This is a genomic window from Pseudomonas sp. SM4 (genome assembly GCF_051913165.1).
Lineage (GTDB): Bacteria > Pseudomonadota > Gammaproteobacteria > Pseudomonadales > Pseudomonadaceae > Aquipseudomonas.
In genome coordinates this window covers 1-55,979 of sequence record NZ_JBODOE010000018.1, presented here as the reverse complement: position 1 = coordinate 55,979, position 55,979 = coordinate 1, and the positions used below count along the sequence as shown (strand labels likewise).

Sequence of the window (55,979 nt, the reverse complement as noted above, 5' to 3'; positions counted from 1 at the left end):
CAGCCAACCGGTTACGCTATCGAGCCATGGGCCCATACCAAAAAACTCCAAACCATTGATGTTCCCCCTGTAGGAGCTGCCGAAGGCTGCGATCTTTGCTTTTCAAAAGATCAAAAGATCGCAGCCTTCGGCAGCTCCTACATGAGTGTGTGTTTACAGCAGGAAATAGTCGCGGCCTTCGACCTGGCCGCGTCGCAGCGGGTTCCGCGTGCACCATTGCGCGTAAGTCGCGTCGACGAAGCGGTACATCAGGTGTTCGTCCCGGCCATGGGGGATGCCCAGGCGGGTGGTCTGAATGATGTGCGAGGGTGCAGGCCCGGTGTCTTCTACCAGAAGAACTTCATGATCGAAACGTTTGGCGTCCCACACCGGCACTTTCAGCCCCAGCGCCTTGCACAGTAACGTTTGCCCGGCGCAGAGCTTTTGCGACGGTCGCGCACGGCCCTGCGCATCGGGATTGTTCAGCAGCATCTGCGCCAGACTGGCCGGGCCGCTGATTTCATCGACCCATGGATAGGCGGATTTGATCAATACCGCGTTGCCCGGTCCTTGCGCGCTGAAGTTCAGCGAATCGCCGCCACGGGCGTAATACATATAGATGTGCCCGCCATCCAGAAACAAAGCCTTACGCTTTTCCGTGTAGCCGAGGGACGCGTGGCTGCCTTTTTCCGCGCAGTAATAGGCTTCGGTTTCGATGATCCGCGCGCTGAGCCACAGATCGCCGACGCGATGGCGGATGACTTTGCCGAGCAAATCCTTGGCCAGCACTTGGGCGTCCCGGTCAAAAAAAGTGTCCGGGAGCCCCAGCGGCAGGCGTTCGGCGTGGGAGCGAGCGGTCAGGTTGGGCATGGCAGGCGAGGTTTATCCAGGCTGAAGAGGTCGTGATGATAACAATGCGCGGCTTAATTACGCCTGAACGTCGGCGATTCGCGGCTCATTTTGACCATCCGCCCGTCACCGCTGTTAGTCCCGGGACGCGACAGCTATAATCTGCCGCTTTCCTCTTTGCCAAGACCCCAGCAGACCATGACTGAGTCCGTTCTTGACTACATGACCCGATTGGGTCGCGCCGCCCGCGAAGCCTCCCGGGTCATCGGCCGTGCCAGCACCGCGCAGAAAAACCGCGCCTTGCAGGCTGCTGCCAATGCCCTCGACGCTGCGCGCGCCGAGCTTGCTGCAGCCAATGAACAGGATCTGGCCGCCGGTCGCGCCAACGGTCTGGAGCCGGCATTGCTGGAACGTCTGGAACTGACCCCGGCGCGTATCGACGGCATGATCGTCGGTCTGCGCCAAGTGGCTGCACTGCCGGACCCGGTCGGTGCGATCCGTGACATGAGCTTCCGTCCGTCGGGCATTCAGGTCGGTAAGATGCGCGTGCCGCTGGGTGTGATCGGGATCATCTACGAATCCCGTCCCAACGTGACCATCGATGCCGCCAGCCTGTGCCTGAAGTCCGGCAACGCCACAATCCTGCGCGGCGGCTCCGAGGCGATTCACTCCAACCGCGCGATTGCCGCGTGCATCCAGCGCGGTCTGGCCGAGGCTGAATTGCCCGCCGCCGTGGTGCAAGTGGTTGAAACCACCGACCGTGCCGCCGTTGGCGCGATGATCACCATGCCCGAGTACGTCGACGTGATCGTGCCGCGCGGTGGCCGTGGCCTGATCGAGCGCATCAGCCGCGATGCCCGCGTGCCGGTGATCAAGCATCTGGACGGCATCTGCCACGTTTACGTCAGTGCCCACGCCGATCTGCCGAAAGCCCAGCGCATCGCCTTCAATGCCAAGACTTACCGTTACGGTATTTGCGGTGCGATGGAGACGCTGCTGGTCGATCAAACAGTCGCCAAGGATTTCCTGCCGTCGATGGCGGCCGAGTTCCGCGAAAAAGGCGTCGAACTGCGTGGCTGCGAGCGCACTCGGGCGATCATCGAAGCGGTCGCGGCCAGCGAAGACGACTGGCACACCGAGTACCTGGCGCCGATCCTGTCGATCCGAGTGGTTGATGGTCTGGACCAGGCGATCGAGCACATCAACCATTACGGCTCCCATCACACCGACTCGATCGTCAGCGAAAACCTTGCCGACACCCGTCGTTTTGTCGCGGAAGTCGACTCGGCGTCGGTGATGATCAACACCCCGACGTGCTTCGCCGATGGATTTGAATACGGATTGGGTGCCGAGATCGGCATTTCTACTGATAAGCTGCACGCCCGCGGCCCGGTGGGCCTCGAAGGACTGACCTGCGAGAAGTACATCGTGGTCGGTGATGGCCAGTTGCGCGGCCAGGCGACGGTCTGACTTGACCGACCTCGACCTGACAGCGCCGCAGCCCGGCAGCGAGTCCCGCCCACGGCGCATTGGCGTGCTGGGCGGTACGTTCGACCCGGTCCACATCGGCCATTTGCGCGGTGGCCTGGAAGTCGCCGAAGCGCTGGCGCTCGATGAGTTGCGGCTGACGCCGAGTGCACGGCCGCCGCATCGCAATACGCCGCAAGTGTCGGCGCAGGATCGGCTGGCGATGGTCGAGTGCGCGGTGGCCGGAGTGCCGCCACTGGTGGTAGACGCCCGCGAATTGCAGCGGGACAAGCCGTCTTACACCATTGATACCCTGGAGTTGATGCGTGCTGAAATGCCCGCCGAGACCCAGGTTTTTCTGCTTTTGGGCTGGGACGCATTTTGCGGCCTGCCCACTTGGCATCGCTGGGAAGAGTTGCTCCAGCATTGCCACATCCTGGTGCTACAGCGCCCGGACGCCGACAGCGAACCGCCGGATGCCTTGCGCAACCTGCTGGCAGCGCGTTCGGTGAGCGACCCGCTGGCCCTGAAAGGGCCGAGCGGACAGATTGCATTCGTCTGGCAGACGCCGCTCGCGGTTTCCGCCACCCAGATCCGTCAACTGCTGGCCAGCGGTAAGTCGGTACGTTTCCTGGTGCCCGACGCGGTCCTGGCCTACATCGATGCGCACGGTCTTTACCGTGCGTCGAACTGAGCAAGGCGTGCTTCACTGATACGAATCCACGTATCGCCAAGCCGCCGAATATATGAGCAAAACGAGTTTTATATGACTGACAAAGACCAAACCAAAGTAAAGCGCAAAGGCACATTCAAGAGCGCCCCGCTGCCAGAGCCGGTCAACACCAATGAGCCGCTCAAAGGCGACGAACTGGTCAAGATTGCCGTTGCAGCCCTGGAAGACGTCAAGGCGCAAGACATTCAGATCATCGATGTTCGCGACAAGCAGAGCATCACCGACTACATGATCATCGCCACCGGTACGTCCAACCGCCAGATCAACGCGATGCTCGACAAGGTTCGCGAAGAAGTCAAAAAGCAGGGCGCCAAGCCGCTGGGCGAAGAAGGCAAGGGCGACAGCGACTGGGTGCTGTTGGACCTGGACCTGGTGATCGTGCACATGATGACTGCCTCGGCGCGTCAGTTCTACGACCTGGAACGCCTGTGGGCCGGTGCCGAGCAAAGCCGCGCGGCCGACGCCAAGCACCACAGCCCGGAAAACACCCACGAGCATTTCACCAAGCTCAACAAAGACCAGCTGTAAGGGATTGCTGTGCGACTGCGCCTGATCGCCGTCGGTTCACGCATGCCCAAATGGGTGGAAGAAGGCTGGCATGAATATGCCAAGCGTCTTCCGTCCGAGCTGGCGCTCGAACTGGTGGAAATACCGCTCAATACCCGTGGCAAGAATGCCGACGTGGCCCGTTTCATCCGCCAGGAAGGCGAAGCCATGCTGGCCAAGGTCGGGCCGAACGAGCGGATCGTCACGCTGGAAGTCCACGGCAAACCCTGGAGCACCGAACAGCTGGCGGTCGAACTCGATCGCTGGCGGCTGGATTCGCGCACGGTCAATTTCATGGTCGGTGGCCCGGAAGGGCTGGCGCCTGAAGTCTGTGCCCGCGCCGATCAGCGCTGGTCGTTGTCGCCGCTGACGTTGCCGCACCCGTTGGTGCGGATCCTGATCGGCGAACAGTTGTATCGTGCCTGGACCGTGCTGTCCGGTCACCCTTACCACAAGTAAGCCTGCCCTCATGTCTCAGCCGATCCGCATCAAGGACCACGAAAAGGACGCACGCCTGGTGCGTAGCCGCGTCGTGTTCGGGGCCATTGCGATCATGTTGCTGATCGGCGTGCTGATTGCGCGGCTGTATTACTTGCAGGTGATCCAGTACGAATACCACTCGACACTGTCGGAAAACAACCGCGTCCACGTGCAGCCGATTCCGCCGACGCGCGGGCTGATTTTTGACCGTAACGGTGTGGTGGTGGCGGACAACCGTCCAAGCTTCAGCCTGAGCATGACCCGCGAGCGCTCCGGCGACTGGCCGCAAGTGCTCGACGTCATCGTCGAAGTGCTGGAGCTGACGCCCGAGGATCGGGTGATCTTCGAGAAGCGCATGCGTCAGGGGCGCCGGCCGTTCGAGCCGGTGCCGATCCTGTTCGAGCTGACCGAAGAACAGATCGCCCGTATCGCGGTGAATCAGTTCCGCCTGCCAGGCGTGGAAGTGGTCGCGCAACTGGTTCGTCACTACCCGCAAGGCGCGCATTTTGCGCACTCGGTGGGCTACATGGGGCGGATCAACGAGAAAGAGCTGAAGAGCCTCGATCCGGTCAACTACAGCGGCACCCATCACATCGGTAAAACCGGCATCGAGCGTTTCTACGAGCCGGAATTGCACGGTCAGGTCGGTTACGAAGAAGTTGAGACCAACGCTCGCGGCCGCGTGTTGCGGGTGCTCAAGCGCACCGACCCGATTCCCGGCAAGGACATCGTCCTCAGTCTGGACATCAAATTGCAGGAAGCGGCCGAGGCGGCATTGGGCGGGCGCCGTGGCGCGGTGGTTGCGCTCGATCCGAAGACCGGCGAAGTGCTGGCGATGGTCAGTCAGCCGAGCTTCGACCCGAACCTGTTCGTCACCGGCATCAGCTTCAAGGCGTATGCCGAGTTGCGTGATTCGATCGACCGGCCGTTGTTCAACCGTGTATTGCGCGGTCTGTATCCGCCGGGTTCGACGATCAAACCGGCGGTGGCGATTGCCGGTCTCGATTCTGGCGTAGTCACGGCTTCGAGCCGGGTGTTCGACCCGGGCTACTACATGCTGCCCAACTACGATCACAAATACCGTAACTGGAACCGCACGGGCGACGGTTTCGTCGACCTCGACACGGCGATCATGCGGTCCAACGACACCTACTTCTATGACCTGGCGCACAAGCTCGGCATTGATCGGCTGTCGGCTTACATGAACAAGTTCGGCATCGGCCAGAAGGTCTCGCTGGACATGTTCGAAGAGTCCCCCGGCCTGATGCCGTCCCGCGAATGGAAGCGAGCGACACGCAAACAGGCGTGGTTCCCTGGCGAAACCTTGATCCTCGGGATCGGCCAGGGCTACATGCAATCGACTCCGCTGCAACTGGCCCAGGCCACGGCGCTGGTCGCCAACAAAGGCATCTGGAACCGTCCGCACCTGGCGAAATCCCTCGAAGGGGTGAAGCCGGTGGATGAAAACCCGATGCCGGACATTATCCTGCGTGATCCGTCGGACTGGACCAAGGTCAACCACGGCATGCAGCAAGTGATGCATGGCGCTCGCGGTACCGCGCGCAAAGCGGCCATCGGCGCGCAATACCGTATCGCCGGCAAATCGGGTACGGCTCAGGTCGTCGCGATCAAGCAGGGCGAGAAATACGACCGCTCCAAGGTTCAGGAGCGTCATCGCGACCACGCCTTGTTCGTCGGCTTTGCCCCGGCCGATGACCCACGCATCGTCGTGTCGGTGATGGTCGAGAACGGTGAATCCGGCTCCGGGGTCGCCGCGCCCGTGGTGCGTCAGGTCATGGACGCCTGGCTGCTCGATCAGGACGGACGTTTGAAGGCCGAATACGCCAGCCCAATCAGTGCGGAGGCTACGGCCCGTGATGAATAACTTTGATCGCATGCTCTCCAGTGAGGATGTGATGCGTCGCCGCGCGACGCTGCTGCAAAGACTGCATATCGATGGTCCGTTGCTGATCCTGCTGCTGATTCTCGCCGCCGGCAGCCTGTTCGTGCTGTATTCGGCCAGCGGCAAGAGCTGGGACCTGCTGGCCAAACAGGCTACCTCGTTCGGCATCGGCCTGGTGTCGATGATCGTCATCGCCCAGTTCGAGCCGCGTTTCATGGCGCGCTGGGTGCCGCTCGGTTACGTGATCGGCGTGGTGTTGCTGTTGGTGGTGGACATCATGGGCCACAACGCCATGGGCGCCACGCGCTGGATCAACATTCCCGGAGTGATCCGCTTCCAGCCCTCGGAATTCATGAAGATCCTGATGCCGGCGACCATCGCCTGGTACCTGTCCAAGCGCACGTTGCCGCCGCAGCTCAAGCACGTCGGCATCAGCCTGATGCTGATCGGTGTGCCGTTCATCCTGATCGTCCGCCAGCCTGACCTCGGCACTTCGCTGCTGATTCTGGCGGGCGGTGCGTTTGTGCTGTTCATGGGCGGGCTGCGCTGGCGCTGGATTCTCAGCGTGCTGGCGGCGGCGATCCCGGTGTCGGTGGCGATGTGGTTTTTTATCATGCACGACTACCAGAAGCAGCGAATCCTGACCTTCCTCGACCCGGAAAGCGATCCGCTCGGCACCGGCTGGAACATCATTCAGTCGAAAGCCGCTATCGGTTCCGGCGGCGTGTTCGGCAAAGGCTGGCTGCTCGGCACCCAGTCGCACCTGGATTTCCTGCCAGAAAGCCACACCGACTTCATCATCGCGGTACTCGGCGAAGAGTTCGGCCTGGTGGGTATTTGTGCGCTGCTGCTGATTTACCTGTTGCTGATTGGCCGAGGGCTGGTGATCACCGCTCAGGCGCAAACGCTGTTCGGCAAATTGCTCGCCGGTGCGTTGACCATGACGTTTTTTGTTTACGTTTTCGTCAACATCGGTATGGTCAGTGGCCTGTTGCCGGTCGTAGGGGTACCGTTGCCGTTCATTAGCTACGGAGGAACTTCGCTGGTGACGCTGCTGTCAGCGTTTGGGGTTTTGATGTCGATCCATACCCATCGCAAGTGGATCGCACAGGTTTGAATAAGGTGAAGAGTTCAATGCAAGTAATGCGTGGCTGGGCGACTCGATGCGCGCCAGTGGTAGGCCTGATGGGCCTCCTGGGCAGCATGCAGGAAGCGCTGGCCGGCGAGTACGAAGGCTCACCTCAGGTGGCCGAGTTCGTCGGTGAAATGACCCGCGACTACGGTTTCGCCGGTGAGCAACTGATGGCGGTGTTCCGCGAGGCTCAGCGCAAACAGGCGATTCTCGATGCGATCTCCCGACCTGCCGAACGGGTCAAGCAGTGGAAAGAATACCGCCCGATGTTCATCACCGACGCGCGCATTGCCCGCGGTGTCGACTTCTGGCGTCAGCACGAGGCAACGCTGGCCCGTGCCGAGCAGGAATACGGCGTGCCGGCACAAGTCATCGTGTCGATCATCGGCGTTGAAACGTTTTTCGGACGTAATACCGGCAATTACCGGGTGATCGATGCCTTGTCGACGCTCGGTTTCGACTATCCTCCCCGTGCCGAATTTTTCCGCAAGGAACTGCGTGAGTTCCTCCTGCTGGCGCGCGAAGAGCAGGTCGATCCATTGACCCTCAAAGGTTCGTACGCCGGGGCCATGGGCCTGCCGCAGTTCATGCCGAGCAGCTTTCGCGCCTATGCGGTGGATTTCGACGGTGACGGCCACATCAATATCTGGAACAACCCGGACGATGCGATTGGTAGCGTTGCCAGCTATTTCAAGCGTCACGGCTGGGTCGCCGGTGAGCCGGTGGTCAGCCGCGCCGATGTCCGTGGCGAGCAGGTCGATGAAGGCCTGACCACCGGCATCGAGCCGACGAAGACGGTTGGAGAGTTGCGGGCGCTGGGCTGGTCAAGTCATGATGCGCTGCGCGATGATATGCCGGTGACTGCATTTCGCCTCGAAGGCGACAACGGCCCTGAATACTGGATGGGCCTGAAGAATTTCTACGCGATCACGCGTTATAACCGCAGCGTGATGTACGCCATGGCCGTACATCAACTGTCTGAACAGCTGGTACAAGCACGGGGCGTCAAGTAATGCGGGCATTGCCTAACAATAAACCCCTGAAGCTGGTGGCATTTGCTGCGTTGGCGGTACTGGTCGCCAGCTGCACGACCAGTCGTTCCCCGACGCCGAAAACCTCCAATACCGCTGTGCGAGCGCAGCCGGGCCTGGACATCAATCGCGCGCACAAAGATGGCGCGCCGTGGTGGGACGTCGATGTTTCGCGCATCCCTGATGCCACGCCGACCCTGCACACCGGCCCTTACAAGGCCAACCCTTACACCGTACTGGGCAAAACCTACTTCCCGTTGCAGGAATCCAAGACCTACGTCGCCTCCGGCACGGCGTCCTGGTACGGCACCAAGTTTCACGGTCAGAACACCGCCAATGGCGAGGTTTACGACCTGTACGGCATGAGTGCCGCCCACAAGACATTGCCACTGCCAAGTTACGTTCGGGTGACCAACCTGGACAACAACCGCACGGTGATCCTGCGGGTCAACGACCGTGGGCCGTTCTATTCCGATCGCATCATCGACTTGTCGTACGCGGCCGCGAAAAAACTCGGTTACGCCGAAACCGGCACTGCGCGGGTCAAGGTTGAAGGCATCGATCCGCAGCAATACTGGGCTGCCAAGGGCCGTCCGGCACCGTTGATGCTCAACGAGCCGCAGGTCGCGCAGAACAGCGCGCCGGTGATTACGGCCTCGGCCGGCACCGTCGAGCAGTGGACGCCGCCACCGCAACAACATGCCTCAGACACCGTACCGGTGCCGATGAGTGCAAAAAAAAACGCTTCTGCAACAGCAACTGGCCAGTATCTGCAGGTGGGCGCGTTCGCCAACCCGGACGCTGCAGAACTCCTGAGGTCGAAGCTCAGCGGGATGGTGAGCGCTCCGGTGTTCATCAGTTCGATCGTGCGCAATCAGCAGACCCTGCATCGGGTACGTCTGGGGCCGATCGGCTCGCCGGGTGAAATTGCCCAGGTGCAGAACAGCGTGCGCCTGGCCAACCTTGGTTCGCCAAGCGTGGTCACCGAGTAAGCAAAACGCAGATCTTGATTGACGGTTCACCAGCGATTGGGGGGTGAATCAGGTTGTTGGCTCGTCAAAGAACAAAAGCCCGGCAAGGGTGACTGGAGTGAGCAACTGAACACGCGATGGCTCGTTAGAAAGCCATCTGATTAAATTTTGTCCGCAAGGACAGTTTCCATTAGCGATTTCGAGAGACGGATGAACATCACCACCTTTGCCAAACGCCTGTGTCTGCTAGTCCCGCTGCTCCTCTCGCCAGCCGCCTTCGCGGCCGAGATGATGCCGTCGCCACCACAACTGGCCGCTAAAGCCTACGTTCTGATGGATGCCAGCAGCGGCAACGTGCTGGTCGAGAACAATGGCGACCAGCGTCTGCCGCCGGCCAGCCTGACCAAGCTGATGACCGCGTACATCGCGACCCTGGAAATCCGTCGTGGCCAGATCGGTGAAAACGATCCGGTGACCGTCAGCGAAAACGCCTGGCGCACCGGCGGTTCGCGGATGTTCATCAAAGTCGGCTCGCAGGTGACTGTCAGCGACCTGCTGCACGGCATCATCATCCAGTCCGGCAACGACGCCAGCGTCGCCCTGTCCGAGCACATCGCCGGTAGCGAAGATGCGTTCGCCGACCTGATGAACAAGACGGTGACTGATCTGGGCATGAGCAACACCCACTTCATGAACCCGACCGGCCTGCCAAACCCTGAGCACTACTCGTCGGCTCACGACATGGCAATCCTGGCCCGTGCAATCATCCACGAAGACCCGGCTCACTACGCGATCTACTCGCAGAAAGAGTTCTTCTGGAACGGCATCAAGCAACCTAACCGTAACCTGCTGCTGTGGCGCGACAAGACCGTTGACGGTCTGAAAACCGGTCACACCGACGAAGCCGGCTACTGCATGGTGTCCTCGGCGGTACGTGACGGCCAGCGCCTGATCGCGGTGGTGTTCGGTACCAACAGCGAAGTGGCTCGCGCCGCTGAAACCCAGAAGCTGCTGACTTACGGTTTCCGCTTCTTCGAAACCCAGACCTTCTACCAGAAGGGCACCGAACTGGCTCAGGCCCCGGTGTGGAAAGGCACCACCAATCAAGTCAAGGCCGGCCTGGCTGAAGACCTGACCATGACCTTGCCAAAAGGCCAGCTGAAGAAGCTCGCTGCCAGCATGACCATGAACCCGCAACTGACCGCGCCAATCGCCAAGGGCGACGTGATCGGTAAAGTCGAAGTCAAACTGGAAGACAAGGTCGTGCACAGCGCTGACCTGATCGCTCTGGATGGCGTCGAGGAGGGTGGTATCTTCCGCCGCATGTGGGATAGCATCCGTCTATTCTTCTACGGCTTGTTCAACTGATTTGTGTTGACCTGCATGGCCCCGCCCCGATCCGGTGCGGGGCCATGCGCGTTATCACGGCTTGCGCTCAAGAGGCCGTTACGCCATGACCGATACCGAAGTAAAGGCGCCAAAGATCGAATTTCCCCAGGTTGATTATCCGGTTAAGGTGATCAGCGACACGGGGGTTGGCCACAAAGACAAGATCATCGAAATCGTGAAGAAATTCGCGAAGATCAACGATGAGCGTGTCGACGAGCGTTCGAGCAGCAACGGCAAATACACCACCATCCAGTTGCACATCGTCGCGACCGATCAGGATCAGCTGTACAACATCAACAGCGAACTGCGGGCAACCGGTTTCGTGCACATGGTGTTGTGATGCCGGGCACGCTGGGCTTTCGTGAGCTCGGCCAGATGGCTTACGAGCCGGTCTGGCATGCCATGCAACGCTTTACCAACGAACGCGGCAGCGATGCCGCCGACGAAATCTGGCTCGTCGAACACCCGCCGGTGTTCACTCAGGGCCAGGCCGGCAAGGCCGAACACTTGCTGCTGCCGGGAGATATCCCGGTGGTGCAGGTCGATCGTGGCGGCCAGGTGACTTATCATGGCCCCGGCCAATTGGTGGCTTACCTGTTACTGGATGTGCGCAAGCTGGGTTTCGGCGTGCGCGATCTGGTCAGCCGCATGGAGCTTTGCCTGATTGAACTGCTGGCCAGCTACGGCGTTACCGCTGCAGCCAAGCCGGATGCTCCCGGCGTCTATGTCGATGGAGCAAAAATCGCTTCTCTGGGTTTGCGGATTCGCCACGGTTGTTCCTTTCATGGCCTGGCCCTGAACGTGGATATGAACCTGGAACCGTTTCGACGGATTAATCCCTGCGGCTATGCCGGGCTGGCGATGACCCAGCTGAGCGATCACGCAGGATCGATTGAATTTGCCGAGGTAAGTGCCCGGCTGCGTGCGCAGCTCGTCAAACACCTCGACTATGCTGAGCAGACGACCCTGACGGGCGGAATCGACTGATATGACTACTGATGCAGTGCAAACCATGATCCCGACGCTCGACGTGACCGAGCGCCCGGCCCCGCGTCCCAAGGTAGAAGCCGGCGTCAAGCTGCGCGGCGCCGAGAAGGTTGCACGCATCCCGGTAAAGATCATTCCGACCACCGAACTGCCGAAGAAGCCTGACTGGATTCGTGTGCGCATCCCGGTTTCGCCGGAAGTCGACCGTATCAAGAGTCTGCTGCGTAAACACAAGCTGCACAGCGTCTGCGAAGAAGCGTCCTGCCCGAATCTGGGTGAGTGCTTCTCCGGCGGCACCGCGACCTTCATGATCATGGGCGACATCTGCACCCGTCGCTGCCCGTTCTGCGACGTTGGCCACGGGCGTCCGAAGCCACTGGACGTCAACGAGCCGGAAAGCCTGGCCATCGCCATCGCCGACCTCAAGCTCAAGTACGTGGTGATTACTTCGGTTGACCGCGACGACCTGCGCGACGGTGGTGCCCAGCACTTTGCCGACTGCATCCGCGAAATCCGCAAGCTGTCGCCGAACGTGCAGCTCGAGACCCTGGTCCCGGACTACCGTGGCCGCATGGACGTCGCGCTGGAAATCACCGCCGCCGAGCCGCCGGATGTGTTCAACCACAACCTGGAAACCGTGCCGCGCCTGTACAAGGCTGCGCGTCCGGGTTCGGATTACCAGTGGTCGCTGACTCTGCTGCAACGCTTCAAGCAGATGATGCCGCACATTCCGACCAAATCCGGCCTGATGCTGGGTCTGGGCGAGACCGACGAGGAAGTCATCGAAGTCATGAAGCGCATGCGCGAACACGACATCGACATGCTGACCCTCGGTCAGTACCTGCAACCGTCGCGCAGCCACTTGCCGGTGCAGCGTTTCGTGCACCCGGACACCTTCGCCTGGTTCGCCGAGGAAGGTTACAAGATGGGCTTCAAAAACGTTGCCTCGGGCCCGCTGGTGCGTTCTTCGTACCACGCTGACGAGCAAGCGAAGCTGGTCAAGGCTGAGTTGATGGGGGCCTGATTCAGCGCTGAATAAAATGCCCGCCGTGGCTTTAAGTCCGGCGGGCTTTTTTTTGCCTGCTTTCCTGACTACTGTGTGCGCATGACTTCACACTGGGAGCCCCATGGATGACCGTTCGACCGACCCACAGCCTTTTCCCGCATAAACCCGTGCCGGCGCTGCCGTCAGAGGGCGTGATTGGCGTGATCGCGCCGGCCGGCCCCGGCGCGCTGGATACCGACAAGGCTGTGCAATGGATGCGCGCTCGCGGCTATGCGCTGAAGGTGTTCCCCGGTGTCTACGAGAAAGATGGCTATCTGGCCGGCAGCGATGACGTGCGTCTCAACGACCTGCACGCTGCGTTTGCCGACCCTGACGTCGACGCGATCATCTGCCTGCGCGGCGGCTACGGCACGCCGCGCCTGCTGGATCGCATCGACTACGACCTGCTCAGCCGCCACGCCAAGCCTTTCGTCGGTTACAGCGATATCACCGCGCTGCACCTGGCGATAAGCCGTTACGCCGGGTTTGTGACCTTCCACGGGCCACTGCTCAACGCCGACCTGTTGGGTGACAAGGAACCGCCGACCGTGACGTCGTTCTTCGCCATGCTGCGTGGTCAGGTGAAAGCGGGGAGTGTGCTGAGCCATCCGGTGGCGTATCCGTTGACCACCGTTGAGCCCGGCGTTGCACACGGGCGTTTGCTTGGCGGCAATCTGGCAATGATCGCTTCAACACTAGGCACGCCTTACGAAATCGATGTCGAAGGGGTAATTCTACTGATCGAAGACATCAACGAACCGCTGTATCGGATCGACCGGTTACTGACCCAGATGCGTCTGGCCGGCAAGTTGGCCAAGTTGCGCGGGGTGTTGGTCGGGGACATTGCCGGGGTAGATGTCGAGGCGCTGAATCGTTTGCTCAAGCAGACGTTCGAGCCTTTGCGGATACCGGTGTTGTCGGGGTGGCGTAGCGGGCATTGCGACCCGAACCTGACGCTGCCGATGGGCGCGCTGGTACGGCTGGATGCCGGGAAGAAGGAATTGATGCTGGAGCAGGATGTAGTGACCCGATAAAGCAAAAGATCGCAGCCTGCGGCAGCTCCTACATTGGAAATGCAGCTGCCGCAGGCTGCGATCTTTTGATCTTGCTTATTGGCCCCGCAGGCTCTCAAGCAATTTGTGCGTGGGATAGCCATCCGCCGGCCAGCCAAACGACTGCTGTGCACTGCGAATCGCCTTGCGCGTATTGGCACCGATAATCCCGTCCGCCGTGCCCGCATCGTAATTGCGCGCGCTCAGCAGGGTCTGCAACTCGATGCGCTCGGTGCGGCTCAACGGCAAGTCGTCTTTCGGCCAGTTGCCATTGATCAAGCCTGCGCCACTGAAACGCTCGGACAACAGGCTCACCGCCAAGGCATACGACGAGGAATTGTTGTACTTGAGGATCGCCCGGAAGTTATCGAGGATCAGGAACGCCGGGCCACGATAACCGGCCGGCAACAGCAGGGCCGCGGACAGTTGCTCGGAGCCCGCAGGTACCTGAGCGCCATTAGGCAAGTTCACACCCAGCTGACGCCATTCGGCGACGCTCTTGCGAATCGCCCCATCCGCCAGCGTGTAGTTGAAACTGCTCGGCAGTTGCACCTCGAAACCCCACGGCTGCCCACGCTGCCAGCCGGAGCTTTGCAGGTAGTGCGCGGTCGAAGCCAGGGCATCGGCCGGGCTGCCCCAGATGTCGCGGCGGCCATCACCGTCGAAATCCACGGCGTGGGTGTTGTAGGTGGTCGGAATGAACTGGGTCTGGCCCATCGCCCCGGCCCAGGAACCGAGCATCTTCTCTGGCGTGATATCGCCCTGTTGCAGGATCTGCAGGGCAGCAATCAATTGCGCATGGGCAAAGCCCGGGCGGCGGCCTTCGTAGGCGAGGGTGGCCAGTGAGTTGATCACCGATTTGCTGCCCTGGAACTGACCGAAATTACTCTCCATACCCCACACCGAAACGAGCGCCTGACGGTCGACCCCATAACGCTGTTCGATGCTTTGCAGAATGTCGGCGTACTGGTTGAGCAGCGCCTGACCCTTGCGCACGCGCAGCGGCGACAGCGCGCCGTCGAGGTATTCCCACACCGGGCGGGAGAATTCCGGCTGGCTGCGGTCGGCACGAATCACGCTGGCGTCGAAACTGACATCGGCAAAGGCGCGATCAAACAACTCAGGGCTGATCCCGGCGGCGAGCGCGTCCTTGCGGAAGCCTGCCTGCCATTCGGCAAAGGTCTGGGGCGGCTGAAGATCGAGAGGGTCGGCGGACGGCACTACCGGCGGGATAATCGCTGGGGCCGTGGCGACAGGGGCGGCTTGAAGAGGTTGCGCGTCGGCGGCGGTGGGTTTTTCCGCACAGGCGACAAGCAGAACGAAGCTTGCTGCAGCGATCGAATGGCGAACAGGCCAGCGACGGGAAAGACTTAGGGGCATGCACAGTTCCAGGGGAAACGAATCAGGTGCAGACCTTAACACGACAGCCGTGCCAAGCGACTTGCTAGGGGGCAGATTTTGCTCGGGATTTAATGTTTATCCGGCCAGTAAAACTCCGAATTCTGCATTGATCAACTGTCAGGTTTGACAGTTACGCGCTTTGCCAAAGCGGCGCTAAATGAGTGCTCAAATGGTACAGAGAAGAGGGGAGAGGTCATCAGACGAAGCGAGTTCCAGCGTCATTCATGCCGCCAGAAAGCAAGAAGCCTCCCAGCTTTTAGACTGGAAGGCTTCGCGGCGGTAGCTGCCTTTGCCCTTGGTTGGTCGCTCTTGACGACTGCGAAACAAGGGTTGGGCGACGATGGATTTGGCCTTGTTGGGGCGCTTTTTGCTCATGGTGGGTCTCCTTTTAGACCGGGCGAGTATACAGCGTTGTTTCAGTAACGTAGCCGGTAATCCTGCTCTGCTGATCACTCAGGTCAGGCATTTGAACGCAAGTACGCATATCGACCGTTTATGCATTACTGCAGATTTCATCACCACGATGCACAAGGGATATCGATCGTGAAAAAAATAATCTTGTTGGTCTGGGCCTTTTTGTTGATCGCCTGCTCCGCTACTCAGGAACAACCGGCCCCCGCCCCACCGGTACCGAGTGAAGAACAGATTTCAACTCAGAGCGTGCCAGGTGACCAGCAATTCGGTGCTTTCTCACAACCTCGCAACAATGGTCCGGCGGTGGTTGCTGATCTCAATGCGAAATGGAATCAAACGTCGCGCAATTGTTTCAATAGTGAAACTGCACCGAGTTTTTTGTGCTCAGGCGTTGTGATCAGGGGGACGACCAACGGACCGGGCTTCAATATCTGGGATCCAAGCCCGGCCAACGTGAAAAAAGGCTTCGTTGCGTTTTCTTACATGCGCCAGGATTCTCGGTTTCCAGCCCTCTATAGCCATGCCAACAACGGCTATATAGTCACGCCGGTCTCTGAGCTTGCCGGTCAGTTGAAGTTTCAGTATCTATGCTTCTTTCCCATAGATGGCGCGACAGAGTGGCGGTCGGACTACGGTTGTGGGCCACACAGTCTGCATGGCAATCGCAGTGCTTCCTGCGCTTCGCAGGCGATCACCACGTCGACTAAATTTTTGACGCACTACTTGGCCGGTGCAACAGTGCGCGAGCAGAAACAATGCAGTTTCGATGTTCGAGACACATCGCCTGATCAGACGGCAGTGTTGTTTCGAGAAGCGTTGCTGGCGATGCCAAAAATTCCGAAGAATGGCGTCAATGACGAAAACGAACTGGTTGTTCGTGTCTGGGCCAAACAAGCGGCTGCCAATATGCCCATCAAGGCGTTTTTCTACACCAGCGGCTCAACGCCAGGCTGGACTCAGGCAAGGCAGAATCAGAGTGCTTATTACAGTCAAAGTGGTGGCAAGGTTGTGCCTGTCGTAATGTTGACGATCAACAAGTCAACCTGGGCGGCTTCCTTTACCTACTCGGGTAGTGATCAGATTTACCCGTGAGGGCTGTTCAATCAAGGATGCAGAGCGGGCTTGGGCATTGGCGCCGCTTCGGTTGGCCTTACTCGGCAGGTAGCGTCAACCGCTGGCCTGCCATCAACAATGCCAGTCGGCTCAGACTCATCCACGGCGAACCCGCAGCCTGACCCTTGATCTGCGCATCGATGCGCTGGGCTTCCAGCAACAACTGCGCCCAGCGTTGCGCCGAGTAGCGTTGCAGGGCTTTGCTCATCAGGGGTTTGCGCTTGTCCCAGACCGGCGGTTTCGCCTGACTGAAACACTTGTCCAGTGGCGTGCCCTGGCTGTACTGCAGCGAGATATTGGCCAGCAGGCGCAACTCCCGCGCCAGCGCCCAGAGAATCACCGGTGGCTCGACCCCTTCACCGCGCAAGCCTTCCAGCATGCGCAATGCGTGCGCCGGTTCGCCGTTGAGCAACGCATCGGTCAAGCCAAACACGTCAAAGCGCGCACTGTCCGCCACTGCGGCCTGCACGGTTTCAACGGTGATCTGGCCACCTTCGGCCATCAGCTTGAGCTTCTCGATTTCCTGCGCGGCGGCGAGCAGGTTGCCCTCGACACGTGCAGCAATCAATTCGACCGCGTCCTGGCTGGCCGACAAACCGGCCTGCGACAGACGCTGGCGAATCCAGCTCGGCAGTTGATTGGCATCCACCGGCCAGATCTGGATGAACTGGGTCTGCTGGCCTTCGACCAGCGCCTTGCCCCACTTGGTCTTCTGCGCACTGCCATCGAGCTTGGGCAAGCTGATCAGCAGCACCGTGTCTTCAGCGGGGCGCGAGCAGTATTCGATGAACGCTGCGGCGCCCTTGTCACCGGGCTTGCCTGAAGGCAGGCGCAGTTCCAACAGGCGTTTTTCAGCGAACAACGACATGCTCGCGCCGGCCTGCAGCAACGTGCCCCAATCGAAATTGGCGTCGGCAGCAAAGACCTGGCGTTCGTCGAACCCTTGTTCACGGGCAGCATGGCGGATGGCGTCGGCGGCCTCCTGGCATAGCAGCGGGTCATCGCCGCTGATGATGTAGACCGGCGCGAGGGCACCTTGCAGGTGTTTACCGAGTTGGGCGGGAGCGAGCTTCATAAGAAATACCGAACGGGGCGCCTGAGCGCCCCGAACGTCTTACTGCTGCGGTACTTCGAGCGGCGACTGACGCGGGGTTTCCGCTTCAGCCTTTTGCGCCGCTTGCAGCGCGTCGGCTTCAGCCTTGGCGCGGTCATTGGCCGCTTGTTGCAGCTGCTGCAGTTGACCTGGGGTCAGCTGTTGCAGGCGCAACATCATCCGTTGAACCAGCTCACGGCGGGTCTCGCGACGGGCGTCGTTGGCTTCCTGATCGGAGCCGACCAAGTTGTTGCCGTCGTGGATGAACACCTTCTGCACTTCAAGCTTGCTGCTCAGCAGGTTCAGGTTGTGTTCGCCAATGATGTCGTAGTTCAGGACGGTATTGACCTGGTATTCGCCAGTACGGCCGGCACCGGCGTAGCTGAGAATGCGCTGGTTTTCCTGCTCGTCAGCCAGATACAGCTTGTACGGCGCGCCGCTGTAGACCTTGACGCCACTGGACTCGAGCACCTGACGCAGTTCGGTTACCGTCTCGCCGTAGGCGTTGCGGGCGCTCAGGTCGAGTTCCTTGATCGTCAGTTCGGTAGTGCCAGTGCCACGCAGCTGGAAACCGCAGGCGCTCAGCAGCACAGCGAGGCCCATCACCAGCAGATTGCGTTTGATCATTGTGTTGCTCCCCTTGAAACCATGTGGGCCGACCCTGCGGCCCGAAAGGTTTTACAGTGCGTCAGGCGGACCTGACGCCCAATCCAATTTAGCTGGCGACGATGTTGACCAGTTTTCCTGGTACCACGATCACTTTGCGAATAGTCAGACCGTCGACGAAACGCAGCACGTTTTCGTTGATGCGCGCGGCGGCTTCCACTTCTTCACGGGTTGCGCTGGCCGGCATTTCGATCTGACCACGCAGTTTGCCGTTGACCTGGATAACCAGCGTCAGGCTGTCCTGCACCAATGCGCTTTCGTCCACAGCCGGCCAGCCGGCGTCGATGACTGCGCCAGTGTGGCCCAGCTGGTTCCACAGTTCGTGGCTGATGTGCGGCGTGATGGGTGCCAGCAGCAAGGTCACGGCTTCGAGGCCTTCGTGAACCAGCGCGCGATCCTGTTCGGTGCCTTGTGCGGCTTTTTCCAGCACGTTCATCAGCGTCATCACTTGAGCGATGGCGGTGTTGAATTTGTGGTTCTGGCCGACGTCATGGCTGGCCTGCTTGATGGCCAGGTGGATCGAGCGGCGCACGGCTTTCTGCTCGTCGTTCAGGCTGGCGATGTCGAGTTTGCCCGGCAAGCCTTGGCTAACGTGGGCTTGCGCCAGGCGCCAGACGCGCTTTAGGAAACGGTGCGAACCTTCAACGCCGGAGTCCGACCATTCGGCGCTCATGTCAGGCGGCGAAGCGAACATCATGAACAGGCGGCAAGTGTCGGCGCCGAACTGATCGATCATCGACTGTGGGTCGACGCCGTTGTTCTTCGACTTGGCCATCTTCTCGGTGCCGCCGATTTCCACCGGCAGGCCGTCGGATTTCAGCTTGGCGCTGATGACCTTGGCTTTGCTGTCACGCTCGAGTTCCACGTCCGCCGGGTTGAACCAGGTGTAAGCACCGTTGGCTTCGCGACGGTAGTAAGTCTCGGCGATCACCATGCCTTGGGTCAGCAGGTTCTTGAACGGCTCGTTGGAGCTGACCAGACCTTCGTCACGCATCAGTTTGTGGAAGAAGCGCGCGTAGAGCAGGTGCAGAATCGCGTGTTCGATACCGCCGATGTACTGATCGACTGGCAGCCAGTGATCGGCGGCGGATTTCTCTACCAAGCCACCTTCAAAGTGCGGCGAGGCGTAACGGGCGTAGTACCACGACGACTCGACGAAGGTGTCCATGGTGTCGGTTTCACGCTTGGCAGGCTGGCCGCATTTCGGGCAGCTGCATTCGTAAAACTCAGGCATGCGTGCCAGCGGCGAACCGGCGCCGTCCGGCACCACGTCTTCCGGCAGGACCACAGGCAATTGATCTTCCGGCACCGGCACGTCACCACAAGCATCGCAGTGAATGATCGGGATCGGGCAGCCCCAGTAGCGCTGACGGCTGATGCCCCAGTCGCGCAGGCGGAACTGAGTGCGCGAGGCGCCCAGTTCTTCCTTGATCAGGGCCACTTCCATGGCGTCGAACGCGCCAGCGAAGTCGAGACCGTCGAACTCGCCGGAGTTGATCAGCGTGCCGTGCTCGCCGTAGGCGTCTTGCCACGGGGCAGGGTTGGTGTCGCCAGAGCTGGTACGGACTACCGATTTGACCGGCAGGTTGTACTTGTGGGCGAATTCGAAATCGCGCTCGTCGTGCGCCGGTACCGCCATGACAGCGCCGTCACCGTAGTGCATCAGCACATAGTTGGCGACCCACACCGGCAGTTTTTCGCCAGTCAGCGGGTGCTCGACGAACAGGCCGGTCGGCAGGCCTTTCTTCTCTTGCGTGGCGACGTCTGCTTCGGCAACGCTGCCGCCCTTGCATTCAGCGATGAACGCTTGCAGCTCAGGGTTGTTTTTCGCGGCCAGGGTGGCCAGCGGGTGCTCGGCAGCCACGGCGACATAGGTCGCGCCCATCAGGGTATCCGGACGGGTAGTGAAAACCTTGAGGGTGCCGGCTTCGCCGATCGAATCGACGTTGTACGGGAACTGCACTTCCATGCCACGGGATTTGCCGATCCAGTTGCGCTGCATGGTCTTGACCTGTTCAGGCCAGCCAGTCAGTTCGTCGAGGCTCTCCAGCAGCTCATCCGCGTAGGCGGTGATCTTGAAGTAGTACATCGGGATTTCGCGCTTTTCGATCAGCGCGCCGGAACGCCAGCCGCGACCGTCGATGACCTGCTCGTTAGCCAGAACGGTCTGGTCGACCGGGTCCCAGTTCACGGTGCCGTTTTTACGGTAGATCACACCTTTTTCGAACAGGCGAGTGAACAGCCATTGCTCCCAACGGTAGTAATCCGGCTTGCAGGTGGTCACTTCACGCGACCAGTCGACCGCCAGCCCGAGGCTGCGCAGCTGCGACTTCATGTAGGCGATGTTTTCGTAGGTCCATTTTGCCGGCGCTACGTTGTTCTTCATCGCGGCGTTTTCTGCCGGCATGCCGAAGGCGTCCCAACCCATCGGTTGCAGAACGTTCTTGCCTTGCATGCGCTGGTAGCGGGAGATCACGTCGCCGATGGTGTAGTTGCGCACGTGCCCCATGTGTAGCTTGCCGCTGGGGTAAGGGAACATCGACAGGCAGTAGAAAGTCTCCTTGCCTGGCTGTTCACTGACTTCAAAGGACTTTTGCTCATCCCAGAATGACTGGGCGGCGGCTTCAATTTCACGGGGCTGATATTGTTCGTGCATGGCTACTTTTGTACTGGATAGGGGTGGCCTAATCCTCTTCAACGCAGGTTCCGGGGTTGGCCCGGACGAGCTGGAAGTGGAATTACAGGAAGCGCCGTAGCATACATGACCGCGCTTGGCCTAGGGAAACCCTGATTACAGCTACATGTCCCGCAATACTTGCGTCGGGGCCGTTGGTCGCGGCGTACAGCCGGTTTGTGCAGCGAAGCTAAGCTCTAACTGGGGAGTGAGTCTTATCTTCAATGAGGTGAGGGATGGTGGAGCAACGGCAAAAAAACGTGACTAAACCCGAGTTGTACGAGAGGTTGATCGATCGTCTGGGTATGGCCCTGGACGCTGTAAAAACCGCTGACCGGCTGCGCGACGAGCGCCCCCTGGAACTGGAATTGCGTGGCTTGAGTCCCGCTGAGTTCAAACTGGTCAAGGCCTATCTGGATCGCAGTGAACGTGAAACGCATGGATGCCTGTCACAAGCAGTGAAGCAGCTCGATGCAGCACATTCGGCCAAGGTCATCTGGCTCAAGGACAAGGCGCCCGGCAGAGACACCGTCAAAGTACGTGCTCTGCAGGCCAAGTAAGCGCATGGCAGGTCAAGAACCGGATCTTTTTCAACAGGATCCCACCTATCGGTTGTAACGCTTCATCAACACTTTTAGGCTTCGGGCATCTTTGGAGATGCCCGATGCCTTTTCGCTATTTGATCAAACAACTCTTGTTGCCGCCCGGCATTCTGCTGCTGTTGTTGCTGGTTGCGTGGTGGCTGCGCCGTTCGCGGCCGCGCCTGGCCGGAGTGTGTTTTGCCCTGGGGCTTGGCGGGTTGTGGTTGATGAGCCTGCCGGTGGTCGTGCAATGGGGCGCCAAGGCGCTGGAGCGTGAGCCACCGCTGGCCCGTGCCGAATGGGCGACGCTGGCGCAACGGGCCGATGCGATTGTGGTGCTGGGTTCCGGGCGCGAGCGTGGTGATCTGGCGTGGGGTGAGGATCAACCAACCGGCGTGGGGCTTGAGCGTCAGCGATATGCGGCGCGACTGGCCAAGGCGTCGGGTTTGCCGATTCTGACCAGCGGCGGTCTGCATTACGGTACGCCGCCGACCGAGGCAAAGCTGATGGCAGATTCATTGCTCGATGACTTTGGCGTGACGGTGCGTTGGCAGGAAGGCGACAGCCGCACCACGTGGGAAAACGCCAAATTCACCGCCGACCTGTTGCTGCCGCAGGGCATCAAACGCGTAGTCGTGGTGACGCAGGCCTGGCACATGCCACGTGCGGTATGGTGCTTCGAGCAGGCCGGGTTTGAAGTGGTTGCGGCGCCGGTGGGCTTTTTAGGCACTGATAACGCCCGACCCTTCGGTGGCTGGTTGCCGGAATTCAAATCGATCTGGCAGAGCGGGCAGTTGCTGAATGAAGCGGTGGGGCAGGTGGGGTATTCGCTGTTTTACCGCTGAGAAAGCGACTTCTTGGTTGGATAGAGCTTCTGTGGCGAGGGGATTTATCCCCGATGGGTGGCGAAGCCGCCCCAAAACCTGCAATCGCGGTATATCAGATATACCGTGTGTTATGGATTTGCGGCGGCTTCGCCACCGATCGGGGATAAATCCCCTCGCCACAATGGATCCCTCACAGAAGTAGGTTTGAAACTAATGCTTTTAGAGGGTTTTCGACATCCGGCTGGCCATCAGTGCCCAGCCAAACAGCAGCAAGCAGACAATGATCAACGGCCACGAGCGATATTGCAGATAAGGCGTCAGGTTGTGCATCGGCACCACTTCGCCATACAGCACACCCTGTTCGAACTGCGGAATCTGCTCGGTGATCTGCCCGAACGGGTTGATCAGACCGGTCACGCCGTTGTTGGTCGCGCGGATCATCCAGCGCCCGGCTTCCAGCGCCCGCATCTGCGCCATCTGCAAATGTTGCAGCGGGCCGATCGAGGTGCCGAACCAGGTGTCGTTACTGATCGTCAGCAACAAATCACTGCGCGCCGACAGACCGGCAGCAAAGTCCGGGTACACCACTTCGTAGCAGATGAACGGGGCAATCTGATAACCCTTGGCTTGCAGCAACGCCTGATCGGCCGGGCCACGGGCGAAGTCGGACATCGGCAAATCAAAGAACGCGATCAAGCCACGCAGGACGTCCTGCAACGGTACGTACTCGCCGAACGGCACCAGTTTCTGCTTCAGGTAAGTGCCATCGCCTTCGCCGACCACGGTGATGCCGTTGAAGAAGCGTTTTTCGTGACGAACCATTTCGCGGATCGGCACGCCTGTGATCAGCGCGGATTTACGCTCGGCGGCGAAGTTACCCATCATGCTCAGGTAGCCCTCGGCGGACTCCTTGAGCACCGGCACGGCGGTTTCCGGCCAGATCAGCAGATCCACCGGTTTCGAACGGAAACTCAGATCGCGGTACAGGGCCAGTTGCGCGTTGAGCTCGGCCGGGTCCCATTTCATGCTTTGTGCGACGTTGCCCTGAATCGCGGCAACGCTCAGCGGCGCGCCGGATGGACTGGTCCAGGCGTGGCCCTTGAGCGCGATACCGGCAGCCCACGGCGCGATCAGCAACACCAGACCGGCAACGACAAAACCTTTGCGTCCGGTTTGCAGCAAGCGCGGTGCGTTGTAGATCAACGCAGCGGTCAGTGCCAGCACGAACCCCACCAGCCACATGCCACCGACCGGCGCAAGCCCGGCCAACGGACCATCGAGCTGGCTGTAACCCGAGTACAACCACGGGAAACCGGTGAGGAACCAGCCACGAAACATTTCCTGAGCGACCCACAGAGCGGCGAACGCCAACGCATCAGCGAGCGGCGCTTCGTTACGGCGCAGCCAGCGCGCCCAAATCCAGGCGGGCAGGGCGAAGAACCAGGCAATCGCCGCCGTGAACAGCAGCATCAGGAACCCGGCCAACAGCACCGAAGCGCCGCCGAAATGGTGAATGCTGTAATAGATCCAGCTGGTGCCGGCGCCGAACAGGCCGAAACCGAAACACCAGCCACGGCCCAGCGCCTGCCGCGGACTCAGCTCGCGCATGCCGGCATAGAACAAACCGACTGCCAGCAAAGCCAGCGGCCAGATGTTGAACGGTGCCAGAGCGAAGGTGGTGATTGCACCGGCCGCCACGGCCAGCAGGTTACCGGGCCAGCCGGGGCGGGTTGTCCAGCGCATTTCAATCCTTAGATGTATTACCGGGCGATTGGCGTGAGTCGCAGCAAATGAATCCGACGGCTGTCGGCGTTCAGGATGCGGAAACGATAGGCGCCGATTTCAGTGATTTCGTTGCGTTTTGGCAAGTGCCCGAACGCGCTCATCACCAGCCCACCGACGGTGTCGAACTCGTCATCGGAGAATTCGCTGTCGAAGAACTCGTTGAAGTTCTCGATCGGCGTCAGGGCCTTGATCAGGAAGTCGCCGCTTGGCAGCGGCTTGATGTAGCTGTCTTCTTCGACGTCGTGCTCGTCTTCGATGTCGCCGACGATCTGTTCCAGCACGTCTTCGATGGTCACCAGACCGGCCACGCCGCCGTATTCGTCGATGACGATGGCCATGTGGTTGTGGTTGGCGCGGAATTCACGCAGCAACACGTTCAGACGCTTGGACTCCGGCACGAACGTGGCCGGGCGCAGCAGATCCTTGATGTTGAAGCTGTCGCCGTTTTCCTTGAGGATCAGCGGCAGCAGATCCTTGGCCAGCAGCACGCCCATCACATCGTCATGGCTTTCGCCGATGACCGGATAACGCGAGTGGGCCGAGTCGACCACGGCCGGGAGGAATTCACGGGGTGTCTGGGTCGCTTTGATGCTGATCATCTGCGAGCGCGGCACCATGATGTCGCGTACTTGCAGGTCAGCCACCTGAATGGCGCCTTCGACGATGGCCAGCGCTTCGCTGTCCAGCAGTTTGTTCTGATGTGCATCACGCAGCAGCTCGAGAAGCTCCTGACGGTTCTTCGGCTCGTGGGCAAAAGCCTGGGTCAGTTTACCCAGCCATGACTTCTGCCCGTTGCTCGATCGATCTTCGCTCATAGCGATTACTCTGAATCCTTTGTTGTAACGATAGGGGATGTTTCGGTTTCGTCGTCCGCGTACGGATCGGGATAGCCCAATTCGGCAAGCAACTCGCGTTCCAGTGCTTCCATTTCTTCGGCTTCCTCGTCATCTATATGGTCGTAACCAAGCAGATGCAAGCAGCCGTGAATGACCAGATGCGCCCAGTGGGCCTTTAGTTCCTTGCCTTGTTCGGCGGCTTCGCGCTCAACCACCGCCACGCAGATCACCAGATCGCCGAGCAATGGGATGTCGAGAAACTCGTCGGGCACTTCGGCAGGGAATGACAGGACGTTGGTCGCGTAATCCTTGTGGCGCCAGGTGTGATTGAGCTCGCGGCCTTCTTCCTCGTCGACCAGACGAATGGTCATTTCCGAGTCAGCGGTGCGCTGGCGCAGGGCCAGTTCGCACCACAGGCGGAAGTCGGCTTCACTCGGCGCGTTCGCTTCAGTCGCGATTTGCAGGTCTAGCTCAAGCATTTCGCGAGGTGTCCTTGGGTGCTTCGTCACGGTTTTCGAAGCGCTCGTAGGCTTCGACAATCCGCTGGACCAAAGGATGGCGCACGACGTCTTTCGGCTGGAAGTGCGTGAAGCTGATGCCCGGCACGTCTTTGAGCACTTCGATCACATGATGCAGGCCCGACTTGGTGCCTTTCGGCAAGTCGACCTGGGTGATGTCACCGGTGATGACCGCTGTAGAGCCGAAGCCGATCCGCGTGAGGAACATTTTCATCTGTTCGACGGTGGTGTTCTGACTCTCGTCGAGAATGATGAAGCTGTTGTTCAGCGTGCGACCGCGCATGTAGGCCAGCGGCGCAACTTCGATCACCTGACGTTCGATCAGCTTGGCCACGTATTCAAAGCCGAGCATCTCGTAGAGCGCGTCGTAGAGCGGGCGCAGGTACGGGTCGATCTTCTGCGACAGGTCGCCGGGCAGGAAGCCGAGTTTCTCACCCGCTTCAACCGCCGGACGCACCAGCAGGATGCGACGGATCTGCTCGCGTTCCAGTGCATCGACAGCGCAGGCCACGGCCAGATAGGTCTTGCCGGTACCGGCCGGACCGATGCCGAAGTTGATGTCGTTGCCGAGGACTTCCTTGACGTAGCGCAACTGATTCAAGCCGCGCGGGCGAATCATGCCTTTCTTGGTGCGCAGGGCAACGGAAGCTTCGGCGGGGGCGTGGTTGTCCAGCTCGACCACGGCCGATTCCTGCAGGAACAGGTGCACCGTATCTGGCGACAGCTCTGAACCTTTGGTTTCCCGGTACAGGCGACGAATCAGATTTTCCGCAGACGTGGTGTGCTTGGGGTCGCCGATCAGCTCGAACTGGTTGCCGCGGTTGCGGATCTCGATGGTCAGGCGCTGTTCGATCAAGCGCAAATGCTCGTCGAATTGCCCGCACAGATTGGCGAAGCGGCGAGCCTCAAAGGGCTCGAGGATAAAACGATGTGGTTCTATGGGTGCGTTCAAGGTCGTATTTAGCCGCCCTGGGGCAATTAGGATGAAATCAAGGATAACGCCAGAGGCCTGGGTGCGAAAGCTCTTAAATGGATGAGTACATTCTGAAGAACAATGCTGTCCACTGTGGGAGCTGGCTTGCCAGCGATAGCGGTGCAGCAGGCGACATATTTGTCGGGGCTGATGGCCTCATCGCTGGCAAGCCAGCTCCCACAGGTTTTTCTGTGCTGCTGATATCTGTTATTGGATCAGCGAGCCGCGCAGCGAGTGCGGTTGGGCCGCGTCGATGTGCACGTCGGCGAACTGGCCGATCAGGGTCGGATTGTCGCAGCGGAAGTTGACGATACGATTATTCTCGGTGCGCCCTTGCAGCTCGCCCGGGTCTTTCTTCGAGTAATCGGTCACCAGAATCCGTTGGGTCGAACCAACCATCTGTCGGCTGATCTCGAAACCCTGCTGATTCAAGCGATGTTGCAGCGCGTTCAGGCGTTCCTTCTTCAACTCTTCCGGGGTCTCGTCGGCCAGGTCGGCAGCCGGGGTACCCGGGCGCTGGCTATAGACGAACGAGTAGGAAAAGTCGAAACCGACGTCGGCAATCAGCTTCATGGTCTGTTCGAAATCTTTCTCGGTCTCGCCGGGGAAACCAACGATAAAGTCCGAGCTGATGCAGATGCCCGGCACCGCCGCGCGCAGTTTGCGCAGCTTGGATTTGTACTCAAGCGCCGTGTGGTTGCGCTTCATCGCCGCCAGAATCCGGTCGGAGCCCGATTGCACCGGCAAGTGCAGGTGCTTGACCAGCTCCGGTACATCGGCGTGGGCCTGGATCAGGCTGTCGGAGAATTCCAGCGGGTGCGAAGTGGTGTAGCGAATGCGGTCGATGCCATCAATCGCCGCGACTACACGAATCAGCTCGGCAAGATCGGCCAGACGACCGTCATGCGTGGTGCCGCGATAGCCATTGACGTTCTGCCCCAGCAGCGTCACTTCACGCACGCCGTTTTCGGCGAGGTGGATGACTTCGGCGATGACGTCGTCGAACGGTCGGCTGACTTCTTCACCACGGGTGTAAGGCACCACGCAGAACGTGCAGTACTTGCTGCAACCTTCCATTACCGACACGTAAGCGCTCGGGCCATCGATGCGCGGCTCGGGCAAGTGGTCGAATTTCTCGATTTCCGGGAACGACACGTCGACCTGCGGCAGCTTGGTGATGCGTGCAGCGTCGATCATTTCCGGCAGGCGGTGCAGGGTCTGCGGGCCGAAGACCACGTCGACGTACGGCGCGCGATCACGGATCGCCGCGCCTTCCTGGCTGGCCACGCAACCGCCGACGGCGATCACCATCTCCGGGTTGGCCAGTTTCAGTTCGCGCCAGCGGCCGAGTTGCGAGTACACGCGATCTTGCGCGCGCTCGCGGATCGAGCAGGTGTTGAGCAGAATCACGTCGGCGTCTTCCGCGCGCGCGGTGACTTCCAGGGCCTGATGTTCACCCAGCAGATCGACCATGCGCGAGCTGTCGTACTCGTTCATCTGGCAACCGTGGGTTTCGATGTAAAGCTTCTTGGCCATGGATTAGGGTCATCACGTGATTCAAAGAACCCGGCATTATAGGGAACAAGCCCGCAGGTTCCTACCGCTGCGCGTCCAGCGGCTATGCTATAGTTTGCGCCCTCATTTTTATCCCCGACGTTATCCCCCCGCCATGACCAAACGCGAAGCTCCAATCTATAAGGTGATTTTCCTCAACCAGGGCCAGGTGTTCGAAATGTACGCCAAGCAGATCTATCAAAGTGATCTGTGGGGTTTTCTGGAAGTGGAAGAGTTCGTCTTTGGCGAGCGCACGCAAGTGGTCGTCGACCCGAGCGAAGAAAAGCTCAAGGCGCAGTTCGAAGGCGTGGTGCGCAGCTTTGTGCCGATGCATTCGATCGTACGCATCGACGAAGTGGAACGTCTGGGCACCCCGAAAATCAGCGAAGCTCGCGGCGCGGTCGGCAATGTGATGCCGTTCCCGATGCCGATGCCTGAGAAGTAAAACCGAGATTTACAGCTGAAGGGATTTTTGTGGCGAGGGCTTTTGTGGCGAGGGGATTCATCCCCGATGGGCTGCGAAGCGGCCCTAAATCCTGCAACCAGGTTTTATCTGACACACCTCATTGAATGGATTGCGACTGCTGCGCAGCCGGTCGGGGATAAATCCCCTCACCACAAGTTAGTCACCGCACCCATCAAGGCAATGGTGAGAAAGGCGTACGCCCATCGGCGCTCTGCAGTTCCATCAGGTATTTACGGAAAATTTGCCCGAGCACCTGCGTGGCGGTCTCAAGGTCTTCGCGGGACATTTTTTCAGAGACTTCATCAGCCGTATCCAGCGCGTCTTCAGCGCCGTTGACCGCAGCCATCTTCAATACGATGTACGCCTGAATATTGTTGGCCTGCACGCCTTCACCGTGGAAGAACATCGTGCCGAGTTTGAATTGCGCCTGAGCGTGGCCTTGCAACGAGGCTTTTTCGAAATAGCTCAGAGCTTGATTGAGGTCGCGCGGCGCATTTTTGCCGTCGTAGTAGAACTCACCCAACTCGTATTGCGCTTGCGCATCCCCTTCGTCCGCCGCTTTCTGGCAGGCGGCCAGTGCCTGCGTGACGTCTTGCGGCTGAGTATTGAGGGTGCAACGACCCATCGCCGGGATCAACAACGAGTTGCCGCCTGCTTGTGCATGCGCGAGCAGGGGCTGAAGGAGCAACAGGCAGCCCAAGGCAAGGGTGCGGCCGGTGCGGTTCATGGGAATCGACTTACCTCTGAAGGGCACGCGGACCCATCGAGGGATCCAATAAGCGCGCATTATGAAATAAGCAGGGCCAACCTTACAAAGTCTTTACTCGTTTTTCTGCTGCGCGGGGAATATATCGCCCACTTTATGGAAGATTTTTAGCAGAGCGTCGGAAAAACCATGGGGATGTAGGTGAAAGCTGACGCTAGTCATAGCCAACGTCAGCGGTACGGCAATTACTTCAGTGCAGCGAAGGCGCGTTCGGCAGCGTCCAGCGTCAGTTGCAACTCTGCGTCGCCGTGAGCGATCGAGGTGAAACCGGCTTCGAAGGCGCTCGGTGCCAGGTACACGCCACCTTCCAGCATCAGGTGGAAGAAGCGCCCGAACAGCGCCGCGTCGCTGGCCATCACGTCTTCAAAGGTGACGATGTCGTCGGCACCGCTGAAGTACAGACCGAACATGCCGCCGGCCTGAGTGGTCACGAACGGAATGCCAGCGGCATCGGCACGTTGTTGCAGACCGTCGAGCAAGCGCGTGGTGTAGTCGGTCAGCTCGGCGTGGAAACCCGGACGGCTGATCAAACGCAACGTGGTCAAACCGGCGGCCATGGCCAGCGGGTTACCCGACAGCGTGCCGGCCTGATACACCGGGCCCAGCGGCGCGATGCGCTCCATGATTTCGCGCTTGCCGCCGAAGCAACCGACCGGCATGCCGCCGCCGATGATCTTGCCGAAAGTAGTCAGGTCAGGATTGACCCCGTAGTACGCCTGAGCACCGCCGAGGGCAACGCGGAAACCGGTCATCACTTCGTCGAAAATCAGTACCACACCGTGCTTGTCGCACAGCGAACGCAGGCCTTCGAGGAAACCCGGCGCCGGTGGTACGCAGTTCATGTTACCGGCCACCGGCTCGACGATGATGCACGCCACTTCCTCGCCGACTTCAGCGAGCATCTGCTCAACCGCGTCAATGTCGTTGAACGGCAGGGTCAGGGTATGTTTGGCGAACGCCGCCGGCACGCCGGCCGAGCTCGGTACGCCTTGGGTCAGGGCGCCGGAACCGGCCTTGACCAGCAGGCTGTCGGAGTGGCCGTGGTAGCAGCCTTCGAACTTGATGATGCTGTCGCGGCCGGTGTAACCACGGGCCAGACGGATTGCGCTCATGGTCGCTTCGGTGCCGGAGCTGACCATGCGCACCATGTCCATCGACGGCACCAGCGAGCAGACCAGATCGGCCATCTCGGTTTCCATCGCGGTTGGCGCGCCGTACGACAAGCCGTGTTGCAGCTGATTGCGCACCGCGTCGAGCACGTCCGGGTGGCTGTGGCCGAGGATCATCGGGCCCCACGAACCGACGTAATCGACATAACGCTTGTCGTCTTCGTCAGTGACGTAAGCGCCTTCAGCGTGTTTGAAGAACAGCGGGGTGCCGCCAACGCTCTTGAATGCGCGGACTGGCGAGTTCACGCCACCGGGAATGTGTTTCTGGGCGTTGGCAAACAGGGTTTCGGAACGAGACATGATCGGGCTCTCAATCTTCAGGATTTGAACAATTCGTTGAATGCGCGGGCGCGGCGGGTCACTTCGGCGGTGCTCTCGGCACCGAACAAACCGTGAACCACGGCGAGCAGGTCGACCCCGTGGGCCACCAGCGGCGCTGCGTTGTCGAGGCTGATGCCGCCAATCGCGCAGATCGGCAGGTGCAGCGTGCGTTTGGCTTCGTCGAGCAGATCGAGGCTGCAGGTCGGTGCGCCGGGCTTGGTGTTGGAATTGAAGAAGCGACCAAAGGCGACGTAACTCGCACCTTCTTTGGCGGCTTGTTCGGCCAGCGCGATTTGCGCGTGGCAGGTCGAGCCGATGATCGCTTTCGAACCGAGCAGGGCGCGGGTCGGCGACAGCGGGCCGTCGGTCTGGCCGAGGTGCACGCCGACGTTGAGGCGCGCGGCGAGTTCGGCGTCATCGTTGATGATCAGTTGCGTCTTGTAGCGCTCGCACAGATCGCGCAACGCTTCGGCCTCGCGCAGACGGCGGGCCTCGTCGTTGCTCTTGTCGCGGTATTGCAGCAGGGTGACGCCGCCTTCCAGCGCCGCCTCCACATAAGAGAGAAACTTGCCGGCCAGCAATTCGCTGTCGGTAATGGCATACAGGCCACGTAGTTTCATCGGGCAGACCTCACGACGTTACGAGCAGAAATCCAGCGGCAGGCGACGCGGGACGAACTGGCCTTTGCCCAGTTGTTCGGCATCGCGCAGGGTGCGCCAGGTGTAATCCAAAGCACTGCGCACGGCGCTGGCCAGGTGTTCGCCCTGAGCCAATCGACCGGCCAAAGCACTGGCCAGTGTGCAACCGGAACCGTGATAGCTGCCCGGCAGGCGCTGGCAGATAAAGGTTTCACGCAGGCCGTCGCGGCTGTACACGCGGTTGTGGATTTCAGTTTCGTCGCCATGGCCGCCGGTGATCAGCAGGTTTTTGACGAACGGCAGGAGTTTTTCAGCGCACTCATCCGCGGTGCCTTCGGGCAGTTCGGCGAGGATGCGCGCTTCAGGAAGGTTAGGCGTGGCAATGATCGACAGCGGCAGCAGACGCTCGCGCATCGCATAGCCGACCTCGTCCTTGCCCAGGCGTCCGCCGCCACCGGCGCGCAGCACCGGGTCGCAGACCACCGGCAAGTGCGGGTGCGCCGAGAGCAGTTCGACAACGGTGTCGACCATTTCCAGTGAACCGAGCATGCCCAGTTTGACCGCAGCGACTTCGGAGTCGTTGAGCACGGCATTGGCTTGAGCCAGTACCCACTCACGGTCGAGGACGCGGAAGTCAGTGACGTTGACGGTGTCTTGCACGGTCAGGGCGGTGACGGCCGGAGCCGCATGGCAACCCTGCGCGAGCAGGGCTTCGATATCTGCCTGCAAGCCGGCGCCACCACTTGGGTCGTGGCCGGAGAGACAGAGGACAACGGGGCGGGAGCTGTAGATATTCATGGTGCGCGAGCTTACCACCAAAGCTGATTTTCGGGTTCAGTCCTGACGGTGTTTGCGAGCAGATTGTCGGACAACGCTGCAGCAACGGATGAACCCATAACTGTGGCGAGGGGATTTATCCCCGATGGGCTGCGAAGCGGCCCCAAACCCTGCAACCCGATTTCTGCTGGCACACCGCGCCGGCTGATTTACGACTGCTGCGCAGCCGGTCGGGGATAAATCCCCTCACCACAAAGGTATTTACATCATCAGGTGTTGTAGTGAGCTGACCAACCCAACAGCTCTAGCCCGCTGCTTTGCTCTGGAACGCCCGTGCTAGAGCCTTTGTAGGAAAAATTTCAATGGTGCTCAATGGCCATCAACGGCTATGCTAGTCTGGATCCAAACCAATAACAGGTAATACCGGTTTTACGTCTACTCAAAGGGAATGGGGGGCTTCCTGACACAACCGGACGAGCCACGCTGGGGCTTCAATGCGCTATTTGCTGATGTTGCTGTTCTGCTTGCCCCTCATGGCGAGCGCCGTCGAATTCGACGAATTTACCCAGAGCCTCCCTCTGGGCCGGTCGCTGCAAGTGTTCGAAGACCCAAGCGGTCAGGCGAGCATTGCCGATGTCCGCGCGCAGGCCGCTGCCGGTAATTTCAAAGCCCACGATAAAGCCACGCTCAATGCCGGTTACTCGCGCTCGGCGTTCTGGCTGAAGATCGACCTGCATTACCGCCCGAGCAATCCCGAGGCCCAGCGCACCTGGCTGCTGGAGCTGGCGTATCCACCGCTCGACCACCTCGACTTGTACCTGCCCGACGCCACTGGCAACTATCGCCTGGCCCGCCAGACCGGCGACGCCTTGCCGTTCGCCAGTCGCGAGATTCGCCAGAACAATTACCTGTTCGATCTGGCCTTCGAGCCCGATCAGCAACAAACCGTTTACCTGCGACTGGCCAGCGAAGGCTCGATCCAGGCACCGGTCACCTTGTGGTCGAGCACTGCGTATCTCGAAGATCAGCCGGTGCGCCTGTATGTGCTGGGCATCATTTACGGCGTGTTGCTGGGGATGCTGGTCTACAACCTGTTCATCTACCTCAGCGTGCGCGACACCAGCTATCTCTATTACATCTTCTACATCGCCTCGTTCGGCCTGTATCAGCTGTCGGTGAACGGCGCGGCGGCCGAGTATTTCTGGCCGGACAATCCGTGGTGGACCAACGCCTCCACGCCATTCTTTATCGGTTGCGCTGGCCTGTTCGGCAGCCAGTTCGCGCGCAGCTTCCTGCAGACCAAAACCCACAGTCGCGGGCTGGACCGATTGCTGATCGGACTGATTGCGTTTGGTGCGCTGGTCATCGGCCTGTCGCTGATGACCAGTTACGCCCTGGCCTTGCGTCTGGCGACGACGCTGGCGCTGACCTTCACCGTGGTGATTTTCGCCGCCGGGATCATGGCCTGGTGGCGGGGGCTGCGCGTGGCGCGCTACTTCATCATCGCTTGGTCGGCCTTCCTGCTGGGCGGCATCATCAATACGCTGATGGTGCTGGGCCTGCTGCCCAACGTGTTCCTGACCATGTACGCCAGCCAGATCGGTTCGGCCATCGAAGTGGCGCTGCTGTCGCTGGCGCTGGCCGACCGCATCAACGCGATGCGCGAGCAGCAGGCGCAGACGCTGTACGACGCCGGGCAGAAACTCGAAGTGCTCAACCAGCAACTGGCCCACAGCAACAAGCTCAAGGATGAATTCCTCGCGACCCTGACCCACGAACTGCGCACACCGATGAACGGGGTGATCGGTTCGCTGGAACTGATGCAGACGGTCGCGATGGACCCGGAGCTTGAGCAATACCAGCAGACTGCCGCCGGTTCCGCCCGCGACATGATGCGCATGGTCAACGGCATCCTCACCCTCACGGAGTTGCAGGCCGGCAAACTCAAAGCCGCGCCGGGCAGTTTCAGCCTGCGTGGCGTGGTCGAATCATTGCGTGTGCAATTCGACGGCAATGCCTCGAGCAAGTCGCTGGACTTCAAAGTCGACGTGCTGCCGACCTTGCCGGATCGCCTGCACGGCGACAGCGCAAAACTCGCGCAATGCCTGGAATGCCTGCTGGATAACGCGATCAAGTTCACCCGTGTTGGCGGGCTAGCGTTGCGCGTCACCGGCAAACCGTCGACCGGTAATCGTCTGGCGCTGTCGTTTGCGGTGATCGACACCGGCATCGGATTCACCGATCTGGGCGAGGCGACGATGTACCAGCGCTTCTTCCAGCTCGACGGTTCGATGACTCGCGAATACGGCGGCCTCGGTGTGGGGCTGGCGATCTGCCGACAACTGGTGGAGTTGCTCGGCGGCAAGCTCACCCACCGTTCCGAGCCCGGCAGCGGAAGCCGCTTCCAGCTGGATGTCGAGTTTGAATTGCCGGTGGTTGAGCTAGCGCCAACGCTGGTGTCTGGCCGTGATTGCGTTCGCGCGCCGCAGGACTGCACGGTGCTGCTGGTGGACGATAACAGTGTCAACCAACTGGTCATGCGCGGCATGTTGCTCAAGCTCGGTTTCCGCGTGCGCACCGCCGACAATGGCGCGGCGGCGCTCGATTGCCTGCAGCGTGAGACCGTCGATGCGGTGCTGATCGATTGCCAGATGCCGAGCCATGAAGGTGCATCACTGTGCTGCCAGATCCATGCGCTGCCGGGGTGTGCCAACTTGCCGGTGTTCATGTTGGCGTTGAACGCGGATCGAGAGCTTTGCGCAACCGGTACGGTGATCGATTACCTGAACAAACCGGTGAAATTCGAAGAGCTGCAGGCCGCCCTTGAACGGCGTGTGTTGTGCTGCTGATAGGGTAAAAGCGCCGCCAATTCGGCGCTTATGACACTTTGATCAACCTTGGGGCGGTGCTTAACTGACCTTTCCGGTTGATTCAAGGAGCCCCGTCATGAACCTGCATCAGTTCGCCGAAACCCACGAAGTGACCAACCAGCCGCCGTCGCTGGACGGCACCAACCTGTACCGCATCGACCTGCCGTTGCAGGAGTGGTCGCGCAGGTTTGGCGCCGGTTGGGCCGAGTCGCGGATCGATGCCTACGGCGCATTGGCCGGTGGGCCGTTGATGGAAGCCGGGTTCCTCGCCAATCAGAACAAACCCGTATTTGTCAGCCACGATCGTTACGGCCATCGCATCGATCTGGTGGAGTTTCATCCGGCTTATCACGAGCTCATGCGCACGGCGATCGAGCATGGTTTGACCTCGCTGCCATGGACCCATCCTCAGGACGGCGCGCATGTTGCCCGCGCCTCGATGAGCTATCTGCACAGCCAGGCTGAGGCGGGCAGCGGTTGCCCATTGACCATGACCTTCGCCAGCGTGCCGGCCTTGCGTTTGCAGTCGAATCTGGCTGAGCAATGGCTGCCGAAAGTCCTCGCCACCGAATACGATCCGCGCAACGTCGGCATGGCGCACAAGGCCGGCGTGACCATCGGCATGGCCATGACCGAGAAACAGGGCGGCACCGACGTGCGCGCCAACACCACCAAGGCGTATCCGGTCGGCGCCAGTGGCCCGGGCGAGGCGTATGAATTGGTCGGGCACAAATGGTTTTGCTCAGCGCCGATGTGCGACGCGTTCCTGACCTTGGCGCAGACCGACAAGGGTTTGAGCTGCTTCCTGCTGCCGCGCCATCGTCCGGACGACACGCGCAATCAGTTCTATATCCAGCGCCTGAAAAACAAACTCGGCAACCAGTCCAACGCCTCCAGCGAAGTCGAATTTCGTGGCGCGCTGGCGTGGATGGTCGGCGAAGAAGGGCGCGGTGTGCCGACCATTATCGAGATGGTCGCGATGACCCGTTTTGATTGCATGGTCGGTTCCAGTTCGCTGATGCGCCAGGCGCTGACCCAGGCCAGTCATCACTGCGCGCACCGCAAGGTCGGCGGCAAACTGCTCAGCGAGCAGCCACTGATGCAAAACGTGCTGGCCGATCTGGCCCTGGAAAGTGAAGCTGCACTGGCCCTGAGCTTGCGCATGGGCAAGGCGCTGGATCATCTGGACGATCGCCACGAAGCGCAATTTGCCCGGCTGGTGACAGCGGTGGGCAAGTATTGGATCTGTAAACGCGCGCCGGGGATGATCAACGAAGCGGCGGAATGCATGGGCGGCGCCGGGTATGTCGAAGAGAGCATCCTGCCGCGTCTGTACCGCGAAGCGCCGGTGAACTCGACGTGGGAAGGTTCGGGGAATGTGCAGTGTCTGGATGTGCTGCGCGCGTTGTCGAAAGAACCGGGCGTGCTGGATGTGTTGTTCAGCGAACTCGGAGATGGCCACGGCGACAAGCGGCTGGCTGCGCATATTCAGCAGTTGCAGGCGCAGTTCAAGGACACCAGCGACATTCAATACCGGGCGCGGCAACTGACCGAAGACATCGCGCTTGGTTTGCAGGCCAAGCTCCTGTTGGAGGCCGGAAACTCAGCCGTCAGCGATGCCTTCATCGCCAGTCGCCTGAGCGCTGGCGGCCGCGTCTACGGCGCCTTGCCACGCGGCCTCGACATCGAAGCCCTTGTCGCCCGCTCAACCCCCCACATCCTCTGCCCCCCCACAAATCCCCTGTAGGAGCTGCCGAAGGCTGCGATCTTTTGATCCTATAAACAGCAAGATCAAAAGATCGCAGCCTTCGGCAGCTCCTACAAGGATTGGGGTGGCCCATATATTGTGCGGTTGCCAACATGCCACTGTTCCCGTGACGCCACGATGCAGGCAAGATGAAGCTCTGCAAGTCAGAACACAGGAAGCTGATCGTGACCGAAGCGTTTATTGTTGTTCAAACCGCCGAACAAGCCGTGGATCGTCTGGCCGAGCTGCATGAGCGGGCCACCACTGCGCTGAACTCGGCGCTCAAGCGTTACCTGAAAGATCGCGTCGAACCCGACGCCGCGCAGCGTGCTCTGTTTCGTTATCCCGAACTGCGTCTGACCTATCACTGCCAGGGCGAAGTCCCGCAGACCACCCGCGCTTACGCCAAGGTGCAACTGCCGGGCACTTACAGCGTCACCGTCACCCACCCGGCGGCGTTCCGCAAATACCTGCTTGAACAGCTGGTGCCGTTGATGCACGACTTCACCGTGACTGTGGAAGTCGGCGTCAGCCAGCAAAACATTCCATATCCGTACGTGGTCGAGCAGGGCGATGAACTCGCCGGTTCCGGCGTTACCGCTGCCGTGCTGGCGCGGGTGTTTCCGAGCACCGACCTGTCCGCCGCCACCGATGGCATCGCCGACGGCCTGTACGATTGGGAAAACACCGATCCGCTGCCGCTGGCCTTGTTCGATGCGGCGCGCGTGGATTTCTCACTGCGTCGTCTGGTGCACTACACCGGCAGCGACTGGCGCCATGTGCAGCCATGGATTCTGCTGACCAACTATCACCGCTACGTCGACCAGTTCATCGTCCATGGTCTGGAGCAGTTGCGCAGCGACCCGCGTTTCGTGCGCATGGTCTTGCCCGGCAACGTGATCATCGAAAAGAGCATGGATCACGGCGAAGCCTCGGCAATCGCTGCCGGTGTGGTCTGGCACCGTTACCAGATGCCTGCGTATCACCTGATCGCCAACGATGGCCATGGTGTCACGCTGGTGAACATCGGCGTCGGCCCGTCCAACGCCAAGAACATCACCGATCACCTCGCCGTACTGCGTCCGCATTGCTGGCTGATGATCGGTCACTGCGGCGGCCTGCGTCAGTCGCAGACCATTGGCGACTACGTGCTGGCCCACGCGTATATGCGTCGCGACGGCATTCTTGACCGCGTTGTGCCGCCGAACATTCCGATCCCGGCGCTGGCCGAAGTGCAAATGGCGCTGCAACAGGCAGCGGCCAACGTCACCGGCGAGAAGGGCGACGATCTGAAAAAACGCCTGCGCACTGGCACCGTGCTGACCTACGACGACCGTAACTGGGAATTGCGTTGGGCGCAGGAACGACCGTTGATCAACCTGTCTCGCGCCGTCGCGGTGGACATGGAAAGCGGCACGATTGCCGCGCAGGGTTACCGCTTGCGCGTACCGTACGGCACGTTGCTCTGCGTTTCCGACAAACCGCTGCACAGTGAAATCAAACTGCCGGGTTCGGCCAACGCGTTTTACGAGCGCGCGGTCAGCCAGCACTTGAAGATCGGCATCGAAGCGGTCGATCTGCTGCGCACTGAACTCAACTCGCTGCACTCGCGCAAACTGCGCAGCTTCGACGAACCGCCGTTCCGTTAACGGTTAGTCGTGGTCATTTGGCGGTCGGGGCACTAGCATTGTCAGCCCTGATCGCTAAATGTTTGCTCTCCCTATGTCTCGTCCCCCGCGTCCACCTTCCCGCCGCCCTGGCGCGAAGCCTCAGTCGTCTTCGCCGCGCCGTGTTGCCAAGGCGCCACCGGCCGAGCCGAAACTGATCCTGTTCAACAAACCGTTCGATGTGCTGACGCAATTCAGCGACGGCGAAGGGCGGGCGACGCTCAAGGATTTCATCGATGTGCCCGGCATCTACCCGGCCGGACGCCTTGATCGTGACAGCGAAGGCTTGTTGCTGCTGACCAATGACGGCCAGTTGCAGGCGCGCATCGCCGATCCGAAACACAAATTGGCGAAGACCTATTGGGTGCAGGTCGAAGGCGTACCGACGGCCGAGCAGTTGCAGCGTCTGCGTGATGGCGTCGAGTTGAATGACGGCATGACCTTGCCCGCCGAAGCGCGGCAACTGGATGAACCTGAGCTGTGGCCGCGCAACCCGCCGGTGCGCTTTCGCGCGACCATACCGACGTCGTGGCTGGAACTGGTGATTCGCGAAGGGCGCAACCGTCAGGTACGGCGCATGACCGCAGCGGTCGGGTTGCCGACGTTGCGCCTGGTGCGGGTGAAGATTGGCGACTGGTCGATCGAAGGGCTCGATCAGGGCCAGTGGAAAGAAGTGCCGGCGCGCTTATAGAGCGCCGGATTCGATCAGGCCGATCACCACACTTTTAATGATGAACGCGGCCACGCCCAGGCCCAGCACGAAAAACAGAATGAACGAGCCAAAGCGCCCGGCCTTGGACTTCTTCGCCAGATCCCAGACGATGAAACCCATGAAAATGATCAGGATGCTGACTAGTCCGGTCATCATCCACTCTTCTAATAAGGCTGGATCCATTGGGCATCTCCGGCGCGCACGCGGCTAAAAGGGCGCGGCGAGTATACGCCAAGGGCGGATGGCGGGGCATTGACCTGTGTCGGTGTGCCGCGGTCATTCATCTGTAACCAATCCTGCCAGTGCTGTGCACTGGAACGGGGATAAATCCCCTCGCCACAAAAGCGCTCTGTAGGAGCTACCGAAGGCTGCGATCTTTTGTTCTGGATTTGAAAGATCAAAAGATCGCAGCCTCGTTTCACTCGTCAGCTCCTACAGGGAGGTGTTCAGTTGCGCAGGTGGGTGAGGGGCAGTTCGGTGCTGTTTAGGACTTGGTTCAGCACAAAACTTGAGCGCACGCTGGTCACGCCTTCGATGCGGGTGAGGTGCCCCAGCAACAGCTTCTGATAGTGATCCATGTCCGGCACCACCACTTTCAACTGGTAATCGGCATCCACACCCGTGACCAGGCTGCACTCCAACACCTGCGGCAACGTGCGAATCGCCGCTTCGAAATTCTCGAAGCGCTCCGGCGTGTGCCGATCCATGCCGATCAGCACATACGCTGTCAGGCTCAGCCCGAGCATCTTGCGATCAAGCAATGCGACCTGGCGCGAAATATAGCCGTCGTCTTCCAGTTGCTTGACCCGGCGCGAACAAGGCGAGGGCGACAGACCGATGCGCTCGGCCAATTCCTGGTTGGAGATGCGGGCGTCGCGCTGCAATTCCGCCAAAATACTCAGGTCGTAACGGTCGAGTTTGCTCATCAATCTGTCCTTGGTTGTAACTATTGCGGCGGATTATCTATCCAGGGTTAAAAATTGCGCAAGTGGTGTTTATTTCAGCAATCTTCGCAATCCTCTGTCGCGGCCTCAGGCCTATTCTTATCACCAGAATCACTGCTCGGTAACACAGTCCACGCGGCCCGCCCTATCCGGCCTGCCGCGGCCGCCACCCCCACCGGGGTTGTGCCGGCCCCCGAGCTGCACACTGTCCAGAAGACGGCGTGAGGTGAGCCGACGTCAAAAGCGTCGAGCCAGGACGAAGTTCTCTAAAGGGAGGCCGACGGGTCTCCCTTTTTTCTTGCCTGTGATTTCATGTGGCGGCGCTCAATAAATAAGTTGCGCGACTGATAACCTGTTGCAGAACCCGGTGTGTGTATTCCCGGTCTTAGCTACAAGTCCTCTTACATTTACAGGCCCCGCAGTGAAAAAAAGCATGAAGTCGCGCATCTGGCGTCTGGCCGGTGTTGGTTTGCTGTGTGTGAGCGTCAGTGCGCAAGCACTTGCCGATGATCCCGAGAGCCGCAGCCCGAATGGCAACGGTAACGGCGGACGCGGGCCGGAACATCAGGGCAACAATCAGGGGCATGGCGGCAATAATCAGCAGCCGCGTCCGCAGAACAATCAACCGCCGCAGCAGAATCAACCGCGCCCGCAGAACAACGAAATCATTCGTGGCGACAACAGCCGCCAGTTCGAGCACAACGGCCAGCAGCACAATAACAATGGTCAATGGCAAAACCACGACCAGAACCGCCCGGCCTACAACCCCAACCCGGTGCGTCAACCGCCACCGCCGCCGCAATTGCCGGCCAACAGCCTGCCGATCCAGCCACGGCCCGACGCGGTGCGCCAGACCCAGGAACCGCGCCAGGGTTACTACCGCGACGAGCGTCCGCAAAACGGCTACAACAATCAGCATTGGCAGACCAACAACCGGCCCAATGACAATCGCTGGCCGGGTCGTCCCGACGGGCATGGCAACGGTTGGGGCCCTGGCCCGCAATACCGGCCGGGGCATGTGATCGACCGCTTCCCGGATCGCGATTACCGCGTGCCGTATCGTGGCCAGGATTACTTCTTCTCCGGCGGCTACTGGTATCGCCCGCAAGGCCCACGCTACATCGTCGTGCAACCGCCGCGCGGGATTCGCATCCAGTATTTGCCGGATTACGCCCGTGAAGTGTGGATCGGTGGTTCGCTGTTGTTCCTTGCCGCCGGTTCCTACTACGCGTATCAGGAAGCGACGCAGGATTACGTAGTCGTCGAGCCGCCCGTGCAGCAACAGCCGCAGCCGCAATCCCAGGGCTATGACGTCGAGGCCTATCCGGCCAACGGCCAATCGCCAGAGCAGGTGCAGCAGGATGGTTATCAGTGCTATCAGTACGCCGTGCAGCAAAGCGGTTTCGACCCGCGCACCGCGACTTATCAACCGGCGCCCGAAGTGGTTCAGGCCTATCGACAGGCTCAGGGCAATTGCCTGAGCAGTCGTGGTTATCAGGTCCAGTAAAAGCAGCTGCGAGCTGCAAGTGTCGAGCTACAAGCTTGAAACTTGCGGCTCGCGACTTGTAGCTGCTTTTATCGGGTCGGCGTGCACCAGCACTTCGGCGCGCGGGTAGGCTTTGTGAATGGCATCGGCGGCTTGATCGCTGATGCCGTGCGCCACTGACAGGGTCAACTCTCCCGGCAGTTCCAGGTGCAACTGCACGAACCAGTGGTTGCCGGAGATTCGTGTGCGCAAGTCATGCGCGCCCAGCACCCCCGGCACACTGCAGGCCAATTCGAGCATGTGCTGGCTGACGTCCGTCGGCAGTTCTTCATCCATCAACACCGAAAAACTTTCCCGGGCGATCTGGATCGCACTCCACAAAATGTATGCAGCAATGCCCAGACCGAACCACGCATCCAGTTGTTCAAACCCGAAGCCGGCGAGGATCAGCGCGATCAGAATGCTGCCGTTGAGCAACATGTCCGAGCGATAGTGCAGCGAGTCCGCGCGCACGGCGTTGGAGCCAGTCTGCTTGATCACCCGATGCTGCAACACCAGCAACGCCGCCGTCAGCAGCAGCGAAAACACGATCACACCGATGCTCAGCCATGGCGCGCCAAGCGGCTGCGGATCATGCAACCGTTCGTACGCCTGAAACGCGATCAACACTGCACTGCCACCGATGAACAACGCCTGCGCCATGCCCGCCAGCGATTCCGCCTTGCCGTGACCGTAACGGTGATCGTCATCCGCCGGACGCAGTGCGTAATGCACCGCCAGCAAATTAAGCATCGAGGTGATGCCATCCAGCGCCGAGTCGGTGAGCCCGGCGAGCATGCTCACCGAACCACTCAGCCACCAGGCGATGGATTTGGCGACGATCAGCGTGCAGGCGACCGCCACCGAGGCGCGGGTCGCCAGCCTGAGCAGGCGAGCGTGTTCGGGGCTGGAGGTCATTGCGTTTCCTTTTTAAGCGGCCGGTTGCAGGCCGAACATCGCCAGTTGCTGCGTGCTGCCCTTGTGTTGAATCAGGCGCGGATCATCCAGAGGGAAGTCACGTCCCAACTCGCTTTCGAGAATAGCCTGCAACTTGTGGTTATCGACCTGACCGTCCGGGCCGATGGCTTGCTTGAGTTTGGCCGGGTCGATCTGCGCGGTGTGGCCTGGTTCGAAATAGATCGCACCGGTGGCGAAGTCGACGGCAAACGCGATCAGCCCGGGAATGATGTAGAACAGCAGGCCCACGGCATCGAGCACGGCAATCGCCGGGTCGACTTTGCCGTCAATCTGACCGCGACGATCCGGATAGAAAATCGAACCGCACGCCGTGATTTGCGTGAGCAGGGTGGCGACCAGTACACCGCCGATCAGGCGAAAAGGTAAGCGCATGGGAAATCTCCTGATTGATCTAAGAACGAAGAGTCGTCGAGTGAAGTTAAGACCCTGACGAACGCCTTGCAGTTCGCCGTTATACTCGCGCCTCTGTTTGGGAGCCAGCATGAATTCTTTGCCGATCGATGAAGTTTTACCCGCCCTGCGTGAAGCCTTGGCGACTCGCCATGAAGCCGTGCTCGAAGCACCGCCCGGCGCCGGTAAAACCACCCGCGTGCCGTTGGCCTTGCTCAATGAAGCGTGGCTGGCCGGGCAGACCATTCTGATGCTCGAACCGCGCCGCCTCGCCGCGCGTGCCGCCGCAGAACGGCTGGCCAGCGAGTTGGGCGAGAAGGTCGGGGAAACCGTCGGTTATCGCATTCGCCTCGACAGCAAGGTTGGCCCCAACACACGCATCGAAGTGGTCACCGAAGGCATTCTCACCCGGCGTTTGCAGGATGATCCGGCGCTCGAAGGCGTCGGCCTGCTGATCTTCGACGAATTCCACGAACGCAGTCTTGATGCCGATCTGGCGCTGGCATTAAGTTTGAACGGTCGTGAGCTGTTTCGAGCTGAACAGCCGCTGAAGATTCTGCTGATGTCGGCCACCCTCGAAGGTGAGCGTCTGGCAGGATTGCTCGATGACGCGCCGATCCTGCGCAGCGAAGGCCGCATGTACCCGGTGACGATGCGCTGGGGCCGACCGTTTCAACCTGGCGAATACATTGATCAGCGCGTTACGCAAACCGTGCTCGAAGCGCTGCACGATGAAACCGGCAGCGTCTTGGTATTTCTACCGGGACAGGCGGAAATCCGTCGCGTGCATCAACAATTGGTCGACGCGATGGGTGAGCGCAGCGATGTGTTGCTCTGCCCGTTGCACGGCGAACTCGACCTCAATGCGCAACGCGCGGCGATTGATCCGGCGCCGCCCGGTCAGCGCAAAGTGGTGCTGGCGACCAACATTGCCGAAACCAGTCTGACCATCAACGGCGTGCGCGTGGTGATCGATGCCGGGCTGGCGCGGGTGCCGCGTTTCGACCCGGGCAGCGGCATGACTCGGCTCGACACCCAACGAATTTCCAAGGCCAGCGCCACGCAACGTGCGGGCCGTGCGGGGCGCCTGGAGCCGGGCGTTTGTTATCGCTTGTGGTCGCAGGATCAGCACGAGCAATTGGCGGCGTATGGCAGTGCGGAAATTCTTTCGGCGGATCTCGCCAGCCTCGCGCTGCAGCTGGGGCGCTGGGGCGTGACGCCGGGGGAACTGGTTTGGCTCGACGTTCCGCCAGCGGCGGCTTATGCACAGGCGCAGGATTTGCTGCAACGACTCGGCGCGCTGGAAGGCGAGGCGCTGACGACCCACGGTCAGGCCATGGCTGAGTTGCCGGCGCATCCGCGCATTGGCCATTTGTTATTGCGCGGTCAGGCATTGGGTTTGGCCAACATGGCGTGTGACGTTGCCGCGTTGCTCGGCGAGCGCGATATCTTGCGCGGCGCCGGCGCGGATCTGCACAGTCGTCTGGTGCTGCTATCCGGCGAAGAGCGTGCCGCCCGAGGTGCGCAGGGCGGCGTACAACGGGCTAAGCAACTCGCCCGGCAATATCGCGGTTACCTGCGCGGCAAGGCCAGTGAACCGGTCAGCGATCCTGATCATCCGCGTTGGCTCGGCGCGTTGCTGGCGTTGGCCTACCCGGATCGCGTCGCGCAACAGCGGCGTGCCGGTGGCGCTGAATACCGTCTGGCCAACGGTCGTGCGGCGCTGTTCGCCGACGCCGACAGTCTGATGAAAGAACCGTGGATCGTCATCGCCGACCTCGGCAGCCGTCAGGGCCAGCGCGAAGAGAGGATTTATCTGGCGGCGGATTTCGATCCGGCGCTGTTCGATTCAGTGCTCGCCGAACAAGTGCGTAACGTCGATCAACTCGACTGGGACGAGCGCGAAGGCGTGCTGCGCGCCGAGCGTCAACGCAAGGTCGGCGAGCTGATTCTCAGCCGCGAACCGTTGACCGGTCTCGATGAAAATGCGCGCAGTCAGGCGCTGGTCAATCTGGTGCGGCGCAAAGGTCTGGAACTGCTGCCGTGGACGCCGGAGTTGCGTCAGTGGCAGGCGCGGGTGGCGCTGTTGCGGCAGCTTGATCTGAATTCGCAGGATGAAAGTCAGTGGCCGGACGTCAGCGACGCGACGTTACTCAACACCCTCGAAGATTGGCTGATGCCTTATCTGGGCAAGGTCTCGCGGCTCAGCCATTTTGCCAATCTCGACCTGTCGAGCATTGTGCGTAACTTGCTGCCGTGGCCTTTGCCGCAAAAGCTTGATGAGCTGGCGCCAAATCATCTGAGTGTGCCGTCCGGGTCATCTATTCGTCTGGACTACAGCGAGTTTCCGCCGATTCTTGCGGTCCGTTTGCAGGAGCTGTTCGGGCTGGCCGATACGCCACGGATTGCCGGCGGGCGCCAGGTGGTCAAGTTGCATCTGCTATCGCCAGCGCGGCGACCGGTGCAGGTGACGCAGGATCTGGCCAACTTCTGGCGCAGCACTTATGCCGAGGTGAAGAAGGATTTGAAGGGACGCTATCCGAAGCATTATTGGCCGGATGATCCGTTGGTGGCGGAGGCGACTGCGCGGGCCAAACCGCGTGGTACGTGAAGGTCAAAAGATCGCAGCCTGCGGCAGCTCCTACAGGATTGGAGTCGGGCACAAAATAATGCTGCGACATCGATCTACTGTAGGAGCTGCCGAAGGCTGCGATCTTTTGCTGTCAAGGGTGCGTCTTGGCCGTCAGTTGTTCGCGGCAATAATCAGCGAACAACTGCGCCGGTTTGGTCAACTGCCCTCGCTTGAGCCATGCCGCCACCAAGCCTGAACCGGTGACGTCCTCGACGATGTCCACGCACACGACTTTCTTGCCGTCGTAGGTGCATTCCGAATGCGGTTTGGTCACCAGAATCGAAAACCCGAAACCCTGGCCGACCATCCCGCGCACCATCTCGATCGATGGCGAGCTGAACTCGATGCGTGGGGTCAGCCCCAGCTCTTCGAACAGGCTGACGAAGTAGGTTCGGCTCGGTTGCACGTCGAGCAGGATCATCGGTTCCAGACACAGATCGCGCAGCGAAACCTGCTTGTACTGAGCAAAGCGATGATCCGCCGGCAATAGCGCATAGGGTCGTTGCGCGGGCATCAGCGGTTCGGTCTGAATGGTCGCGTCGAGTTCATGTTCATAGAGAATGACCAGATCAAACGTGCCTGACGTCAGGCCTTGCACCAGTTCCTGCTGCTCGCCGTCGCGGATGCGGATTTTCACTCCCGGATACAGCGCCGAAAACCCGGCGATCAACTGCGGCAGGTATAACGGCGCAACCGTTTCGAAACAGCCAATATCGATTTGCCCAGCGACCACGTCGTTGTCGGCGAGGGCGTTCTGCTCGAACTCCTTGGCCATGCGTAGCAATTCTTGAGACTTGCGAAAGAACCGCGCACCGCTGGGCGTCAGCGACACGCCTTGGGCGTGATGACGGATCAGCAGTTGCACGCCGAAGCTGTCTTCCAGACCTTTGATCGCGGTGGAAATCGCTGGTTGCGCGATGTACAGCTTGCGCGAGGCTTCGGCAACGCTGCCACATTCGACGGTGGTGATGAAGTATTTCAACTGACGCAAATTGTAGGCGGCCACGGCAAACCTCAGGACGAGCGGACTCGACTTCAAAGCAATTTGTGCGCCGCCACGTCCGTTGCACGACGATGTTTTTATCCTTCAACCATAGCCACCTGCGCAGCGATTGGGGGAAGTCATTGCCCAGTGTTTTTATTGCCTGCGAAGATATTTTTACTATTTTTAGCCCGCGCGGGCGTGAGCGACCATCGAGGCACAATAATGTCTCAGGAGCATCCGTCGTGTTCGAGCTTGCAGAGTGGCAGCGCCGTGCCGTTGCATTGAAATTTCCCGATCAAGCCGTGATCGACGGCAAACATTGCGCCGCGCAATCGGGGCAGACCTTTGCTGCGATCAATCCGGCGACTGGGCAATGCCTGGCGAATGTCGCTGCATGTGGCGAGGAAGATGTCGATGTGGCAGTGCGTAATGCGCGGCAAGTGTTTGAGGCGGGCACTTGGTCGCAGCGTCCGCCTGCCGAGCGCAAGCAAGTGTTGCTGCGCTTGGCGGATTTGCTGATGACGCATCGCGAAGAACTGGCCTTGCTCGATTCGCTGAACATGGGCAAACCGGTGATGGATGCCTACAACATCGACGTGCCGGGCGCCGCCGGGGTGTTCCGTTGGTACGCCGAAGCCATCGACAAACTCTACGATCAAGTCGCGCCCAGTGCGCCGAATGTGTTGGCGACCATTACTCGTGAAGCGCTCGGTGTGGTAGCGGCTGTAGTGCCGTGGAATTTCCCCTTGGACATGGCCGCATGGAAGCTCGCACCAGCGCTGGCGGCGGGTAATTCGGTGATTCTAAAACCGGCCGAGCAGTCGCCGTTTTCGGCGTTGCGCCTGGCTGAACTGGCGCTGGAAGCCGGGTTGCCGGCGGGTGTGCTCAACGTGTTACCGGGGCTCGGCGAGCAGGCTGGCAAGGCGTTGGGTTTGCACTCTGATGTCGATTGTCTGGTGTTCACCGGCTCGACGCAGGTCGGCAAATATTTTATGGAGTATTCCGCGCAGTCGAACCTCAAGCAGGTGTGGCTGGAGTGCGGCGGCAAGAGTGCCAATCTGGTGTTCGCCGATTGCCAGGATCTCGATCTGGCGGCGGAAAAAGCCGCGTTCGGGATCTTCTTCAATCAGGGTGAAGTCTGTTCGGCCAATTCGCGCTTGCTGGTGGAGCGTTCGATTCATGATGAGTTTGTTGAACGGTTGAAAGCGCACGCCGAGCGTTGGTTGCCGGGCGATCCGCTGGATCCGCAGAGCAGTGCGGGTGCGATCGTCGACGGTAAGCAGACGGCCGGCATCATGCGCTTCATTCGCAGCGCCGAGCAGTCGGGCGCTACGCGGGTGTGTGGTGGTCAGCAGCGATGCTTTAACGGGTCGGATAATTTTATTGAACCGACGATTTTTACCGACGTAACAGCCGACATGCCGTTGTTTTGGGAAGAGGTGTTCGGGCCGGTGCTGGCGGTGATGCCGTTCGACAGTGAGGAAGAGGCGATCAGGTTGGCCAATGACAGTGTGTACGGTCTGGCGGCGTCGCTGTGGACCGATGACCTGAACCGCGCCCATCGCGTGGCGCGTCGGTTGCGCGCGGGCACGGTGTCGGTCAACACGGTGGATGCGCTGGATGTGACGGTGCCGTTTGGCGGCGGCAAGCAGTCCGGTTTTGGCCGTGATCTGTCGCTGCATTCGTTCGATAAATACACCCAACTGAAAACCACCTGGTTCCAGTTGCGCTGAGACCGAGTCGCCGCCATCGCTGGCAAGCCAGCTCCCACAGGTTTTCGCGGTGTGCATGAAATCCAGCCACACCCGAGATCCCTGTAGGAGTGAGCCTGCTCGCGATAGCGGTGGGTCTGTCAACAAATTATCGACTGACCTGACGCTATCGCGAGCAGGCTCACTCCTACAGGTTCAATGTTGCCCAAAAATCCGAAGTACACCGGGTATCACTGTGGGAGCTGGCTTGCCAGCGATGACATTCTTCCACTCGTCGAAAACCCCCAATCTGCACTCACCTCGCGCACCCCTGCAATCCCCGCCCTATAGCAGTGCGCACTACCCAGTTTTTTCATCATTTGCAGCCAACAATTTCCTGATTTTCCTCGCCGCGCACATGGCCCACCATCGATCTTGCCCGCCAGCCGAATGTTGTCCGCCCAAGCGTCCGCGAGAGACCAACGGCAGCAACTGCACAACGGCCGGCGACCGTACTGCCCATGACAAAACTAAATCAACAGCGTCGGGAGTGCTCCATGATCAAGTCCTTGTGTCTCCGTCTCACTCACCCTCTGGCAATTACCGCTCTGGCCGCCACGGTCGCGACCAGCGCCCAGGCCGGCACCCTGTCCATCGGCCACACCACGTGGGTCGGTTACGGCACGCTTTATCTGGCTCAGGATCTGGGCTACTTCAAGGAAAACGGTTTGACCGTCGAATTGCCGGTGGTCGAAGAGGCGTCGATGTACATGGCCGCGCAGGCGTCCGGGCAATTGTCCGGCTCGGCGTCGACCATCGATGAAGTGCTCAAGTACCGTCCGCAGTTCTGCTTCAAAGCGGTCGCGGCGCTGGATGACAGCCATGGCGGCGACGGCGTGCTGGTCGGCAAGGACGTGAAGAGCCTGCAAGAACTCAAGGGCAAATCCGTGGCAGTCAACGAGGGTTCGACCTCACAGTTCTGGCTCTCGTACCTGCTGAAAAAGAACGGCATGAGCATGAGCGACATCACCGTGCAGAACATGACCGCTGACGATGCCGCCACCGCGTTCATCGCCGGTCGCGTGCCCGCTGCCGTGACCTGGGAACCGCACCTGTCGATGGTCCGCGACAAACAGCAAGGCAAAGTGCTGATCGACAGCAGCAGCACCCCCGGCGTGATCGTCGATGTGGTCGCGCTCAATTGCAGCGTCATCGACAAGCAACCGGAAGACGTCAAAGCGCTGGTCGCCGGTTTGTACAAAGCCGTGCAGTACACCAAGGATCATCCGGAAGACGCTTACAAAATCATGGCCAAAGGCGTCGGCGGCTACCTCTCCGATCCGAAGGAACTGGCCGCCGCTGCGCAGGGCGTGCGTTTTTACGATCAGGCGATGAGCGAGAAACTGCTGGGCTCACCGGGCAAACCGGGCGACAGCGCGCCGCTGATCAAACTGGCCAACGAAACCGCCAGCGAATTGCAGGGCAAACCGTACAACGTCAGCAACGACGAGCTGGTCGACAACCGTTTCGTCAGCCCGCTTTAGGAGGCCTGCAATGTTCAAGCGCAATTCGTGGCTGAGCCGCAGCCTCACGCCGAAAACCGCGTTGCCGGTGCAAGTGGTGTGGAGCGCCAGCGCTCTGGCCTGGGTGTTGTTGGTCGGTCTGTGGGCCGGACTTTCTTATGGCGGCATCGTGCCCGGAATGTTTTTGCCGACGCCGGGCGCGGTGGTTGAAGCCGCCGTGCGCCTGAGCCGCGACGGCACGCTCGGCACACATGTGTGGGCCAGTGTCGAAGTAGTGATGGTCGGCTTCATTGTGTCATCGCTGGTGGCGGTGCCGTTGGGGTTGCTGATGGGCAGCTTCCGCATCGTTCAGGCATTCCTTGAACCGCTGGTGAACTTCATTCGTTACCTGCCGGTGACCTCGTTCGTGCCGCTGTTTATTTTGTGGATCGGCATCGGTCTGGAGCAGCGCGTTTCGGTGATTATCTTCGGCGTGTTCTTCCAGCAACTGGTGATGATCGCCGACGTATCGAAAGGCATTTCCAAGGATTTGATCAACGCGTCCTACACCTTGGGCTCCAGCCGCCGCGATGCGGTGTTGCATGTGATCGCGCCGGCCTCGGTGCCGGGCGTGCTCGACACTTTGCGCGTGACCATGGGCTGGGCCTGGACGTATCTGGTGGTGGCGGAACTGGTCGCCGCGTCCAGCGGTTTGGGTTACCTGAGCCTGAAAGCCATGCGCGGTTTTCAGGTGGATGTGATTTTCCTCGCCATCGCGATCATCGGCCTGCTCGGTCTGGTCACCGATCAACTGTTCCGCTTTCTTCGCCTGAGGGTTGCCGCATGGGCTCAGTGACTGCTGCCAATCATCGTTTTATCGAACCCGTTGCCGCGCCTGCGCAAGCGGCGCCGCGCTTGCAGGTGGACAAGGTCAGCCTGCGTTACAAGAAGCCCGACGGCGGCACGTTTACCGCGCTAGAAGAGGTCTCGTTCGAGGTGCCGGATCAGCAGTTTGCGGTGCTGGTCGGGCCTTCGGGTTGCGGTAAATCCAGCCTGCTTTATTTGACCGCAGGCTTGGCCGAGCCGACCTCCGGCGAAATCTATGTCGGTGGCCAGCAAGTGCAGGGGCCGGGCGCGGATCGCGGCATGGTCTTTCAGAGCTACACACTGTTCCCGTGGCTGACGGTGCGCCAGAACGTCGAGTTCGGGTTGAAACGGCGCGGCATGCCGGCGGCGCGGCGCAAGGAGATTGTCGATTACTACGTCAACGAAGTCGGCCTCGCCGGGTTCGCCGACAACTACGCCAAACAGTTGTCGGGCGGGATGATGCAGCGCGTGGCGATTGCCCGGGCGCTGGCCAATGATCCGCAGATTCTGTTGATGGACGAACCGTTCGGCGCGCTGGACAGCCAGACGCGTTTGCAGATGCAGCAACTGTTGCTGCGGGTGTGGGGCAACAGCAAGAAGACCGTGTTGTTTGTCACCCATGACATCGACGAAGCTATCTTGCTCGGCGACCGGGTCTATGTGATGGGCGCGAAACCGGGGCGGATCAAACAGATTCTCGACGTGCCGATCGAACGCCCGCGCTCGCTGGACATGGTCATGGAGCGCTCGTTCATTGACATGAAACGGCAGATCTTCGGCCTGCTGCACGACGACCTCGAAGAAGTGCATTGATCCGCTGTAGGAGCTGCCGCAGGCTGCGATCTTTTGCTGTTGTTCTTGAAGATCAAAAGATCGCAGCCTGCGGCAGCTCCTACCTTGATTAATCTGCTGCCGGGTAACCCTGCAGGAGCCGAGCTTGCTCGCGAAACCGGTGTGTCTGCCGGCCTGTGTGCTGGCTGATCCAACGCCAAATGTAGGAGCTGCCGCAGGCTGCGATCTTTTGCTGTTGTTCTTGAAGATCAAAAGATCGCAGCCTGCGGCAGCTCCTACAGGGGGGGTGTTGTTTATGGGGCAGCGGGGAGGAGGAAGCGGGCGATGACCGGCAGGTGGTCGGAAATGCGCAAGGTATCGTCCTGGCGCACCGTCGCTTCGATCCGTTTGATTTTCGGGCTGTAGAACAGGTAGTCCACCGTGCGATCCGGGCCATTCAGGCCGGGGTCGTTGGGGTAGTGCGTCAGCCACTGCGCACGATCAATGCCGCCGGCCTCGTTGTTGGTCGGGATCATCGGGTACTTGTCCCACAGCAGATGCAGTTCGCTGTCGGTGGAGTAGGGCGTACGCCGTTCGACCGGCAAGCGGCGGTATTGCCCGAGCGGCAACAGGTTGAAGTCACCGCCGATCAGCCATGGCAGGCCCTGGCTTTCATATTTGTCGAGGACCTTGGCCACGGCGCTCACTTGCGTCTGCAAGGTGCTGTCCGGCTGGCTGGCGCGTTCCAGGTGCGTATTGAATACGGTTAATTGTCCGCCATCGCTGAGCGGCAGCTTGGTCGCGAGCAAGGCATCTTTGGGCTGAAACTGACGGCTGATGAAGTTCGCCGAAGCCACCGGCAATTGCAGGCGTTCGGCGTGTTCGATGCGGTAGCGGCTGAGGGTCGCCAGTTGCCGGCCGACACTGCCGAAAATATGCCGATCAGGAACGAAGTCAGCCTTCCAGTCAAAAGCGCTGACGCTGCACGGATACAGGTCGGCAACCCTTTCCTGCAGCAGTTTGAGCTGATCCTGATAATCGCTGGCCTTGGCGCCGTCATCCAGCTCCTGCAGCAGCACCACATCGGGCTGCTCATCACGGATCACCCGCGTCACTTCATCAAGGCTGAAGGCCATGTCTTCCGGTGTCGGCGATTCGTCGTCGCCCTGGGCCAGGTCATTCCAGAACACGTAGCGCTTGCCGGCGAGAAACTGCACGTTCCAGGTCATGACTTTCAGCGCTTGCCCCGGCACCAGCGTCGGCGGTTTCCCGGTACAACTGACCGGCAGGGTTTCGCGGGCATCGGGGCGCCAGGTCAGGCTGAAGATCAGCCCGCCGATCAGGGCGATGGCGAGCACAACAAGCAACAGGGTGTAGCGCAGTAGACGGGTCATGGCTCGGCTTATAGCGTTACAGAAAGTGGCCCCGAGCATACCTGAGGGCGGTCGCCATGCCCAAGCGCTGCGCTGTCAGACCGCTCCGCCACGTTTGTCAGGCAATTCGCTGATGAGCATGAACAGGCGAAACAACACCACGCTGGTGAACAGTTGCAGGAAGCTGTGGGCGCTTTCGATCAGCACGGCAATCGCCGGGTTCTGCGGCTCGGGATAGACCGCCAGCGTCGCGCCCTTGAGCAGCCACAGTGGCGTCATCACACACAGAATGCACAACAGAATCCGCCAGAAATGCCCGCGAGTCAGGCGCAGGCTTTCTTTCATTGCCTGCAACGGGGCGAGGCCGCGCAGCACCAGCAGGTACTCACCGAACGCGAGCATGACCATCAGTATCAGGCCCGGCAGGAAGTACAGCGACAGGCCGAGCAGGATCAGCAACGTGTTGAGTGCGGTCAGCAGGGCGAAACGCGGCCACAGGCGGGCCGACATCGCCAGCAGATCAAGGGTGCGCGGCGACTCGCCTCGGGTGCGGGCGTCGAGAAACAGGATCAGTGCAGCGGTGTAGAGCGGATAGACCAACAGGCCGACGACCACACTGACCGAGGAAAAACTGTCCGGGTCGGTGTTGTGATCGACCACTTGCTGCAACAACGCTTCGAAAATCACCAGCGGCAGACACAACTGCACGATGCTGCCCAAATGGCGTTTGAAAAAATACAAAGAGTCGCGCAGTACTTCGAGGGCATTCATCAGTCGGTATCGCAGGTCGAAAACAGTGGCTCACTTTAACCGATGATGCGCGCGGCGGCACAAACGTAAACATTCGGTAAAGGTCATTGAAACGTTTTGTCACTGTCTCCATTACAGGAGAGCACCTCACTCAAAGTGGGCGAGGGCAACGTTATCCCCGGCAATCTACGAGGTCGCCATGAACAGCGAAGAGCAAACCCTGATCGATGGACTGTTTTCCCGGCTGCAACAGGCCGAAACGGAGGCAGCCCCGCGCGACGCCCAGGCCGAGACGCGGATCAAGGAACACCTGACCCGCCAGCCGGCGGCAGGTTATTTCATGACCCAGGCGATTCTGGTGCAAGAGGCTGCGCTGAAGAGCCTCGATGAGCAGAACAAACAACTGACCCAACAAGTCCAGCGTTTGCAGGCTGAATTGCAGTCGGCCAAAGCGCAGAGTGCCGCGCCTGCCCCGAGCGGTGGTGGCGGTTTTCTCTCGAGTATTTTCGGTGGCAGCCCGCGTCCGGCGCCGACCCAAAGTGCTGCCCCGTCGTCCACGGGCGGCTGGCGTGAACCGGCACCGCAGCAGAGTTTCGGTGCGCCTGCGCCACAACAGAATTTTGGCGCAGCGCCGCCCAACTATGCGCAACAAGCGGCTCCGGCAGCGGGCGGCAGCTTCCTCGGCGGCGCCTTGAAAACCGCCGCCGGCGTGGCGGGTGGCGTGATGCTGGCGCAAGGCATCAGCAGCCTGTTCCATCACAACCAGCAGCCGGAAGAAATCGTTGAAGTGATCAAGGAAGAACCGGCGCAGGTGGCCGACCAGAGCAACAACGGCTGGGGCGATGATCAGCGCATGGCCGGCAACGATCAGGGCGGGTTCACCGACACCGATTACAGCAGCGACGACAGCTCATCGTTCTTCGATGACGACGACTCCTTCGTCTGACACCTACATTTCTCAGATTTGACACCAAACCTGTGGTGAGGGGATTTAGCGAAACGTCGCACCGCCCCGTTGGGCAGCGGAGCGGCCCCAGTTTTTGGGACTGCTGCGCAGCCCATCGGGGCGGTGCGACGTTTCGCTTAATCCCCTCACCACATTCACCACTCGTCAGTAGCACCTCGGCGCCTGCCGGTGATTATTCGCTGAACCTTCCTCATGGCTGGCATACTGAGCGCCTTTTTCGGGCCCCGCGCCCGATCCCGCTTCGTGCGCTTGCGCGCCCACAGGAACTCCGGTGAAAAAAATCGCAGTGTTCGCCGACGTGCAGAACCTCTACTACACCGTACGTCAGGCCTATGGTTGCCATTTCAACTATGCCGCGCTGTGGGCGGACATCAGCAAGGACGGGCAGATCGTCGAGGCCTACGCCTACGCGATCGACCGGGGCGACAGCAAACAGCAGCAATTCCAGCAAATCCTGCGCAACCTCGGCTTCACCGTGAAGCTCAAGCCTTACATCCAGCGCAGCGACGGATCGGCCAAAGGCGACTGGGACGTCGGCATCACCCTCGACATTATGGACGCCGCCGACCACGTCGACGAAATCGTCCTGGCCTCGGGTGACGGCGATTTCGACATGCTGCTCGAACGCATCATCAGCAAACACGGCGTGCAAGCGGTCGCCTATGGCGTGCCGGGACTGACTGCCAACTCGCTGATTCGCGCCGCCAGCCGTTACGTGCCGATCGAAGGCGCGCTGTTGCTCAAGAATTGATTTTTGTACGGAGTTGAACCCGGTTTGGAACGCATTGCAGTCATCGACTTTGAAACCACCGGCCTCTCGCCGAACAGCAGCTGTCGCGCCACGGAAATCGCCGTGGTCATGCTGGAAAACGGCCGCATCGTCGAGCGTTACCAGAGCCTGATGAACGCCGGCGTGCGCGTTCCCGCATTCATCGAACAACTGACCGGCATCAGCAACGCCATGCTGCGCACCGCGCCGCCGGCGGAACAGGTGATGAACGAGGTCAACGAGTTCGTCGGCTGCACGCCGCTGGTGGCGCATAACGCATCGTTCGACCAGAAGTTCTGGGACTTTGAGTTGGGGCTGATCAAACGCACGCGGTTGCAGAATTTTGCCTGCTCGTTACTGCTGGCCCGACGCTTGATGCCGGCGGCGCCGAATCACAAGCTGGGCACCCTCACCACATTCGCGCGCCTGCCGCACACCGGCCAGGCTCACCGGGCCATGGCTGACGCCGAGATGGCGGCCAACCTGATGGCGCATCTGGCCGAAGAGTTGCGCCACAAGCACGGCGTGCGCGAGCTGTCGCACGACCTGCTGTGCAAACTGCAGAAAGTCCCCGCCGCGAAAGTCAGCGAACACCTGCAACGCTACCGCTGACGCCACCCGATCCCCTGTAGGAGCTGCCGAAGGCTGCGATCTTTTGATCTAGAGGTGAAAGATCAAAAGATCGCAGCCTCGTTTCACTCGT

53 protein-coding genes (1 of these 53 running past the window's edge) are annotated in these 55,979 nt (G+C 60.4%); 30 read left to right on the top strand and 23 right to left on the bottom strand.

Features of this window, described 5'->3' with window-relative positions:
- Positions 1–36: the start of a bifunctional DedA family/phosphatase PAP2 family protein gene (locus ACQ4MY_RS26410; protein WP_008085115.1), read on the bottom strand. The gene continues 1,281 nt to the left of window position 1, outside the view; only the first 36 of its 1,317 coding nucleotides appear in the window; the start codon lies at positions 34–36; its stop codon lies beyond the left edge, outside the window.
- A 117-nt stretch (positions 37–153) separates the two neighbouring features.
- On the bottom strand, positions 154–849 hold the full coding sequence (locus ACQ4MY_RS26405) for a DNA-3-methyladenine glycosylase (RefSeq protein WP_440096968.1): 696 nt from the start codon (positions 847–849) through the stop codon (positions 154–156).
- Positions 850–1,026: 177 nt separating this feature from the next.
- Here ACQ4MY_RS26405 and ACQ4MY_RS26400 point away from each other — a divergent pair, with 177 nt between their 5' ends.
- From ACQ4MY_RS26400 to ACQ4MY_RS26340, 13 genes are all read left to right on the top strand, one after another.
- A complete protein-coding gene (locus tag ACQ4MY_RS26400; protein WP_440096966.1) occupies positions 1,027–2,298 on the top strand; it encodes a glutamate-5-semialdehyde dehydrogenase in 1,272 nt (423 codons plus the stop codon).
- Positions 2,267–2,989: a nicotinate-nucleotide adenylyltransferase gene (gene nadD, locus ACQ4MY_RS26395; RefSeq protein ID WP_440096965.1), complete on the top strand. Its 723-nt coding sequence runs from the start codon at positions 2,267–2,269 to the stop codon at positions 2,987–2,989. Before ACQ4MY_RS26400 ends, nadD begins: the two co-directional genes overlap by 32 nt.
- A 72-nt stretch (positions 2,990–3,061) precedes the next feature.
- Positions 3,062–3,556: a ribosome silencing factor gene (gene rsfS, locus ACQ4MY_RS26390; RefSeq protein WP_008087903.1), complete on the top strand. Its 495-nt coding sequence runs from the start codon at positions 3,062–3,064 to the stop codon at positions 3,554–3,556.
- A 9-nt stretch (positions 3,557–3,565) separates the two neighbouring features.
- On the top strand, positions 3,566–4,033 hold the full coding sequence (rlmH, locus tag ACQ4MY_RS26385; RefSeq protein ID WP_003185785.1) for a 23S rRNA (pseudouridine(1915)-N(3))-methyltransferase RlmH: 468 nt from the start codon (positions 3,566–3,568) through the stop codon (positions 4,031–4,033).
- A 10-nt stretch (positions 4,034–4,043) separates the two neighbouring features.
- Entirely contained in the window at positions 4,044–5,939 is a 1,896-nt protein-coding gene (gene mrdA, locus ACQ4MY_RS26380; RefSeq protein WP_440096964.1) for a penicillin-binding protein 2, read from the top strand.
- 31 nt (positions 5,940–5,970) lie between these two features.
- Positions 5,971–7,074, top strand: a complete 1,104-nt coding sequence (rodA, locus tag ACQ4MY_RS26375) for a rod shape-determining protein RodA (protein ID WP_042704880.1) — start codon at positions 5,971–5,973, stop codon at positions 7,072–7,074.
- A 17-nt stretch (positions 7,075–7,091) separates the two neighbouring features.
- Positions 7,092–8,102, top strand: coding sequence for a lytic murein transglycosylase B (gene mltB / locus ACQ4MY_RS26370; protein ID WP_008087906.1), 1,011 nt, complete (start codon positions 7,092–7,094; stop codon positions 8,100–8,102).
- The gene (locus ACQ4MY_RS26365; protein ID WP_007909599.1) at positions 8,102–9,112 is read left to right on the top strand and encodes a septal ring lytic transglycosylase RlpA family protein; all 1,011 of its coding nucleotides are present in this window, start codon (positions 8,102–8,104) and stop codon (positions 9,110–9,112) included. The genes mltB and ACQ4MY_RS26365 overlap by 1 nt, the downstream gene beginning before the upstream one ends.
- A gap of 189 nt (positions 9,113–9,301) precedes the next feature.
- The gene (locus ACQ4MY_RS26360) at positions 9,302–10,459 is read left to right on the top strand and encodes a D-alanyl-D-alanine carboxypeptidase family protein (protein WP_008087907.1); all 1,158 of its coding nucleotides are present in this window, start codon (positions 9,302–9,304) and stop codon (positions 10,457–10,459) included.
- 85 nt (positions 10,460–10,544) lie between these two features.
- Positions 10,545–10,820, top strand: a complete 276-nt coding sequence (locus ACQ4MY_RS26355) for a DUF493 domain-containing protein (RefSeq protein WP_008087908.1) — start codon at positions 10,545–10,547, stop codon at positions 10,818–10,820.
- Positions 10,820–11,467: a lipoyl(octanoyl) transferase LipB gene (gene lipB, locus ACQ4MY_RS26350; RefSeq protein ID WP_008087909.1), complete on the top strand. Its 648-nt coding sequence runs from the start codon at positions 10,820–10,822 to the stop codon at positions 11,465–11,467. The genes ACQ4MY_RS26355 and lipB overlap by 1 nt, the downstream gene beginning before the upstream one ends.
- A 25-nt stretch (positions 11,468–11,492) precedes the next feature.
- Positions 11,493–12,491 (top strand): lipoyl synthase, encoded by a 999-nt coding sequence (gene lipA, locus ACQ4MY_RS26345; protein ID WP_162130791.1) that lies wholly within the window; start codon positions 11,493–11,495, stop codon positions 12,489–12,491.
- Between the two features lie 107 nt (positions 12,492–12,598).
- Entirely contained in the window at positions 12,599–13,546 is a 948-nt protein-coding gene (locus ACQ4MY_RS26340; protein WP_440096961.1) for a S66 peptidase family protein, read from the top strand.
- Positions 13,547–13,621: 75 nt separating this feature from the next.
- Here ACQ4MY_RS26340 and ACQ4MY_RS26335 read toward each other — a convergent pair whose 3' ends face one another.
- A complete protein-coding gene (locus ACQ4MY_RS26335) occupies positions 13,622–14,944 on the bottom strand; it encodes a lytic murein transglycosylase (RefSeq protein ID WP_440096959.1) in 1,323 nt (440 codons plus the stop codon).
- Positions 14,945–15,187: 243 nt separating this feature from the next.
- Positions 15,188–15,340, bottom strand: a complete 153-nt coding sequence (arfA, locus tag ACQ4MY_RS26330) for an alternative ribosome rescue factor ArfA (protein ID WP_008081065.1) — start codon at positions 15,338–15,340, stop codon at positions 15,188–15,190.
- 168 nt (positions 15,341–15,508) lie between these two features.
- Between arfA and ACQ4MY_RS26325 the strand changes: the two genes are divergently transcribed.
- Positions 15,509–16,471, top strand: a complete 963-nt coding sequence (locus tag ACQ4MY_RS26325) for a hypothetical protein (RefSeq protein WP_440096958.1) — start codon at positions 15,509–15,511, stop codon at positions 16,469–16,471.
- Between the two features lie 58 nt (positions 16,472–16,529).
- Here the strand turns inward: ACQ4MY_RS26325 and holA are convergent, their stop codons facing one another.
- From holA to leuS, 3 genes are all read right to left on the bottom strand, one after another.
- The gene (gene holA / locus ACQ4MY_RS26320; RefSeq protein ID WP_440096957.1) at positions 16,530–17,567 is read right to left on the bottom strand and encodes a DNA polymerase III subunit delta; all 1,038 of its coding nucleotides are present in this window, start codon (positions 17,565–17,567) and stop codon (positions 16,530–16,532) included.
- A 39-nt stretch (positions 17,568–17,606) separates the two neighbouring features.
- Positions 17,607–18,212 carry an LPS-assembly lipoprotein LptE gene (locus tag ACQ4MY_RS26315; RefSeq protein WP_440096956.1) on the bottom strand — a complete coding sequence of 202 codons (606 nt, stop codon included), beginning with the start codon at positions 18,210–18,212 and terminating at the stop codon, positions 17,607–17,609.
- 88 nt (positions 18,213–18,300) lie between these two features.
- Complete coding sequence (leuS, locus tag ACQ4MY_RS26310) at positions 18,301–20,907, bottom strand: leucine--tRNA ligase (RefSeq protein WP_440096955.1); 2,607 nt, start codon at positions 20,905–20,907, stop codon at positions 18,301–18,303.
- A 254-nt stretch (positions 20,908–21,161) separates the two neighbouring features.
- On the opposite strand from leuS, the gene ACQ4MY_RS26305 reads away from it, so the two are divergent.
- Both ACQ4MY_RS26305 and ACQ4MY_RS26300 read left to right on the top strand, forming a co-directional pair.
- The gene (locus ACQ4MY_RS26305) at positions 21,162–21,485 is read left to right on the top strand and encodes a hypothetical protein (protein WP_008081071.1); all 324 of its coding nucleotides are present in this window, start codon (positions 21,162–21,164) and stop codon (positions 21,483–21,485) included.
- 104 nt (positions 21,486–21,589) lie between these two features.
- Positions 21,590–22,351, top strand: coding sequence for a YdcF family protein (locus ACQ4MY_RS26300; RefSeq protein ID WP_440096954.1), 762 nt, complete (start codon positions 21,590–21,592; stop codon positions 22,349–22,351).
- A gap of 201 nt (positions 22,352–22,552) precedes the next feature.
- On the opposite strand, the gene lnt is transcribed toward ACQ4MY_RS26300, so the two are convergent.
- From lnt to miaB, 5 genes are all read right to left on the bottom strand, one after another.
- Complete coding sequence (gene lnt, locus ACQ4MY_RS26295; protein WP_440096953.1) at positions 22,553–24,076, bottom strand: apolipoprotein N-acyltransferase; 1,524 nt, start codon at positions 24,074–24,076, stop codon at positions 22,553–22,555.
- Between the two features lie 17 nt (positions 24,077–24,093).
- Positions 24,094–24,933: an HlyC/CorC family transporter gene (locus ACQ4MY_RS26290; protein WP_007909641.1), complete on the bottom strand. Its 840-nt coding sequence runs from the start codon at positions 24,931–24,933 to the stop codon at positions 24,094–24,096.
- A gap of 5 nt (positions 24,934–24,938) precedes the next feature.
- Entirely contained in the window at positions 24,939–25,433 is a 495-nt protein-coding gene (gene ybeY, locus ACQ4MY_RS26285; protein ID WP_440096952.1) for an rRNA maturation RNase YbeY, read from the bottom strand.
- Positions 25,426–26,424 carry a PhoH family protein gene (locus tag ACQ4MY_RS26280; protein WP_008081076.1) on the bottom strand — a complete coding sequence of 333 codons (999 nt, stop codon included), beginning with the start codon at positions 26,422–26,424 and terminating at the stop codon, positions 25,426–25,428. The genes ybeY and ACQ4MY_RS26280 overlap by 8 nt, the downstream gene beginning before the upstream one ends.
- Before the next feature lie 228 nt (positions 26,425–26,652).
- Entirely contained in the window at positions 26,653–27,981 is a 1,329-nt protein-coding gene (gene miaB / locus ACQ4MY_RS26275) for a tRNA (N6-isopentenyl adenosine(37)-C2)-methylthiotransferase MiaB (RefSeq protein ID WP_440096950.1), read from the bottom strand.
- 133 nt (positions 27,982–28,114) lie between these two features.
- Here miaB and ACQ4MY_RS26270 point away from each other — a divergent pair, with 133 nt between their 5' ends.
- Complete coding sequence (locus ACQ4MY_RS26270) at positions 28,115–28,444, top strand: DUF1820 family protein (protein WP_003185742.1); 330 nt, start codon at positions 28,115–28,117, stop codon at positions 28,442–28,444.
- Between the two features lie 193 nt (positions 28,445–28,637).
- On the opposite strand, the gene ACQ4MY_RS26265 is transcribed toward ACQ4MY_RS26270, so the two are convergent.
- The 4 genes from ACQ4MY_RS26265 to ACQ4MY_RS26250 all read right to left on the bottom strand — a co-directional run bounded on the left by ACQ4MY_RS26265 (position 28,638) and on the right by ACQ4MY_RS26250 (position 32,157).
- Entirely contained in the window at positions 28,638–29,192 is a 555-nt protein-coding gene (locus ACQ4MY_RS26265; RefSeq protein ID WP_003228518.1) for a tetratricopeptide repeat protein, read from the bottom strand.
- 224 nt (positions 29,193–29,416) lie between these two features.
- Positions 29,417–30,700 carry a glutamate-1-semialdehyde 2,1-aminomutase gene (gene hemL / locus ACQ4MY_RS26260; RefSeq protein WP_440096948.1) on the bottom strand — a complete coding sequence of 428 codons (1,284 nt, stop codon included), beginning with the start codon at positions 30,698–30,700 and terminating at the stop codon, positions 29,417–29,419.
- A gap of 17 nt (positions 30,701–30,717) precedes the next feature.
- Positions 30,718–31,341 (bottom strand): thiamine phosphate synthase, encoded by a 624-nt coding sequence (gene thiE / locus ACQ4MY_RS26255; RefSeq protein ID WP_008081079.1) that lies wholly within the window; start codon positions 31,339–31,341, stop codon positions 30,718–30,720.
- A gap of 18 nt (positions 31,342–31,359) precedes the next feature.
- On the bottom strand, positions 31,360–32,157 hold the full coding sequence (locus tag ACQ4MY_RS26250) for a hydroxymethylpyrimidine/phosphomethylpyrimidine kinase (RefSeq protein WP_007909650.1): 798 nt from the start codon (positions 32,155–32,157) through the stop codon (positions 31,360–31,362).
- 473 nt (positions 32,158–32,630) lie between these two features.
- Between ACQ4MY_RS26250 and ACQ4MY_RS26245 the strand changes: the two genes are divergently transcribed.
- From ACQ4MY_RS26245 to ACQ4MY_RS26230, 4 genes are all read left to right on the top strand, one after another.
- Positions 32,631–34,985, top strand: coding sequence for a 7TM diverse intracellular signaling domain-containing protein (locus tag ACQ4MY_RS26245; RefSeq protein ID WP_440096947.1), 2,355 nt, complete (start codon positions 32,631–32,633; stop codon positions 34,983–34,985).
- A gap of 97 nt (positions 34,986–35,082) precedes the next feature.
- A complete protein-coding gene (locus ACQ4MY_RS26240; RefSeq protein ID WP_440096946.1) occupies positions 35,083–36,753 on the top strand; it encodes an acyl-CoA dehydrogenase family protein in 1,671 nt (556 codons plus the stop codon).
- Between the two features lie 149 nt (positions 36,754–36,902).
- Positions 36,903–38,402, top strand: a complete 1,500-nt coding sequence (gene amn, locus ACQ4MY_RS26235) for an AMP nucleosidase (RefSeq protein ID WP_162130776.1) — start codon at positions 36,903–36,905, stop codon at positions 38,400–38,402.
- A 73-nt stretch (positions 38,403–38,475) separates the two neighbouring features.
- On the top strand, positions 38,476–39,111 hold the full coding sequence (locus tag ACQ4MY_RS26230) for a pseudouridine synthase (protein ID WP_008081087.1): 636 nt from the start codon (positions 38,476–38,478) through the stop codon (positions 39,109–39,111).
- On the opposite strand, the gene ACQ4MY_RS26225 is transcribed toward ACQ4MY_RS26230, so the two are convergent.
- Positions 39,106–39,315: a DUF2788 domain-containing protein gene (locus tag ACQ4MY_RS26225; protein ID WP_007909655.1), complete on the bottom strand. Its 210-nt coding sequence runs from the start codon at positions 39,313–39,315 to the stop codon at positions 39,106–39,108. The two genes, ACQ4MY_RS26230 and ACQ4MY_RS26225, sit on opposite strands and share 6 nt — an antisense overlap.
- 263 nt (positions 39,316–39,578) lie before the next feature.
- Positions 39,579–40,058 carry an Lrp/AsnC family transcriptional regulator gene (locus ACQ4MY_RS26220; protein WP_008081091.1) on the bottom strand — a complete coding sequence of 160 codons (480 nt, stop codon included), beginning with the start codon at positions 40,056–40,058 and terminating at the stop codon, positions 39,579–39,581.
- A 451-nt stretch (positions 40,059–40,509) separates the two neighbouring features.
- On the opposite strand from ACQ4MY_RS26220, the gene ACQ4MY_RS26215 reads away from it, so the two are divergent.
- Complete coding sequence (locus ACQ4MY_RS26215) at positions 40,510–41,583, top strand: DUF6515 family protein (RefSeq protein ID WP_440096945.1); 1,074 nt, start codon at positions 40,510–40,512, stop codon at positions 41,581–41,583.
- A 27-nt stretch (positions 41,584–41,610) separates the two neighbouring features.
- Here the strand turns inward: ACQ4MY_RS26215 and ACQ4MY_RS26210 are convergent, their stop codons facing one another.
- Complete coding sequence (locus tag ACQ4MY_RS26210) at positions 41,611–42,519, bottom strand: cation diffusion facilitator family transporter (protein WP_440096944.1); 909 nt, start codon at positions 42,517–42,519, stop codon at positions 41,611–41,613.
- A gap of 12 nt (positions 42,520–42,531) precedes the next feature.
- Positions 42,532–42,951 carry a hypothetical protein gene (locus ACQ4MY_RS26205; protein ID WP_034153788.1) on the bottom strand — a complete coding sequence of 140 codons (420 nt, stop codon included), beginning with the start codon at positions 42,949–42,951 and terminating at the stop codon, positions 42,532–42,534.
- Between the two features lie 109 nt (positions 42,952–43,060).
- Between ACQ4MY_RS26205 and hrpB the strand changes: the two genes are divergently transcribed.
- Positions 43,061–45,580, top strand: a complete 2,520-nt coding sequence (hrpB, locus tag ACQ4MY_RS26200; RefSeq protein ID WP_440096943.1) for an ATP-dependent helicase HrpB — start codon at positions 43,061–43,063, stop codon at positions 45,578–45,580.
- 112 nt (positions 45,581–45,692) lie between these two features.
- Here the strand turns inward: hrpB and ACQ4MY_RS26195 are convergent, their stop codons facing one another.
- Positions 45,693–46,607 carry a LysR family transcriptional regulator gene (locus ACQ4MY_RS26195; protein WP_008081103.1) on the bottom strand — a complete coding sequence of 305 codons (915 nt, stop codon included), beginning with the start codon at positions 46,605–46,607 and terminating at the stop codon, positions 45,693–45,695.
- A gap of 221 nt (positions 46,608–46,828) precedes the next feature.
- On the opposite strand from ACQ4MY_RS26195, the gene ACQ4MY_RS26190 reads away from it, so the two are divergent.
- The 4 genes from ACQ4MY_RS26190 to ACQ4MY_RS26175 all read left to right on the top strand — a co-directional run bounded on the left by ACQ4MY_RS26190 (position 46,829) and on the right by ACQ4MY_RS26175 (position 51,459).
- Positions 46,829–48,319, top strand: a complete 1,491-nt coding sequence (locus tag ACQ4MY_RS26190; RefSeq protein WP_440096942.1) for an aldehyde dehydrogenase — start codon at positions 46,829–46,831, stop codon at positions 48,317–48,319.
- A gap of 515 nt (positions 48,320–48,834) precedes the next feature.
- Complete coding sequence (locus tag ACQ4MY_RS26185) at positions 48,835–49,821, top strand: ABC transporter substrate-binding protein (protein ID WP_440096941.1); 987 nt, start codon at positions 48,835–48,837, stop codon at positions 49,819–49,821.
- 10 nt (positions 49,822–49,831) lie between these two features.
- Complete coding sequence (locus ACQ4MY_RS26180) at positions 49,832–50,635, top strand: ABC transporter permease (RefSeq protein ID WP_008081110.1); 804 nt, start codon at positions 49,832–49,834, stop codon at positions 50,633–50,635.
- The gene (locus tag ACQ4MY_RS26175) at positions 50,623–51,459 is read left to right on the top strand and encodes an ABC transporter ATP-binding protein (RefSeq protein WP_401391814.1); all 837 of its coding nucleotides are present in this window, start codon (positions 50,623–50,625) and stop codon (positions 51,457–51,459) included. The genes ACQ4MY_RS26180 and ACQ4MY_RS26175 overlap by 13 nt, the downstream gene beginning before the upstream one ends.
- Before the next feature lie 272 nt (positions 51,460–51,731).
- Here the strand turns inward: ACQ4MY_RS26175 and ACQ4MY_RS26170 are convergent, their stop codons facing one another.
- Positions 51,732–52,811 (bottom strand): endonuclease/exonuclease/phosphatase family protein, encoded by a 1,080-nt coding sequence (locus ACQ4MY_RS26170; RefSeq protein ID WP_008087375.1) that lies wholly within the window; start codon positions 52,809–52,811, stop codon positions 51,732–51,734.
- 75 nt (positions 52,812–52,886) lie between these two features.
- On the bottom strand, positions 52,887–53,561 hold the full coding sequence (locus ACQ4MY_RS26165; protein ID WP_440096940.1) for a YciC family protein: 675 nt from the start codon (positions 53,559–53,561) through the stop codon (positions 52,887–52,889).
- A 178-nt stretch (positions 53,562–53,739) separates the two neighbouring features.
- Between ACQ4MY_RS26165 and ACQ4MY_RS26160 the strand changes: the two genes are divergently transcribed.
- The 3 genes from ACQ4MY_RS26160 to ACQ4MY_RS26150 all read left to right on the top strand — a co-directional run bounded on the left by ACQ4MY_RS26160 (position 53,740) and on the right by ACQ4MY_RS26150 (position 55,888).
- Positions 53,740–54,486 carry a DUF2076 domain-containing protein gene (locus ACQ4MY_RS26160; protein WP_440096939.1) on the top strand — a complete coding sequence of 249 codons (747 nt, stop codon included), beginning with the start codon at positions 53,740–53,742 and terminating at the stop codon, positions 54,484–54,486.
- Between the two features lie 292 nt (positions 54,487–54,778).
- Positions 54,779–55,258 (top strand): LabA-like NYN domain-containing protein, encoded by a 480-nt coding sequence (locus tag ACQ4MY_RS26155; RefSeq protein ID WP_007949802.1) that lies wholly within the window; start codon positions 54,779–54,781, stop codon positions 55,256–55,258.
- A 24-nt stretch (positions 55,259–55,282) separates the two neighbouring features.
- A complete protein-coding gene (locus tag ACQ4MY_RS26150; RefSeq protein WP_440096938.1) occupies positions 55,283–55,888 on the top strand; it encodes a 3'-5' exonuclease in 606 nt (201 codons plus the stop codon).
- The last annotated feature ends 91 nt before the right edge of the window (positions 55,889–55,979 follow it).

Excerpts from the sequence above, each read along its gene's own strand:
- ACQ4MY_RS26270 (WP_003185742.1), top strand. The coding sequence starts at position 28,115 with ATGACCAAACGCGAAGCTCCAATCTATAAGGTGATTTTCCTCAACCAG.
- ACQ4MY_RS26305 (WP_008081071.1), top strand. The coding sequence starts at position 21,162 with ATGGTGGAGCAACGGCAAAAAAACGTGACTAAACCCGAGTTGTACGAG.
- ACQ4MY_RS26360 (WP_008087907.1), top strand. The coding sequence starts at position 9,302 with ATGAACATCACCACCTTTGCCAAACGCCTGTGTCTGCTAGTCCCGCTG.
- ACQ4MY_RS26160 (WP_440096939.1), top strand. The coding sequence starts at position 53,740 with ATGAACAGCGAAGAGCAAACCCTGATCGATGGACTGTTTTCCCGGCTG.
- ACQ4MY_RS26175 (WP_401391814.1), top strand. The coding sequence starts at position 50,623 with ATGGGCTCAGTGACTGCTGCCAATCATCGTTTTATCGAACCCGTTGCC.
- ACQ4MY_RS26240 (WP_440096946.1), top strand. The coding sequence starts at position 35,083 with ATGAACCTGCATCAGTTCGCCGAAACCCACGAAGTGACCAACCAGCCG.
- lipA (WP_162130791.1), top strand. The coding sequence starts at position 11,493 with ATGATCCCGACGCTCGACGTGACCGAGCGCCCGGCCCCGCGTCCCAAG.
- ACQ4MY_RS26205 (WP_034153788.1), bottom strand. The coding sequence starts at position 42,951 with ATGCGCTTACCTTTTCGCCTGATCGGCGGTGTACTGGTCGCCACCCTG.
- ACQ4MY_RS26290 (WP_007909641.1), bottom strand. The coding sequence starts at position 24,933 with ATGAGCGAAGATCGATCGAGCAACGGGCAGAAGTCATGGCTGGGTAAA.
- ACQ4MY_RS26210 (WP_440096944.1), bottom strand. The coding sequence starts at position 42,519 with ATGACCTCCAGCCCCGAACACGCTCGCCTGCTCAGGCTGGCGACCCGC.
- ybeY (WP_440096952.1), bottom strand. The coding sequence starts at position 25,433 with ATGCTTGAGCTAGACCTGCAAATCGCGACTGAAGCGAACGCGCCGAGT.
- lnt (WP_440096953.1), bottom strand. The coding sequence starts at position 24,076 with ATGCGCTGGACAACCCGCCCCGGCTGGCCCGGTAACCTGCTGGCCGTG.
- rodA (WP_042704880.1), top strand. The coding sequence starts at position 5,971 with ATGCGTCGCCGCGCGACGCTGCTGCAAAGACTGCATATCGATGGTCCG.
- ACQ4MY_RS26365 (WP_007909599.1), top strand. The coding sequence starts at position 8,102 with ATGCGGGCATTGCCTAACAATAAACCCCTGAAGCTGGTGGCATTTGCT.
- ACQ4MY_RS26230 (WP_008081087.1), top strand. The coding sequence starts at position 38,476 with ATGTCTCGTCCCCCGCGTCCACCTTCCCGCCGCCCTGGCGCGAAGCCT.
- lipB (WP_008087909.1), top strand. The coding sequence starts at position 10,820 with ATGCCGGGCACGCTGGGCTTTCGTGAGCTCGGCCAGATGGCTTACGAG.
- arfA (WP_008081065.1), bottom strand. The coding sequence starts at position 15,340 with ATGAGCAAAAAGCGCCCCAACAAGGCCAAATCCATCGTCGCCCAACCC.
- mrdA (WP_440096964.1), top strand. The coding sequence starts at position 4,044 with ATGTCTCAGCCGATCCGCATCAAGGACCACGAAAAGGACGCACGCCTG.
- ACQ4MY_RS26245 (WP_440096947.1), top strand. The coding sequence starts at position 32,631 with ATGCGCTATTTGCTGATGTTGCTGTTCTGCTTGCCCCTCATGGCGAGC.
- ACQ4MY_RS26170 (WP_008087375.1), bottom strand. The coding sequence starts at position 52,811 with ATGACCCGTCTACTGCGCTACACCCTGTTGCTTGTTGTGCTCGCCATC.
- ACQ4MY_RS26405 (WP_440096968.1), bottom strand. The coding sequence starts at position 849 with ATGCCCAACCTGACCGCTCGCTCCCACGCCGAACGCCTGCCGCTGGGG.
- ACQ4MY_RS26340 (WP_440096961.1), top strand. The coding sequence starts at position 12,599 with ATGACCGTTCGACCGACCCACAGCCTTTTCCCGCATAAACCCGTGCCG.
- hrpB (WP_440096943.1), top strand. The coding sequence starts at position 43,061 with ATGAATTCTTTGCCGATCGATGAAGTTTTACCCGCCCTGCGTGAAGCC.
- rsfS (WP_008087903.1), top strand. The coding sequence starts at position 3,062 with ATGACTGACAAAGACCAAACCAAAGTAAAGCGCAAAGGCACATTCAAG.
- leuS (WP_440096955.1), bottom strand. The coding sequence starts at position 20,907 with ATGCACGAACAATATCAGCCCCGTGAAATTGAAGCCGCCGCCCAGTCA.
- ACQ4MY_RS26400 (WP_440096966.1), top strand. The coding sequence starts at position 1,027 with ATGACTGAGTCCGTTCTTGACTACATGACCCGATTGGGTCGCGCCGCC.
- ACQ4MY_RS26220 (WP_008081091.1), bottom strand. The coding sequence starts at position 40,058 with ATGAGCAAACTCGACCGTTACGACCTGAGTATTTTGGCGGAATTGCAG.
- ACQ4MY_RS26225 (WP_007909655.1), bottom strand. The coding sequence starts at position 39,315 with ATGGATCCAGCCTTATTAGAAGAGTGGATGATGACCGGACTAGTCAGC.
- ACQ4MY_RS26355 (WP_008087908.1), top strand. The coding sequence starts at position 10,545 with ATGACCGATACCGAAGTAAAGGCGCCAAAGATCGAATTTCCCCAGGTT.
- ACQ4MY_RS26215 (WP_440096945.1), top strand. The coding sequence starts at position 40,510 with ATGAAGTCGCGCATCTGGCGTCTGGCCGGTGTTGGTTTGCTGTGTGTG.
- hemL (WP_440096948.1), bottom strand. The coding sequence starts at position 30,700 with ATGTCTCGTTCCGAAACCCTGTTTGCCAACGCCCAGAAACACATTCCC.
- ACQ4MY_RS26300 (WP_440096954.1), top strand. The coding sequence starts at position 21,590 with ATGCCTTTTCGCTATTTGATCAAACAACTCTTGTTGCCGCCCGGCATT.
- holA (WP_440096957.1), bottom strand. The coding sequence starts at position 17,567 with ATGAAGCTCGCTCCCGCCCAACTCGGTAAACACCTGCAAGGTGCCCTC.
- ACQ4MY_RS26315 (WP_440096956.1), bottom strand. The coding sequence starts at position 18,212 with ATGATCAAACGCAATCTGCTGGTGATGGGCCTCGCTGTGCTGCTGAGC.
- miaB (WP_440096950.1), bottom strand. The coding sequence starts at position 27,981 with ATGGCCAAGAAGCTTTACATCGAAACCCACGGTTGCCAGATGAACGAG.
- ACQ4MY_RS26265 (WP_003228518.1), bottom strand. The coding sequence starts at position 29,192 with ATGAACCGCACCGGCCGCACCCTTGCCTTGGGCTGCCTGTTGCTCCTT.
- thiE (WP_008081079.1), bottom strand. The coding sequence starts at position 31,341 with ATGAAACTACGTGGCCTGTATGCCATTACCGACAGCGAATTGCTGGCC.
- mltB (WP_008087906.1), top strand. The coding sequence starts at position 7,092 with ATGCAAGTAATGCGTGGCTGGGCGACTCGATGCGCGCCAGTGGTAGGC.
- ACQ4MY_RS26185 (WP_440096941.1), top strand. The coding sequence starts at position 48,835 with ATGATCAAGTCCTTGTGTCTCCGTCTCACTCACCCTCTGGCAATTACC.
- amn (WP_162130776.1), top strand. The coding sequence starts at position 36,903 with ATGAAGCTCTGCAAGTCAGAACACAGGAAGCTGATCGTGACCGAAGCG.
- ACQ4MY_RS26250 (WP_007909650.1), bottom strand. The coding sequence starts at position 32,157 with ATGAATATCTACAGCTCCCGCCCCGTTGTCCTCTGTCTCTCCGGCCAC.
- ACQ4MY_RS26335 (WP_440096959.1), bottom strand. The coding sequence starts at position 14,944 with ATGCCCCTAAGTCTTTCCCGTCGCTGGCCTGTTCGCCATTCGATCGCT.
- nadD (WP_440096965.1), top strand. The coding sequence starts at position 2,267 with ATGGCCAGTTGCGCGGCCAGGCGACGGTCTGACTTGACCGACCTCGAC.
- ACQ4MY_RS26180 (WP_008081110.1), top strand. The coding sequence starts at position 49,832 with ATGTTCAAGCGCAATTCGTGGCTGAGCCGCAGCCTCACGCCGAAAACC.
- ACQ4MY_RS26165 (WP_440096940.1), bottom strand. The coding sequence starts at position 53,561 with ATGAATGCCCTCGAAGTACTGCGCGACTCTTTGTATTTTTTCAAACGC.